Source organism: Bacillus cereus group sp. N11 (assembly GCF_016483605.1).
Taxonomy (GTDB): domain Bacteria; phylum Bacillota; class Bacilli; order Bacillales; family Bacillaceae_G; genus Bacillus_A; species Bacillus_A toyonensis.
Genome location: NZ_JAEHBN010000023.1, coordinates 1 through 57671, shown reverse-complemented (window position 1 = coordinate 57671; position 57671 = coordinate 1). Strand labels below are relative to the sequence as shown.

The following is a 57671-nucleotide window of genomic DNA, read 5'->3' as shown; positions in this document are numbered from 1 at the left end:
AGCAGTACTTCTTTAATTTCTGTAACAGTTGTTTCTTTTTCAAGTTCTATATAAACTGATTCTGAATGACCTGATACAACTGGAACACGTACACAAGTAGCTGCCATTTTCAGGTTTGGGTCTTCTAAAATTTTCTTCGTCTCTTGAATCATCTTTACTTCTTCAAAAGTGAAATCATTATCAGTGAATATATCTACTTGAGGCAGTACATTAAACGCAATTGGATAATGCTTTTTATCTTTTTTCACTGGTAATATAGCACTTTCCACTTCTTCACCTGTAAGCATCGACTTAGCTTGTTCTTTTAATTCATGAATCGCATGAATTCCAGAACCTGATACAGCTTGATAAGTGGAAACGATAATTCGTTCTAAACCGAATGATTTTCGGATTGGCTGAAGAGCTGTTACCATCTGTAATGCTGAACAATTCGGAACTGCAATAATACCGTTATGCTCCTTTAAAGTGTGTGAATTAACCTCTGGAACAACGAGCGGTACATCGTGCACCATTCGATACTCACTTGTGTTATCAATTACGATTGCGCCACTAGAAACTGCGTGATTTACAAATTGTCTAGACACTTCTCCTCCAGCACTGAAAAAGGCAATATCTACACTTTCAAAACTAGTTGTTTTTGCCTCTTGTATTGTAATCTCTCGCCCTTTAAATTTTACTTTCTTACCAGCAGATCGTTTTGACGAAAGGAATATAACTTCAGCTATATTAAACTTTGTTTCTTGTTCTAACAGTTCAATAATTTTCTGACCTACTGCACCTGTAGCTCCAACAACAGCTACATGATAGCTCTTTTTACTCATTTTTTCTCCTCCAATACTGCTTACATGAATTTCCCCACAACATAATATTAAAAGAAATTTAATCATTTGAAAAATTGAAATACATGATATAATCATTCACAAATCATGATATTAAAAGAGGGGTCACTTATGGAAATGAGACATGTTAAAACATTTTGTGCCATTGTTAAGCATGGCGGTTTTTCTAAAGCTGCTCTTGCGTTAGGTTATGCGCAATCTACTGTTACAGGGCATATAAAAGCATTAGAAAACGACTTACATATCCCTCTTTTCGATCGATTAGGGAAAAAAGTACTTCTTACAAAAGCAGGTCATCAATTTCATCCTTATGCATTAGAATTACTTGCTATTTATGAAAAAGCACAAGAAATCCCTCAAAATAATGATTATTTGGAAGGGACGTTAAGTATTACATCTAACGAATCGTTAGCAGTGTACCGTTTACCACAATTATTACGTACTTACAAACAGCAAAATCCGAAAGTAAATATCGTTCTTGAGACTACTACAAATGAACATGCACTGCAAAAGCTACATGAAGGAGAAACAGATGTTATCTTCTTAATTGGTGAAAGTATAGCACATAACGATTTTATTATACGTACTTTTTGTAATGAAACATTCGGATGGATTTTACCTATTCATTCCCCCGTACAGGAAAATCCATTTCGTTTATTACAGGATACTCAGTTTATTTTTACAGAACAAAGCTGCGGTTATCGGCCAATGGTCGATCGTTTTTTGCGTCAAAGCGGAAATATTCTAGAAAAAACATTTGAAACTTCTAATGTTGAAGTCATTAAACAAGCTGTTATGTGTGAGTTAGGAATTTCAATTCTTCCTTACATCGTTGTACAAGAGAATTGTCAAAAGGAACAAATACGTTTTCAACCTATCGAAACTCCAGCCGTTATTCAAAGTCATGTAATCTATCATAAATCTAGATGGATTTCCCCGGTACTACAGTCGTTTCTTTCCTTACTAGAGCGAGGCTAAATTATTAAAAATGTGCACAAAAAAAGAGTAACTGCCTAAAAAGCACTTACTCTTTTTCATTGATACGTATATTATTTATTAGCCTGTCCCCCACCTGCAATTAATTTACTACCTGAATATGTACCTTTTTGCATAAACACTTGATTAATTAATTCTTTTTGTTCAGCTTGCGACATTATTCCTTTTCCTTCTCCTAAATTCCCACTTTGCAATTTCCAAATTTTATTATGATCCACATCAACCTTTTCATATTTCCCTTGTTTCCATCGTTCTAAAATATCCACATATGTATTTTTTTGTGCAACATCATTACTATTTATAATTTCAAGTAAACTTTCAATACGTTCTTGTGTGATAAAAATATAGCCCCATTTTTGTTCAGCTTTCGTTTTTTGGTGTGCCATTTCATGTAATGCTGTTTGTATGTTCTCATCTGTCCATTTAAAATTTTTATTAAAACCACTATTAGGTAATGAATGATTGCCATTTTCTAAAAGCTTCGCATCTTCGGCTTTTACATTACTATCAGCTAGCACTTCTACTGCCGGAGCTGCTGGCGTTGACTTTTTCGCAACTGGTTTACTATTATTCAAATAATAAAGCATACCATATGTTAAACCTACTCCGATTACTGCCATACCAGCTATAATACCGATTATTTTAAATAGTGTTTTCATCTCGCTTATTTCCTCCCAAATATCTCTGTTCTTACTACCTCATTATTTCTTATATAAAACAGTTCCTTCATTCAAAATAGTTCATCCCATCCCCTACCATATTATTTATATATATTTCCTTATATTGTATTTCTTTTTTTGTGAAATTGAAAGATTATTCCGTCAAAACCCAAAAATATTCTACAAAATTTCCCTTTATATTTATATGGAAACAAAAAACAACGAGCGCCTTCTACAACACTCGTTGTTTTTACTTTATGCACGATTTTCTTTTAACCACTCCGTAATAGCATCTAACCTCGAAACATCAAAACGTCTATCTTCACATACGTTTAAGCTGTTTAAACTTTTCACAATTTCTAATTCATTCGACTTTATACTTTTTGCTTCAATCAATTTACAGTACCCGTCTGTGACGGTATTTAAATTTTCATAATAACACTGCAACGATTTTGATATATGTAAATGTTTTTCAAAGTTTCTTCTGCTTCTCGTCTCATCAAATTCTTTTCGTTTTCTAAGTTCTTCATCATTCGTGTACAAATAAAAATATTGATCTGGAAAACCAATTTCCCTATTTATCATCTTTTCTTTATAAAAGTTTTCTATTAAAGATAAAGGCTGATTAAATATATCAAAATGAAAACACCAATTATAACTAAGTGGCTGATATATATCCCCATCAAGTATTACTAATTCATATTGCTGCGATTTTTGCACTGCCATATTCCAGCGCTCTACTTGTTTTTCAAAATACCATGTTCTATGTTCATTTTTTGGTCTTTCAAATAAAAAATTCACTTCAGGTATAATGAAGGCTCCATAATTGTTTTCTAGTTCACGGCATGTTGTACTTTTCCCAACAGCACTCGCTCCCTCAAACGCTATAATCCCCATAGTTTCTCCCACTTTCATTAACTAAAATCTCGTTGTTTCGCTCTTCTCCCCCATAACTGTCTCCATAAAACAATTGAAGCGATAGAAAGCATTATTGTTGTAATAATACTACCTTCAATCCCAAATGAGCCTCCATGAAGGACTTCATTGCCATTTTTTACAGGTTTAAATAGTGGTGTTGAATATATCGTCATTCCACTAACGGCAAAGCCATAAACGTTATATTGTGCCCAATTCCAAATGGAATGCCATGCACAAATCCCCCAAAGACTACTGTCCTTTAAAACGTAAAAAGCTGCAAATACGCCAACTAATATTATATTCGATATTGAAAGAATTGTAATTCCTGGATTAAGCAAATGAAGAAAACCAAATAAAAAGGACGTCACAACAATTCCAATCCATATACGGCTTCTAACAGAAAGAACTGGGAATAACCAACCTCTTACAACAATTTCTTCAGTGGCCCCTTGTATTAAAAATGCGACTAAAGATCCTACAATACCAAATATAACTGTCATCGTAATTTCTTGCATTTGTAGTTTTACATTTCCTGTTAATATGAGTAAAATTACTGGTATCGAAATGAAAATAAACCCTATTAGTGCCCCTCTCAAATACTTTCTCATCCATTGCTCATTCCAAAAACCAATAGATGAAAACGACCTTTTCTCTACAAATTTAATCCATAAAAACACAAAAAATATAGCCCCGCCAAACGTTAATATCATCTCAATATTGCTATAAATTGCCTTCATAAAAGTTGTTTCTGTTTTCGGTAAAAACAGCATAAATAACATAAACAATTCACCTAAAGTTAAAAATACAATTGCAAGTATAACAGCAAAGACAGGGTGTACTTTCCTTCTTCCTTCTTTTGCTGCTTCGATTATTTTAAATTGTTTATTTTGCAATATTCATCCTCCTAATTATTGTAATCATCTTTATTCTTAAAAAATATACCGTTTCCTTTAAACATACTTTTTTATATAAATGATTTCTGTTTGGAATACATTCAGATTAGGAATAATATATAAATAAAAGAGATGTCTTTGTGCGTTTTACCATTATCGCCCAAATTACTCACTGGTATTACCAGCACTTGCTATTTCACACCATTTGTTGTAAGATAGTAATTAAGGTCAATTTAACAATATATTTTCTTTGCATATTATCAAGTATCAATCAGGACCATTTCGTACTCCTTATGGGTTTTTGATAATATGTGAACTTTTATTTTCATTCAAATAAGGCCGATCATATTGTAATCTTTTTAAATTTTAGGAGGCATTACCATGACATTAACAGGTAAAGTAAAATGGTTTAACAGCGAAAAAGGTTTCGGTTTCATCGAAGTTGCAGACGGTAACGACGTATTCGTTCACTTCTCAGCTATCACTGGCGACGGCTTCAAGTCTCTTGACGAAGGTCAAGAAGTTAGCTTCGAAGTTGAAGACGGTAACCGTGGACCTCAAGCTAAAAACGTTGTAAAGCTATAATTCAAACAATAAAAAGGTTGTTACCAGCTCGGTTAACAACCTTTTTAATATATAACTAAAATTTTTTACATAAAAGGAGTGGTTACATGTATCGCAATCGAAAGAACGATGTAGCAGAAGTACCACCAGAACAAACACCTGTTTGGGAATGTGAATCAGAGGATTGTTTAGGATGGATGAGAAAGAACTTTTCATTTGAAGAAGAACCTAAATGCCCTTTATGTAAAAGTAGCATGAAAAGCGGAGAACGTTTATTACCTAAGTTAGGTTAATTTTACTTAACCCCTCTTTTAATAAGAGGGGTTTTTTATTAAATATTTAATTCCTCTACATCTGTTCGCACTATAGAATATAACAATGCATCGTGTTGTTTATTTCCTTGATGAATATAGCCGCGTAACAAACCTTCCTTTTGAAAACCTATTTTAGATAGCATTTTACAAGAAGTAACGTTTTCAGGATATGTAATAGCTCCAATTCTATATAAACCTAAATCTTGAAATCCATAATGAATGATTTCCCCGGCTGCTTCCGAAGCATATCCCTGCCCCCAATAACGCGGATGCAAATCATACCCTATTTCAGATCGTTTACTCCATAATTGTAAATTATTCAACCCAATTGTCCCAATTAAAGTGTTTGTTTCTTTTAACACAATCCCCCATCGTATTGCCTTTTTCTCAAAGTAATTTTTCGAAAAAGATTCAATCATACGTGAAGCTTGGCCAAATTCCGTAAAAGAATTCATACCGTAATAACATGTAACTTCATCCAATGAAAAGATTTCATATATTTTTTGACAATAAGATTGTTCTATTTCAACTAAACGCAAGCGCTCTGTTTCTAATATAGGAAATACCACAGGATCACTCCTTTCTCTCTACTAATTTATTATAGCAGAAAAAATATTCATAATTAGGCAAGTCCTCAATGTCCCACTAATCAAATATTTCTAATGACTCTTTTCCTTTTTATTCTATAACAAGTAAGAGTATACCTTCTTACTTGTTGATTACCGCCTTGGTCATATAATGTAATTTATATTTTGCTTATTTCGCTTTACATAATACCAATATCCCTCCAGATACATCCGTTCGCTCATTATAAGAATAATTTCCATTCTAAAACAACAGACTAATTCATACATTCATGTTAAAATATAGAAAATATTCCATTCTATTATGGAGGTGTAAAAATTCTATGTATATATTCATCAGCTTAGCCCTCTTACTCATTTTGCTTATTTTTTTATTCGCAAAAAAATTCACACCAAACTCATTCATGATGACTAACTTTAAAGGAAATAGCTTTAAGACATTTTCAATTGGTATATTAATCGCTGCCACACTCTCTCTTTCATATGGAATCTATCACGCAGCAACATATCAACCTAGTTATTTAGATATTAAATTACATAACCAAAACTACACCGTTTTCGGTAATGTGGGCGAGTTCGGTTATTTCTCAGCGAACTTACCGAAAAAAGATGTAGAAGTTGAACTGTATTTCGCCTCTTGGGAAACATTACAGTTTAAAAATCCAGAAATATTCATAGATTATCCTTCAGGCAAACAAGAATTTTGGAGGGCAAGTATAGTATCAATATCCACAAATAAACTAAAAGAAAAACACAACATAAAAGAAATTTATCAACTCTCACCATACTCATTTAAAGAGTCTGGAAATATTACATTAACAATAAAAGAGAATAATGGAAGAACTAAAAAAGTTTCCATTCAAGTGAAATAAATAAAAAAACTGTCCCTCCAGTAGACTGAATGGACAGTTTTTACATATGTATTCTATATTATTATTTTAACTCTTCACTTAATGTAGTCATTATTTCTTTGGCCGTATTCTTCCCGTTTCCAATACATGCACCAATTCCAACACCGTAATATGAAGCGCCAGCTAAATATACATTAGGATATAGAGAAGTCAATTTTTCATTTAATGCTTGAACCGCTTGATTATGTTCTAAATGATATTTCGGCATTAAATCTTTCCAATTTGTAACTTCAACTACTTCTGGTTCACCTTTAATTCCAAGACTCTTTTCAATATCATATAAAGCGACTCGTACTAATTCTTCTTCACTATAATTTTTGATCGTTTCATATATCGGATTGGTACTCTTATAAAACATTCTTACTAAAAGCTTTTGTGTACCCGATGTATGTTTCCACTTCCGGCTTGTCCATGTACAAGCATCACAATATAAATCACTGTTTTCTGTTACGATAAACCCTGTACCGTCCGCCGGTAGTTGTTCATCTGGAATGTCAAAACCTAAATAAATACTAATAAGTGATGAATTTTTAAATTTATTAAAATGCTCGTTTAACTCATTAGATTGTAATAAAGTTTGTGCTATATCATGCGGAGCTGCTAAAACAACATAATCAGCTTGGATTGATTCCTGATTTGCAATAGAAATCTCATATTGATCTCCTCGTTTACTTACAGCCGTCGTTACAGCACCTTTTTTTATGACAGTTTCAGTTAACTTGTCTTCTAAGCGATTAATTATCGTAGATAGTCCACCTTTAAATGATACAAACTTTTTATTTCCTGCTGATTGAAATTGCTTTTTATTCTCTTCAAATCCTTTCATAATACTTCCATATTTATTTTTATAATCAAGTAAATACGGTAATGTTGATGCCATTGTAAGCTCATTCAATTTACCAGAATACACGCCTGAAAGTACCGGCGCAATTTGTCTTTCCACTAACTCTTTTCCTAAAAAGCTTTCTAAAAATAGAGCAAGTGATGTATCTTTCGTAAACTCTTTATTTTTCGTTATAAAATCTTTTAAAGCAACAATTTTCCCTTTCGTTGAGACTAGCGTACTGCTAAACAACGACTCGACACTCATCGGAATACCAAATATACTGTCAGAAGGAATTGGGTGTAAAATATTATCAGAATATATGTATGAAATACCCGTTTCGTTATATACCATTTCTTCTTCTAAGTTTAAATCTTTTACAAGCGGCATAACATGTTCATTGCGAGCAACGATAGAATCCGCTCCTGATTCCATAATAAAATCCTGTTCTTCAACACTATGGATTTTACCACCTAAAGACTCTTCTTTCTCGACAAGGATTAAATGTAAATCGATATTATAATCCTTTTTTAATTTTTCTAAATAAAACATAGTAGAAAGTCCCGTTATACCTCCACCGATAACAACAACTGTTTTCATATGTGCTGCGCTCCTAACCGATACAATTAATCATTCTTTTATTATTATACCCAATACTCCTTACATTCGACTAGCGGCTTGCGCATTCTGTAAAAAATTTGACACTATATACGAATACATTTATATACATTTAATCCGTACATAACCATCATTGTAAATGAATATATATAAAAAAGAACTATAACATTTACAAATCACGTCATAGTTCTCTCTATTTTAAAAACATAAAGTAATTGATCAGTTTGTCTATTTCTTGACTTAATGCCAGTACTTTTTCATGTTGAATTCCATAATCCGATACTAAATATAAAAGTTCTTCTTTTTTTATTTCAATTACCTTTTCCAATTTTACTAGTTCCATGTCGATTTACTTCTCTCCAAACATAAAATGTATGTTATTTAGTATAGCCTACTTACATAATTAGTAAAAGTAAAATACGCATGTAAAATCTTACATATTTGAAAAAACAATATACTACTAACAAAAAAAGAAACTTATATCCTCCCTTTTTACAGATTATTAAAATTCATTACGAATGAATAACATACCGGAATTGTTCTAAGGTTATACCTTTATATTCCGGAGCTCTCTTTATATGATCAAAATAACTATATGAGAATTTGAAAACATGTCCAAAATCCCAATCAAATTCACTATAGTCCTTTAGCCAAAATTGATTTTCAGTTGGTAATACGTGAGCACGTTTAGATTCAATTAAAGGCAAATGATCTATAGGAGAATGTAGATTTATTTCAGTATTCAGCATAAGTTTTTTACTAGCACGCAGTACGTATACTAGTTTTAAAAGCGGACGTATCCCTCGTTGAAATACATCTTTATGTCCTAAATCATACATTATATTAATTGCGTGGGAAAAAGTAAGCATATGGCCAATTAAATCATGATGTGATTCTGCTCTATAAATAACCTTAAACTCCGATAGTTCATTTAAAATAAACTTAGATAATTGTTTTGGATTTCTTAATTCACTTTGTATCTCGTCATATATACTTAATTGTTTAACTTCTTTCGTCGTAAAACCAATCCACGATCTACCAGGAATTGTTTTTTGAAATGATAATATAAGATCTGTTATCCCTTCTATCGCTTGATTATTTCCCCATTTTTGTAGCTCTTTCATAGCTAATAAACTTAATGCCGCATAAATGACGTTATGCCCCACCCAATGAAGTTCATCAATTGTATATTCCAATGATTTTATTATCTTTTTTTCAGCAATTTGAAAATCAATTTCTTCTTTACTATCGATGATTTCATCTAAGTTTTTCTTGTTCAGCATCATTTTTGTATGAGAATGCATATTACGAGCTATCTCTTCTTCAATATTATTATCCTTCATGAAAAAATAACTAGCAATTGCAGCTGCCCCGTAATGTGCATGCCAAATATCCTTTGTTTGTTTTTTGCATTGAGAAATAATTGAAAGGCCGCCTTTTAACACACTTTTATTTTCCATTTTCTATCCCCCATAATAAAACTCACTTTATATTCATCCTAAAGATGGCGTTAATACAAATAAAATGTGATTCGATTCATCACTTTTATTCAAAAATCGATGCTTCACGTTTGGTGGGATACGTACAACATCACCTTCTTCTAAAAAATATTCTTTTCCTTCTAATTCCACATACACTTCTCCTTTCATGACAACCGCAATCTCTTCCTTATCTTCATGTGAATAGTGACTTTCCGTTGTGTTTGCTTTTTTATTTAAATCCATCATTAACATTTCAATACGTGCTTTCATAAAATCAGGTGTTAATACATCATATACAATGTGATCATTATTTTCCCGATATACTTTTTTTCGATCTTTTTTCTTAGAAATGAGTGAGTCTGTATCAATATCATTAATAAAAAGTGTAAATAGCGGCACATTTAATGCTTTCGCAATTAATTCCAATACATTTAAAGAAGGATTAGCATGTCCTCTTTCAATTTGGCTAATCAGTGACGTACTAATCCCTGCATACTCAGCAAACTCACGAATTGTCATATTATTTTTCTTACGATAACTTAAAACAGTTTGTCCAAGTCGATAGTGAATCAAAATAACTACTCCCTTTCGTCCATCATAATGTATGATTCATTCCCTTTGTGCTGACTTACTAAACAAGGGCAAATAATCCTTTTCTATCGTCCCCGAGACTTATATACTTACCTTCGTACATTATATCGCATTAAGTATATTATAATAAACATTCTATCGGAGGGACAGACTTTGAAATCACCTATTTTTTCATATTTCATCTTATTTTTCGGTGTATTCGCCTTATCAACTTCAGCAATTTTTGTGAAAATGGCAGATGCTCCTGCGGCAATTATTGCTTTTTATCGATTATTATTTGCTACAGTAATTCTGTTACCGTTATTACTATTTAATAAAAGGAATCGAAACGAACTAAAAACATTATCGAAAAAACAATGGGGATTTGGATTTCTATCCGGGCTATTTTTAGCTGCACATTATGTACTATGGTTTGGATCCTTACAATATACTTCCGTAGCAAGTTCTACAGTTATCGTAACGTTACAACCTTTATTTTCAATGATTGGTGGTTACTTTTTATTTAAAGAGAGATTTACGAAAGGAGCGGTTATCGGTTGCTTCATTGCCATTTCAGGAAGTATCGTCATCGGTTGGCAAGATTTCCAAATTAGTGGCGACGCTTTATACGGAGATATTTTAGCATTTATGGCGGCCGGCATTATTACAGCTTACTTTTTCATTAGTCAACACATTCGTAAAGATTTATCTCTTATACCATATTCGGTAATTAGTTATGGAAGTAGCGCATGCTTTCTCGGTATATTTGCTTATATGCAGCAACAATCTTTCATTCATTACGCTACACAAACTTGGTTGTCCTTTATTGGACTAGCTTTCATTGCAACGATTTTAGGACAAACGATATTCAATTGGTTATTAAAATGGATGAGCGCTACTGTTATTTCAATGAGTATTTTAGGTGAAACAATTGGTACTTGTGTTCTAGCATATTTTATTTTGAGTGAAACCATTACTTTACAACAAGCACTAGGAATTTCAATTATTTTCATTGGATTAACATTATTTTTATTACAACCGAAACTAGCGAATCGCAAATGACAATTAAAAAAGCATGACATTGATTTGTCATGCTTTTACATATTAATTATGTACAATTAAACCATCAGGTCTAAAACGACTCATCATAATTTCATTTATAAACTTTCCGTGAGCCTTTAAATTCCCTACCTTTACCCCTTCTACTACAAACCCAAATTTTTCATATAAATCTTTTGCTTTCGGATTCGTTTCTAATACACCAAGTTCTACTCTCTCTAACATTAACCAATTATCAGCTAAATCAAGCATTTTTGTAAGAAGTGCTTTGCCAATACCTTTATTATGATATTCACTGTCTACCCCAATAAATAAATCGCCTGAATGAGATCTTCGTCCCGGACTTTGTGTTAAGCCAATAAACCCTACTACTTCCCCGTCATACTCTGCAACAAATTCAAATTGATTTGGCGCTAAGTTTCGAATTCTATTTTCCATAGCGTCTACACGCATGCTAGGTAAGAAAACCATATAAGGCAAAACCTCATCCTGTATACATATACGATGAATTGCTCTAGCATCTTGTATTTCTACTGCTCGTATGTTGATTCCCATATTCCTCCCCCCTTCATATAAATAACAATATATTTATCATTCTAGAAACCTATATTAAATCCTTCCTCACTTGTATTTCTTTATGTTATTTCTACATAATTATTTCGGTATAACACTTAGTTTCCAAACTTCTTATCCTAACAACCCCGATATGCTTTATATTTTCATCTTATTATATAACTCAAGCAAATTCTCTATTGGAATACCGTTTATCTTCATACCAGTTACATCACAATTTACTATTTCAATATTTTTCAGGTTACTATTATGTATTGTACTACCCTCCAAATCACAGTTTTCAAATGAAAGAGGTTCCTTCTCATCTCCAAGACTTGTATTTTTGAATTGCACTCCACCTAATGTCACCAAATTAAATGTACTACTAGAAAGATTTAAATCTGCATATGAAGAGCTTCTAAAGTTTATATTCCTAAACTTTGATTGACTTACATTACAATTACTCATATTCAAATGCATTATATTACTACCAACAAATGCACTATTTTTTAAATTTACTTGATAATATTCTGTATGAACCAAATTACAGTTTTCGTATTGACCATTTTTCATATCTTTATTTTTAATTAAGTTCTCTTCACCTGCACCTACATTTTTTCTTTTTACATAGCAATACTCATCTTCAGATTTAAAAATGATTTCATAGCCCATTTTTTTATAAAAATGATGATTATTAACTTGTCTACTAGATGTTTCAAGATCCCAAATCCTTATGTTCGGAAATTTTTCTTCTATTAACTTAATAATCCTTGATCCAATTCCTTTTCCTTGAAGAAAAGGCTCTACAAAAATACGATCGATTCTTCCGTACGATTTACCAGAGATCGTAACTATAATTCCCCCGATTATTTTTTCATCCATTATCACTTTGTAAGAATCCAATTCTTCAATTGAATATCTCATCATTTCAACTGAAGAATATCCTGGCGGTTGAATGTTATAATCAATTACATCATCTTGGCCGCATAACCACCGCTTCGCTTCTTCGTCAAATGTTCTTTTCATTATTTCTGTTAACTTTTCAGCATCTAAAATTGTAGCTTTTTCTATAAATATTATTGTCATTTTTATGTTCCCCTTCATCGTTACAATCTCATAACTTTTGTAATCTATATAGTTATAAAATAAAGAAAATTAAAATCAATCACTCTCTCTACTATTAAACTACAAATCAACCTATATTTTCCACTGTTACTTAGTATGAATGAATGAATAAAAGGAAGAGAACATGTAATATACACATGTTCTCTTCTTTTTATTTTACGCCTATTCATTTTCAATTTTATATAATTAAAAATTTGATATTACTTAAAGCCACTCGTTACATGTATTAACTAGTTCCTGTAAATCCTCTATAAAACGACTCGCATGATATCCATCACAAACCGCATGATGTACTTGCAATGAAAAAGGTAGCATTACCTTGCTTCCATCATTGAAATATTTTCCGCAAGTTATAATTGGTAATAGAAAATCACCATCATTATTAATATTTAAATTAAATCCTGTAAAACTAGTCCAAGGTATCCCAGAAATCGGATAAACATTTGGCGGAATATTTTCTTTCGGGAAGAGACCATGAACATTAGCAAAACATTTCATATCCTCTTCATAGTTTTTATAGAAAATGTGGAAATCACTAGAATAATCCGTCTATATACTTGAAAAAGATTTATCACCTTTATGAAAGATTGTATAACTAGGTATCATTTCCTCCCAATACCCTAAAACTCCTTCATCATTAAAACATGTCCGAAATTCTTTATGTTTATTTATCATTCTAGAAATTATATAAATAAAAGTCGGATAAAATTTTATTTCCTTTTGATGTATTTTCTCTAGCATCATCGTAATATCAACATTCGCTGTCATACTAAACGAACACTTTAATTTTAAATAATGTTCAAAATACTGCTCTCTATTCCAATTTTCTCTGTCAATTACATGAAACTTCATTTCATTAGCCTCCTAAAATTTCATTTTTATTTTAGAAGGCTAATTTCCTTGTTTTCACCACACTTGTTCACTCCTTATAGTTTACATTTATACTCACGTTTTTATTTAATTATATAACATTTACAAAAATCCATTCACATATTTCTTGCAATCCATTCACATACTATTAATAATGTGAAACTTTAATCAGTGGGGGCAGTTGATCCCCACCTACCCTTCTTTGTTTTTGCCGAATTTTGAGGTGGAGATCTTACTGCCCGTTAATGCGGGATAAATTAAATGACGTTTGGAGGATTCAAACATGCATGATAAAAATGAAAATAAAAAATTAAACGTTATCGAAAACACTACATCTATTCACAATAATAATACTGCAAATCTAACTAGCGAAGAACAAGCAATGAACGGCTTATACGGAATGCCCGAAACAACAATTGAAGATGCTGATCACGCTGCAGCTGATGATTTGACTTCAAAAAATTAATGAACTACATTGAAAAAAGCCAAGGAAAATATCCTTGGCTTTTTTAACTATGCATCCACCTTTTGTATTTCTTCACTCTTTCTTGAAAGTTTACCTGGCCAAAAAGCAAATCGGCCTAACACAACTGTAATTGCCGGTACAAGTAACGGTCTTACGATAAACGTATCAAGTAAAACTCCAATTGCGGTCACAATACCAAATTGAACTAAAACTTGAATTGGTAACGTACCTAACACCGCAAAAGTTCCTGCTAAAATTAAACCTGCGGATGTAATGACACTTCCTGTTTGTATAACACCATTTTTTACTGCATCCAAGTGATTTTGAGTCTTTCTGTTCTTCCATATTTCTGAAACCATAAAGATATTATAATCTTCACCTAAAGCAACTAAAAATACGAATGCGTATAGCGGTATCGCCCCTTGTATTGCCGGCGCTCCCATACCAAAGTGAAGTAATATCCATCCTGCTCCTAATGCAGAGAAGAATGATAAAACAACTGTTACTATTAAATAAATCATCGCTACAATTGATCGTAAGTAGACAAGTAATAGTAAAGCTATAATACTAATCATTACTGGAATAATAACTGCTTCATCACGTTCCGTAATTTGTTTTGTGTCATATAGTGACGCTGTTTCTCCACCAATCCACAATTGATCTTCAACATCATTAATCCCCGCATCTTTTAATACTTTTTCTACACTATTTTTCAATTTAGGGATTTGATCTAGCGCTTCAATAGAGTACGGATTTTCCGCTAAAGAAATTTCATACATTTGTATTTGTTTATTTTCTTTTCCCTCTTTTGGCTCTTTCACTGTATTTACAAAAGAAAATTTCTCAATCTCTTGCTTAATTGGAAGCTCTTTTCCTTTCGTATTAACAACAATTTTTACTGGCGCTAGTTCCCCAGCTGAAAAATGATCACTAATTAACGTAAACCCTTCACGTGAAGGCATATCCTTCGGAAACGATTCTAAAAGGTCATATGTGTATTGAATACGTGGTACGAATGAAGCTAATCCACCTAATACAAACACAGTTAGCATAATTATTGTCCACGGTCTTCGTACTACAATATCTCCAATTTTATTACTAAAAGAGCCTTTTGATTTTTTAACTTTTATTACTTTCTGTTTCTTTCTTGCAAATTCCTCATTCATCGCAATTGTTCTTGGTATAAACGGAAAGAATGCAGCTCTGCCGAAAATTAATAAAAATGCAGGAAGAATTGTTAAAGCAGCACCCCCCATTATGAATACAGCAACACTGAATGGTACTGCAAATCGATGAAAGGCGCCGTAATGAGCAAGTAATAATGTTCCTAATCCAAGTACGACAGTTAATGCACTCATTATAATTGCCCCGCCAGATGCTTTAATCGCAAGTTGCAGCGCTTTATATTTACTTTCTTCTTCTAACAAGTACTCTCTATATCTTGAAATTAAAAATAGACAATAGTCTGTACCCGCGCCAAACAATAATACGGTCATGATTGATATCGCTTGGGCATCTACTTTAATCCACCCATGATCAGCTAAAAAACCAAGTGTAGGACTAATAATACCGTATGCAAAGCCAACAACAAGTAAAGGTAAAATTGCTAAAATTGGTGAACGGTAAAGTAAAATTAATAAGACCAATACTAATAGTACAGTAGCGACTAATAATTTCACATCAGCTTGACTAAATAAACTAACAGCATCTGTTTGAATACCTACAGGGCCAGATAATCGAACATGTAAACCAGAGTCCGTTATTTTTTGTTTAAATGGATCAACATCCACCTTACTATTCACTAGTATTCTTACATCTTCAAGATTTCCTTTTAATATATCCGTACCAGCTGATTTATTAAAGAATATCGGTGTGACAAATGATGTACCATCTTTTGATGCACTTTTTGATAATACTTGCTCTGGAATTGTATCAAATGGTGGTAACGTTGATTGTTCTTTTAAAGGGCTAGCTTTTAACTCTTTATAAACGTCCTGTATGAGTTTATAGTCTTTTGACTGTAATCCACCATCTCTATGCCATACTACTAACAACGGATTTCCTGCATTATTAGGAAACTCTTTTTTCATAAGTTCTTCCGCTTGCTGTGACATAGCTGTTTCAGGTAAATTTTTCGGATTTGGTTCTTTCGTACTATTTACTTGTGGCAACGTAAATGAAAGTACTAATGTAATAAGAATCCAAACTGATAAAGTTATCCATTGCGTATTCTTCCCTGCTACAATCCTCCCTAACATATGTAACGGGTGCTTTTTCATAAAAACCCACCTTCCTTTTTTCCTCCAATATTAATTATATATACTGGTCAGTTAATTAATCAAGAAAGATTAAAAATTATGTTATAATTATCTCAATAATAAATGTCAGGAGCGAATGTATTTGGAACAAAAACAACGTCCTCTCGGAAGACCTCGTCAAAATAAAAATACAAAATCTACAAAAGAAATAATTTTAGAAGTTGCAACTCGATTATTTCTTACTCAAAATTATCAAGTCGTTTCCATGGATGAGGTCGCGAAAGAATGCGGTGTTACGAAAGCAACCGTCTACTATTACTATTCTACAAAAGCTGATTTATTTACCGCTACTATGATTCAAATGATGATACGTATAAGAGAGAATATGGATCAAATACTTTCCACGAATAAAACTTTGGAAGAAAGGTTGTTAGACTTCGCTACAGTATACTTACACGCAACGATGGATATTGACATGAAGAACTTTATGAAAGATGCAAAACACTCTTTATCTGAAGAGCAGTTGAAAGAATTAAAAAATGCCGAAGATAACATGTATGAAGTGTTGGAAAAAGCACTTCATAACGCGATGCAACTTGGAGAAATAAGTAAAGGCAATCCTAAATTTGCTGCCCATGCTTTCGTATCTTTATTATCAATTGGGAATTTTAAGGATGAAAATCACAATCCTATTCTTGCAAATATAGATGAGTTAGCACAAGAAATCGTTTCTTTTTATTGGAACGGGTTAGGTCATTCGTATTAAATAAATTCCCTTTAATAAAAGAGCATATTTGAATTTTTCTCAAACATGCTCTTTTATCAATTACGTGTTTTATTTATATACATACAATTAGATTATTCTTTAGCACAAATTCAAAATTTTTATTTACAAATTTTGAATTTGTGCATTTATATTCCCTTTACTTAATCCCCCATGGTAACAAACTACGGATTCAATATCTAGATTTAAATACTTCTTCAAAGACTGTTGTGCTTCCTGAACATCCAAAGTAGTTGGAGCATGAATTCCTCCTAACATTCCATTTGCACTATACATTGAATCCCCAGCGATAAGAGTTTTACTTTGTTTCAAATATAAACTAATATGACCCGGCGTGTGTCCTGGCGTATGGAGAATTAGTATGCCACCGCAATACGGAAGTTCTTGTCCATCAATCACAGTATCACTCACTTTTCCTTTTGGTGGATTCTCTACATTTCCACCTTTCAATAAAGGTAAATCTCCTTCAATATATGGCTTATCTAGCTCGTGCGCATAAACTTTAATATTACTTCCGTAATTCTGCAACAACTTTGGAAGACTACCTATATGATCTATATCCTGATGCGTTAAAATCACGGCTTTTAATTTATCAAACGATACGCCAACTCTCTCCATCTCTACTTGTATATCTTCAATTTGTCCAGGGAAGCCAGTATCTATTAATACTGCCATTTCATCATCCCATAAAAGAATTGGGTGAATAATAAATCCTTGAAATTCAAGTTGTAACATTTCTACTCCTTTAGCAATCTCCATACAGCAATTCTCCTTTATACTGAAGTTTGAAAATATGTACGAGTAAACTGAAAATATAAAGCGCCGCTATCTTTTAAGATGTTTTGTCATCCCAACAGAGAATACCTCAAACCCTATAGATTCATAGTAAGATTGCAATTTTTCCACACACATAAGTTGGGGAATAACTTTGTTTTGTTCACAGTGCTGGATTAATCGTTCCACTATTTCTTTTCCAATGCCAATGGACTGATATTTTGGCAATACACATACACCGCAAATAACGCCTGTTATTACACCATCTGATATAATACGCCCCATCCCAACTAACTCTTTATCATCAAAAGCATAAATTACATACCAACTTTGTTTACACATTTGTTCCAATTCATTCAGCGTTAAATTAAGAGAATTCCATTCTAAAGATTCATATAAGCTTAATAATCCATTGAAATCTGTTGGGTGTTTAATTGTGTAATTCATTCTATTATTCATGTAAATACTCCTTATTCCTTCGTTTGTTTGTATTTTATAAAATTCCCCTTATTAATATGAAATTAATTTAAATAAACTTCCATAAAAATAATAAAATTCCTACTCAACATAAAATAAAAAGAAGTTAACCTCACCTCAGTTAACTTCTTTTATAAAAATCTATTATTATATTATCAACCAAAAATCATACAGCTACAGACGATAAGAACAAACAAAACTAATAAACCATTTGAGAAATAACCCATAGAATACTACCCCTTTATTTCATTATGTAAAAGATTTTATCATAAAATTATTTACAACATAATAACTGAAAAAGACATTACATTCATTAGTTACGTATATTTAGTAATATTTTAATTTTAGCCATATTCGCCTTTTCTAAAATCAATTCTCCTCCTCCTCTGCTTTAGTCCACATAATCTCAAAATAACAAATTAGTAAATGTTAATTTACTATAATAAGTTTAAATATTTGATTTATAGCTAAATTAGTAATAAAATAATGACTAAATCCAAAAAGGAAGCGAAAATAATGTCCCATAAAGAATTATTAAACGAATACATGAATTTATTATTAAATATGTCAGGTACTTTCAAATTTCTATCAGAAAAATCCTCTGAATTTACACATTTAGAACAACACGTAGTGGAGTATCTCGCCCAGCAAAAAGTACCTGTAAATTCAAAGATGATTGCTAATTATTTAAACATTCCTAAGCAACAATTAAGTGTAACTGTACGTAATTTAGAACTAAACGGCTATATTGTAAAAAAACAAGATACGGTAGACAAAAGAGCTGTATTAATTTCTCTGACAGAAAAGGCTGAAAAGGTACATTATGAGAGATGGAAACAAATTTATAAAAATTTCACAGTAAACCTCGAAAAGTTATCTGAAGAAGATAGGCGGGATTTAACTTACGGACTATATAAAACAAATACAATGCTCTCAAAAATGTTACATAACGACTAAATATATTGTTTATGATTAAACGGAGGATGTTTCATGGTTAAAGAGTTAGATTTACAATCAGTACAAGGTACGATGCTTATTCCCCTATGGGGACGAGCATATGGCAGTGAGAAAAATAAGGATATTTTAGATGATACAGAGGCTATTCGAATAATTAAAGAATGCGATTTTGACTTCTCAACAATAGCAAATACATTTGGCGAATACGGATGTATCACATACATTACCCGTGCACGAAAAATTGATGATGCGATAAAACAATTTATAGCAAAACACCCGAACGCCACTATAGTAAATATCGGTTCAGGACTAGATACTACTTTTTCAAGAATTGATAACGGTACAATACATTGGTATAACCTTGATTTACCCGATGCAATCTCTTTTCGCAAGACTTTAATTGACGATACACCTAGGAATATTAGCATCACTAAATCATTTTTTGATACTTCTTGGTTTGACGATATAAGATATGATCCAAACGACGGTATTCTTTTTATATCAGCAGGTGTATTTTATTACTTTAAAGAAGAAGATTTAAAAGAGATCATAGTTGCTATGTCAAAACGTTTTCCTGGAGGAGAGCTATATTTTGATGCTGAATCAAAATTCGCACTGAACCTTTCGAATGCAACTGTAAAAAAATCTGGCAATAACGGCGCGATGATGTATTTTTATGTAAACAATCCAAAATCAATAGAAAAATGGTCTTCTTCCATAAAAGTATTAAGCTGCTCCCCTTTCTTTAAAGGTATACCTACAAATAAAGATTGGGATGGTAGTACACGTATTATGATGCGAATTGTAAACGCAATAAAGATGTTGAAGTTTGTTCATTTGCGGTTTAAAAAATAATAAATAAAGAAGACCTCAATACATTTATATTTAGGTTATACATGTTAAACATAAGAAAAAGGCAGGAACATATTTGATATGTTTCTGCCTTTTTCTTATGGGGTACCGATACATAGTCATCTAGCTATGAAAAGCAACTACCTCAAAATGAGAAATTTGGCATCTTAACACCCCTCAAGTGGCTTCTGTATATAATACATTTTAAATTTAATTTTTCTTGATAAATCAAAGATTTCCTGGCATACTCTTAAAATTATTTATGCACGAATAAAATCTCTTCGTAAACGTCCAATTGCACTAAAATATACAAAAATTGAGAAATATGAAAAAGACACTCTTATGAGTGCCCTTCTTAGCAACTAAGTCCGCTGCAGCTTTTACCATAACCCATATGAATTTCGCCTGTAAGAGGGAATTTTAAATTCATATTTAATTATTAAAATAAACCGCACCAAAGTTTTCATTAAATCTTTTACACCAAACAGAAACCGAACCATATTCACTTACATCTATCCCTTCAGGAATTTCGTAGTTTTGGTCTCCTTTATTTCCCTTTAATTTTCCTAATTCAATATACTGATAGTTTTTTACGTCTTCATTATTTTTCAAACGATTTGTAGGAACTAATACAACTCGTACATCTGGCCCATTTGATGTTGCAAAATTAGAAAGTCGTAAAACACGTTTTCCATCCGCTAATTGGTGAATTTTTGCCGTTCCAGTTGTTTCATGGACACCGTTTTGAAACTGACCTTCCCTTATTACTCGATCACTTTGTTGCCTTACTTCAGTTGATTGTATCTCTGCTTGTGGCAATGATTCATTTACGTGCTTATCAATAAATAATTTCTCTGGTCGGAACAATGACCATAAAATCCCCAATACAATTATTAAACCACCTATAAGCCATACATATTTTCTTTTCATAAAGTAAAAAACCTCCTGTAACATACTGTGTAGTAGTATGTTAACAAGAAGGTCTTTCATTTTTCTAACGTAAATGTTACAAAAGTCTTTCAGCCATCTTATTTTTTTACTGATGTGATGGGAAGAGTGAACCAAAATTCACTTCCCTGCTTACCATCTGCGCGATTCCTTACACCAATTTCCCCTTTGTGCATTTCAATTAATGATTTTGCAATAGCTAATCCAAGTCCGGAACCTCCAGATTGTGAACTTCTTGATCGATCTGTTCTAAAAAAACGTTCAAATACACGTAATTGATCATTTGGAGAAATTCCCATTCCTTCATCCCGCATAGTGAATTGGACCTGTTGAGTTGATTTATTTTCCACTACAGTCAATTCAATTGTTCCAGAGATAGGAGAATATCGAATTGCATTATGTAATAAATTACCTATGACCCTTTCAATTTTACAAGGCATAATCAAGAGTCGAGGTAATGTATCAGGGACATCCAATTGCACATGGATTTGTTTGTCTCCTAATAAGACAGAATGTGACTCTAATACATCTAATAGAACTTTATCTAAATGTGTAAAACTTGGGTGAAAATCTACTTGCTCAAACTCTAACTTTGAAAGATCAAATAAGTCGTTGATTAATCCATTTAATCTTTCTATTTCTTTTAAAACCGTTGCCAAGTATTGCTTTTTTATTTCAGGATCTTCAATCAGGTTATCTTGTAATGCTTCTATCATCATTTGCATGCTAGCCATAGGTGTTCGTAAGTCGTGTGAGATATTGGTAATTAGCTCCTTACGAGAGTTTTCCTGTTCCTCTAACTTAGTAAACCCTTCTTCTAATTTTTTTGCCATCTGTTGAAAGGCTGTTGCCAATTCTTTAAACTCACGTGGTTCTTGCCCAATTATATACATCGTTTCAAAGTGTCTATCACTAAATTGTTTCGTCAATTTTATTAAATTTTGTATAGATTTCATGATAGGACGTGTCATTAACCAATAAATAAACGTTGAAATAATGAATGCCACAAATGCAATTACTGTTAATAACCGCGTTTGTTCCGGTTCAAGTAACATTTTCGTCTCACTATACCATATAGCAATTACCATAATACTGGTACTTAATAGATTCATGAGTAACAATTGAATACGTAATCTCATGTTTCATTTCCTCCATTTGGCTCAAAGCGATATCCTATACCCCAAACCGTATGAATCCAACGATTCTTTAGCGTATGCTTTTCGAGCTTTTCACGTAAACGACTCACTAACACGGTAACTGTGTTTGATGCCCCTTCATGTCCAAAATCCCAAATTAATTCAAGAAGCTGCGAGCGAGAAAATACTTGTTTTGGATGCTTTGCCATGAGATAAAGTACCTCAAACTCTTTCACCGTTAACTCCACTTCCTTATCACAAACAAGTACATATCTTGTCTTTGGATATATTTTTAAATCTGGAAACTCTATCACTTCCAATAGAGATTCTTTCGCTTGTATTGGTACATGGCTTCCTCTTCTTAGTATAATTTGAACCCTTAATACTAATTCACGAGGGGAAAATGGCTTTGTTAAATAATCATCTGCCCCCATTGTTAAGCCTAAAATTCGATCCCTTTCCTCTCCCTTAGCAGTTAACATAATAATAGGGACATTTGACTGTTGACGAATTTCCTCGCATAATTCCCATCCATCTTTTTTTGGCATCATCAAATCTAATATAATTAAATCTGGTTGATGTGTAAGAAATAAATCCCAACCTTCTTTACCATTTACAGCGGTATAAACTTCATATTCTTCTCTTTCTAAATACCGTTTGCATACTTCTCGAATATTTTCTTCATCTTCTACAATTAAAATTCTTTTCTTCATATACTATCCTCACTTCTTTTTCACCAATAACACAAAATTTATTGTTTCTATTATCCAATGAAAATTCAGAAAATAAATTTTGTAATACAGATAGTAATCTTAACATTTGATTACTTATATGACTAGATAGGCATTTAAAATAGTAGTTACTAAATTATATAAATTAAAAGGAATGAGTCCGATTCAACATCGAACTCATTCCTTATTAGTAACCTAAATTATTGTATCTAACTTTTCGGATTCAATTCATTTCCGGTTCTCTTTTCAAACTTAGCAACAGAACTGTTACCGATTACTGAACTCTTGATAGATTCCATGCTATAGTATCAGTCCCATTCTCTCCATTACCATATTTCATATAATCGATTAAATATCCTACCTTTAACTTGTTACCATTAGATAGTATGTTCCATTGCTTATGGTATCCAGTGAAATTCTTTGGATATGCATGATTAAATTTAAAAGTACTTGCATTCTGTTTTTGATCTAAATGGATATAACTATCTTGAAGTTTTAAATATGCATAATCTGAATAAATAGGATTTCGAAATTTAATTAATACCTCTTCATCCTTTTTAATTGGTTTTCCAGGTTTAGGTTGACCTACTCTTTCAATAATTACATTCACTTTTTCATCGCTAGATTTTTCAGCCCAAAGATACTCCCATTTATTCCCGGCATGATGACTTCCCCAATAAGCTGTATTTCCATATGAAGCTACGGTATAAGGAACCCCTTCTGTAACAAATTCACCTGAATTATCTACTACATAATCTTCAAATTCTTTATTAGCTTTAATTTCAGTATCAATCTTTTGTGTAGGGGTTAGATTGTGTGCGTCATTGATTTCAAATGTAACTTTTCTGTGCGAAGCAATTTCAGATTTAATAGGGTGTATATTTTCTCTAGACTCATATGTAAATCCATTCTCACGTTTAACTAGTGTTACTGTTTGTGACGGAGCATTCCATTTCTTACTATAAGTAGTAGGAATCTCTTTACTCACACCAAATAAACCAGGTAAAATTGTTGCCCTAATCTTTTGCGTCACAGAATCAAAACTACCTTCTACTAATGTTGGTTGCTGTAGTTTTGCAAAAGCACCGTGTACAGAGTCTTTATGTAAATAACCGCGATTTCCCTGTCCCGCTTTTAAATCGTTCAATGCATCAGTTCCATTATTAGCTGAAACTACTGATACGTTATTAGTACTTTTAGCCTTGTTTACAATATGATTTACTTTTTTCGTATCTATATTTACATGTTGAAAAACTTCGTTATAGGATAAAACTGGCTTATCAGCAAGGGATTTGTCTTTAGGAGTATATACCCTAAGCTTTGGTATATTTCCTATATCTGTTTCTAATTGTTCAGTAGCTGCATTTACTCTAGACTCATATCTCCCTGAATCCCCCAAATGCATAATTTCTTCACCTTTTTCAATAGATAAATCCATTGTACTTGTAGGTAAAACTTCAATCGAAAGAAGTTCCCCTTGTTCAACAGCTTTCAATTCATCCAAAGATAAGACAATATTCGCATCTGCTTGTCCTTCTAAACTGTCAATTACTACTTCTGTTTTATTCCGTCCACCTTTTTCTGTACTTAAATAGTTTGCTTTATAACGATCTTGTGTTGCCTTTACAGTATTAATAATTTTGTTTCCTAAACGAATATTAAAATGAGGCGAAACATTTTCAGCGGATGCTGTTCCTACATTCTTATATTCCAAATGTACCCGTAATTTTGCTGCGTTCGCTGTATCCACAGTTGTTGCAGTAGACCAATCAAAATTATTTGTATAACTCTCCGTTTCCGTAGTTGTTTTTGAATATCCGTATCCCACATTTGCTGAAACACTTCCGGAAGGAACTGGACCGGCTGCTGAGCCTTCTACACCACCTGAACCACTTAAACCTACATTAAATGAATGTTGTGTAGATACACTTTTTTCCCATCCTCTGCTGACTGATCCGCCATTATTATCCGTAATGGTTGCAATAGGAATTACTTCAATTCGTTTGACACCAATTTGCAAATTCGGCATGTTGGCAACTATCGGATTGAAATTAGTATCAGAATCGTTGTTATAATTCTCAACCTCATACATATCAGTAAAAGGATCACCATCCGTATTTGCATTCATAGGATTCGATATAAATTTTGGTTTCCCTTTATCCTTCTCGGGATCCCATGCTTTCGCTTCATTTTTTCCAGTTTGTGAATTGAATTCAATTTTATATCCATTCATCTCTAAGTCGTTAGAAATACCATCTTTATCCCAATCGTTGTTTGCCATTTCAATGTTTTGTGTAATGAGTGAACCTATTTCCCCATCAGATCCGAGCGTGAAATTCTTATCTTCTTTTTTTACATTTACATTCTCTTTGAATATTTCAACTGTACCTCCTGGATTCGGTTGTTTTACATCTGCTAAAGCAGGAGATGCTAAAGTCAGTGCCATCGATACACTACCTAATACACTAATTGCTGGCTTCAATTGTTTCATTGTTATTTTTCCTCCTTGGTTTCTAGGTCAATTAGAACACCTACTAGTAAGATTAATTTCATCATATATAACAAATCTTTCTTTTCTCTCTCATAACTGTTAAAAAAGTCTCTCGTAAATGTTACAAAACACTTACAGAGTTTTTAAAATCTATATATGAAACATTAAAAAGCCGTAATATGAAGAATCGATTACAATATATACAAAAAAACAGCTAGCCAAAGCTAACTGCTTACTAATTTATAAAATTTCAGTAAAAGAATGTATTAATTTTGAAGTGTGCAAATTGGAAGAGTGACTTCAACTATAGTTCCCTTATTCACTTCACTCTCAATAAATACCTTCCCCTGGTGTGTTTCAATAATTTTATAACATACCATTAATCCTAAGCCGATTCCCTCTTCCTTAATACTGTAAAAAGGTTCTCCTAAGTATGGTATACGTTCTTTTGGAATCCCACATCCTTGATCGATAAAGCGAATCCTTATTTGATTATTATCAAGTTTATCAAATTGAATCAAAATTTCTCCTCCTGTTGGCATGGATTCAATTGCATTTTTTATAATATTAACAAATACTTGTTTTAATTGATTTCCTTCACATGGAATCAATGGAATACCGGGTGTAAAATCAATTCTAATTTTTATATTATTCATCATTGCTTGAGGTTGCAGTAGCATTAAAACTTGATCCATTAGCACACTAATATCATTAGGTTGTATCTTTACCACCTGTGGTTTGGCTACCGCCATAAATTCATTAGTAATACTTTCTATACGCTCAATCTCTGATGATACTATATTTATATACCCCTGATTATTCTCAGTTTCCGTTGATTTTAGTAATTGCATAAACCCTTTCATTACGGTTAATGGATTATTAATTTCATGAGCCATTGCAGTCGCTAATTGTCCTACGACAGCAAGTTTTTCAGATTTCCGTAGTAATTCTTCTGTTTTTAGCCGTTCAGTGATATCACGAGAAATACTCAGGAAAACCTTTTTACCATTTAAGTTAAAAACACGGACACTAAACTCAGTTGTTATTATTTTTCCTGTTGGAAAAGCATATTCATCTTGTAAAGTGAAGGAAGTTTGTCCCTCTCTAATTTTTTCTAACAACCTTACAATCATTTTAGAATCTTGTGGTACTACATTTGGAAATGGTAACGAGAGCAGCTCTTCTCTACTATATCCAAATCTTTTACAACCAACAGGGTTTACCTCAATGAATCGACTGGGAACATAATTTTCATTCAGCTCTACTACATATACTGCATCAGTTGCTTGTTCGATTAGTGCACGGTACTTCATTTCACTATCTTTTAATTGTTGATGTAATCGATGTCGCTCTCTTTCTGCTTGTTTTCTTTCAGAGATGTCTCTACATATTGCAGATAAAGCTATCACATTTCCTCTTACGTCTAATATAGGAGAAACTGTCAGACTGACATCAAGAAGACTTCCATCGTTACGTCGTCTAACAGTTTCTAATCTAGTAACTACGGATTCTCCTGTTAGAATTTTCCGAATATTTTCGAGTGATTCTTCCATTAAGAAATCTGGTACACAAGGTAATCTCTTACCTATGATTTCTTCTAATGACCATCCAAATATCTTTTCATAAGCTTTATTTGCTTGTAAAATATGCCCTTCTCGATCAGATATGGTAATAGCATCTACATTATGCTTTATAAATGATTCTAGTAATTCTTTGGTAGCTCTTAATTCTGATTCTACCTTTTTCCTTTCGGTTATATCGACTGTAGAACCAACAACTTCAATAACTTGTCCATTTCGTTTAATCGGCCTAAGTGCAATAAGAATAATTGTTTTATCATCTGGCCAGGGTAATTCGAATATAATTTCTTTCCCTTCCCATGCCTGAAGATAATACTTCATCAATTGTGAAACTAAATGTGGTGGAACAATAGAGGCATCAATAGTCCGTAAGCTTTTCCCTACCACCTGTTCAGAGTAAAATCCTTTTTGATAATAAAACTGTCCATCACATAAAGTGTGTATAAAGTGCTTACCCACTTTTTTAAATTTAAAAATCCCTCCTTGAAGCTCATGTACGGTATCTGTAAGTTCTTGCTTGGATTTTTTTAATTCCCGGTTCATTTTAGATAAGTCCTGTGTTAAATAATACAATCTCTGGTAGGCTTCCATAAGAAATAGCCCAATTAAAAGTCCTAACGCTATATATAATAAACCTCCAGAGTAAAGTAACGTAGTATTAAAGAATACACCAACTAACCACTTTATTCCGACAAAAATAGAAAAATATAAAGATGCACTTTTAAAAGGATGAAGGTTTTTAAAATATGTTTTAAAAGTAAAAAATAGAACACTCATACTTAAATATGCAATCACAGGTGGCTCCCAATACCCACCAATGAAAAAGATACGCATTATAATTATGCTAATTAGTGTAATCCAACCAGCAATGCGACCAAAGTAAATAAAAGATAGAATAAGAGGAACAACTCGAAGATCGTAGGAAAATCCCATGTATGGAAAAGAAAAGAGCATCAAAGTAACTGCAATAATCCCTCCATAGAATTTTTCGAAATATCGCCTGGAATGAATCAAAAACACTTGAATAAATATCGCTGCGCTAACTAATAAAGAAAAAATAGAAAGATTGATGAAATAGTCTTTAATAATCATGTAATGTCCCTCCCTGCATTAAAGATATATTCGACATAAAAACAGAAAATCCTACAAATAGTATAAACAGTTCAGATGCAAAAAATATAATTCCGTACATAACAATATATATATATAGTATCATATTGATTCAAATCGAAAATCAGGGAATCATATTGATTCAAATCCCCCAAAAATAAGGTGTTTTTTTAAATGTTATGTACAAAAAAACGTAGGAATATTTAATTCCTACGTTTTTTATAAATTAATCCATTCCTTCACTATTACAATTCTTCTAATTCCTCAATTTCGGCTTTTCGCTTTAAAAATATTGCAATATCCTTATTCTCCCTTTCTATTAAACCAAGAGCATGTCTATCATTTAAAACCAATTATTTATAACCCCATATATATTGTATCGTTGTCGCTTTACTATGTTTATGATCCGCAAAATACCATTCTAAAGGTTGTAAAGGGTTAGATACTTCAAATAATTCAGCTGGCTACCATGAAGGCAAGTTTTCATTTTCACCCAGTCGCCTTCTTTGGGCCAACGAGGATCTGTCATTGGTATTCTCCTTAGAACTATACTTTATGGATTTGAATTAATTTTTTTATTACTTGTTGCTCTTTTAATGTATTTGCAGTGCTTCTACCTGCGGAGTCTCTTCCTAATATTTCAACTTCATATTTTGTATTCTTTGTAGCCTCTTCTAGTTCCTTTTCTTTCTTTTCAGGTTTGCATATATTTCATGTCAAATTACAGAAGTGAGTCAGGCCACTCTAAATCTTAGATTAGAAGAACATGAATAATATTCTTTTTTGAATTGTAATTAAACCTCAGAGTGGCACCTCATACTCAGAACCATTTCCTTACCCAACAGAAGTTAATAAAACATATTTAATTATTACTTCACCGCTTTGGCTACAAGTGCTGCGTATGCTTCTGCACCTACCTTGGTTAAATGCACACCGTCAGGTGCAAAGTAGTCTTTCTTTCCAGCACTTGCTGCATACCAATCAACTAGAGTTACATTCGGATATTCAGATACCGTTACTTTCAGTCTCTCATTCACGATTGATTCCCACGGACGTGGTACTCTCGTATTAATAAATATGATTTTACGTTCGTTTCCAATTACTTTTATTAATGAAACAAGTTGCTCAGTAGTAAAGGCTCCATTTGTACCTAATCCAATAATGACATAATTTCCTAAATTACCTTCATATTTTAACTGTTCAACTACCGGAATCGCTTTTGACAGCTGGCGACCAATTTGGGCATCAATCCTAATATCAGGAAAAGTATTTTTTAAATACGGAGTAATATCAATCATAACGGAATCGCCTATCGCAGTAACTGTGAGTGAATTTTTAGGTTGCGCAGAATTTACTTCTCTTGATTCCCCTTGTTTTTGAGGCGTCTCTTGATTTGGATTTTCCCAAACTGCAACTGGATGTGGCGCCGGTTGTGTTTGTGCTGCTTTCACCTTATCTTGTTGAGAGTTCTCCTTAGCCTTACTAGCTTTTGATAACCCTACGACCGCTATCGACGAAACGAATAATGTACAAATTAAAGTTAACTTAACACCTAAAGTGACATTTTGAATTCTTAAATTCTTAAACTGAATGTTCCGGAGCGCACCTTGTCGGATTGGTTTTTCAATAAACTTCCATGAAATTTGCGCAATCAATATAATCAAAAGAATTTGAAGGATTGCTCTTATTAATGAAAAATCCCCAGCATTTACCTTTGGAGGCGTCAATGTAAGAATTGGATAATGCCAGAGGTATATGCCATACGATCTTATCCCTATCCAACGTAAAGGTCTAAATCGTAAAAATTGAGCAATACGACTAGCTGGATGAGCTAGATTTGCGACTAACAATGCTGTTGCAATTGATAAGAGAACCATTCCTCCCTTGTATAGAAATGGATCATATTGATTGGTCTTCCAAAACATAACCAAAATAATAATAAGGGCAATGCCCCCCACTACATCAAGAATGAAACGCGCCTTTGGGATAATTTTATTTGCAAGTCTATTGCTTGGCCAAACTAAGGCAAGTACCGCTCCGATAAGTAAGGAAAAGGCCCTCGTATCTGTACCATAATATATTCTGCTCGGATCAGCTCCAGGTTCATACAAAATTGCCATCGCTAAAGCTGAAGCAACGGCTCCCAGACAAATTAATAAAATCATACGGGATTGTTTTTTTATGTAGTAAAGCCCTAAACTAATGATAAACGGCCAAACAACGTAGAATTGTTCCTCAACTGCTAACGACCAAAAATGATTCAATGGAGAAAGCTGGTTAAAATTATCAAAGTACGATAATTTATGATAAATATACCACCAGTTACTAACATAAAATAATGCCGCTAATGAATCTCCGCGCATTTTTTCAAGTAAAGAGCTATGAAAAACTGTAATCCATGCCAACGTTATAACGAGCATAACAAGCATTCCTGGAAGCAATCTCCTTGCCCTACTAAGCCAGAATTTTTTTAAATCAATTCTCTTATTTCTCTTCCACTCTATGGCTAGAATATCTGTAATTAAATAACCTGAAAGTACAAAAAATACAGTAACTCCTAAAAATCCTCCAGGCATCCAATTAAAATTAATATGATACAAAATAACACCTAGTATAGCTAGGCCCCTTAGACTGTCCAATCCAACCATATAACGACTATTTTTTTTAAAAGGTTTAGTCATCCTACATTCACCTCTTTTTCTTGGAAATTAGGTTAATAATAACAGCACAAAGTACTATTAATCCCCTAAAATCGTATAAGCTAAACTATTACAAACATCTTTTTGTAAGGCTCTTTTTTTTATCTTTACATGCACAGTAATTAATACTTTAACACGTTATCTGGCTCTGTTGTGAAAATTTTTAAGCTAGATGTTCTTGTTGCTCTTCCGAAAAAGAGGAATATGATATATAACGTATATTTGAACATTTCCCTGCAAAATAACGTTATAAAGAAGGGCTACTGGTTATGAGCAGCCCCTCTTTTACCTTACTTCACATATACATATGTTTCATTTGAAATCACATTTTATGTCTTGCCCTTACTGTCGTGTATTTTATATTGCAGCGAACCTTGCATCAGAACAATATGTGTTCTGGTGCAAGTTTTTTTTAACTAGAATAAATTCTGGGAAAGCAAATAAGGAACATGATAGATGTGATATTTTAAAGAAAAATAATAGTAGCCATTTGCTACTATTATTTTTTTCTTTAAGTTATCATAATATGCCTGAAATTCTAAAGGGACGTGGTATGTCAATTCATCTAACAACCATTATGTGCTGAGTTCGTAAATGCGAAAATTTCATTCGTGATTTTTGAAAAATAAAACAAAAAAGAAAAACTATCTTTGAAAATGGATGAAACCTACATAAATGTCAACTAATCTATGTACGAATTCCTTTGCTTTAGCTAGGTGTTCTAGGAAATAAGGAGCCATATGCCGGTCAATTTTTCAATTAACTTGGTGTCTAGTTTAGTGTACCATCTCCAATTAATGCATTTTTTCGGGTTCAGTTCATTATATTTTCTACTTTGTCTTTATATACAACATATTCTTTTCCATCCACTACTGCTACCACCGCAAATTCATCATTTGGATTGAATGAAAGCCAGTCAGCCCACATGCTTGTATTAGCACCTCCACTCCACATATGATGAACAGTGTTTTTAGTTAAATTCATAACTTTATAAGACGCATTTGGTGCATTTGTTCCAGTCTTTATTTCAAAAGTGTATGCGTTATGGATTTTTTTATAAAAGTAAAAAACGTTTGATGGACGAAGTAGATTCATAAAATCTTGTTCTTTCTTCTCTGCAATTTTTATGCCTTCTAGTAATGTGACAACATCTGCTCTTAATGTTTTCCAACTGTCTTTAGCTGAATTCAAGTTAGGCTTTAAAAATTTATATCTATTTTGATCAGCTTTTTCATCAGCTTTATCAATATGCCCCATTACGCCCGAATATTGAGAGTCTAAATCATCCCATTGTGTGGACATATAAGTAAGAGCAGTAATAGCACTATCAATCGTACTATGCATATCACTAATATTATGAAATGCAACTCCGACTACACGATTTAATGTAATTTTATAATCTACAGTTTTACGTAATTCTGCTAAAGCAGGCTCTAATCGACCTAAATTATCTCTAGCAGTACCTATCATTATGCCACCAGAAATAAGCGTGGGGATAAAAGGGACTTTCACCATTATTAACCCATCAGATTCTAATTTCTTATAATAGTTTACTTGTCCTAAAACTTCATCTAAACGCTTTTGATCAGTCTCTACATCAGCTCCTTGGTTTTTTAAAATCGATTGCAAGGTCTCTTTATGGCTTCCAAATACTCTAACATCTTCTCCAATAGCGTTTTTAAATTTAGTTAATTCTTCTATTAACGCTTTTGCGGACTTTTGGTTTCGTTGAATCCCCACCCTTAAATCTGTAATCCCCTTTTTTAAAGTATCCCCATTTCCATTATTGATCGCCTCTACTAATGTTTCATAATAATTTTCAAACTTTGTATCGTATTCAATAATGCCGGTCAATGTATCTAAAAGCTGTTTTTTTACTTTTGTATTCCATGTAACAGCATGTGCTCTTGCATTCTTTTGATCCTGTACAATTTTACTAGGTAAATCTGCATACCCATTAATAGAAATTCCTTCAAAACTCACATCCGGATTATTAATTAGTAAATAAGAATATTCATTCATAGCCTTTGCAAATAACCCAGCATCTTGTACAGTTTTTTTCATCTTTTCTTCATTTGCTGAAAGAGACATATCTCCAGTGTTCGTTTGTTCAGTTTCAATTGCAAAGGTTGCTACTGGTGTGATTGCATAGGTAGTTGTCATAATTAAAAATGCTGATACAGCCAGTATTTTATAAGGGTTTTTTTTCATCTTTTCTTATTCCTCCTGCATAGAGTATGATTTCAAGTCCTATTCTTATTAAAAGACGATGTTGTTGCATAGATTCGATATTATTAAGCAAATCTATATAACCTGTCCCCTATTGATTAATTCTGTTACAAATTTTTAAAAACAAGTAAACTACATGACTATCTTTTTATTTGGATAAAACTTATATATAAGTGAAAGGCGAAGTCTTTAATGAGACTCCGCCTTTTTAATATATAAGGATTTATTAATTATCGCTTTACTGTTTAACAGTGTAATCATAGGCTCTCTATGTTATGGATTACTTTGCAATAGAATAAATATTTCCCTATTTTTGTGGAGTAACAGTTTCCACTTTTAATTCCTTTATCCCCTCTTTTAATGTAACCGCATCTGTTCTTAATGTTTTCCAACTGTCTTTCGCTGCATCCAAGTTATTTTTTAAGAATTTATATTTATTTTGATCCGCTTTTTGAGCTGCCTTCTCAATATGCCCTAGAACGCCCGAATATTGAGAATCTAAATCTTGCCACTGCGTCGACATATAAATAAGGGCATTAATAGCATCATCAAGTGCCTTATGCATTTCATTAATATTACTGTAAGCAACTCCAACTACACGATTTAATGTTACTTTATAATCCACGGTCTGACGTAATTCTGCTAATAAAGGCTCTAACTTACCTAAATTATCTCTTGCTACTCCCACTATGATACCGCCAATTATTGGTAGACCCAAAATGGCACCCTTCATTACATTAAATCCATCAGATTCTAATTGTTTATAATAGTTTACTGATCCTAATACTTCTTCTAGACGTTTTTGATCGGCTTCAACATCCGCACCTTGATTTTTTAAAATCGACTGTAAAAGTTCTTTATTACTTCCAAATGCTCTAACATCTTTTCCAATAGATTCTCTTAATTTAGTTAATTCTTCTATTAATTGTTGAGCATACTTTTGATTTTGTTGAATTTCACCTCGTAAATCTGTAATCCCTTCTTTTAAAGTTTCTCCATCCCCTGTATTAATTGCCTCTACCATTGTGTCATAATAATTTTCAAATGTTGTATCATATTCAACAATACCAGTCAATGTATCTAAAAGCTGCTTTTTTACTTTCGTGTCCCAAGTAACAGCATGTGCTCTTGCATTCTTTTGATCTTGTACGATTCTACCAGGTAAATCTACATATCCATTAATAGTAATTCCCTCAAAATTCACATCAGGATTCTTAATTAACATATAAGAGTAGGCATTCATAGATTTTGCAAATAATCCAGCCTTTTGCAAGGTTTCTTTCATTTTCGCTTCATTTGCAGAAAGAGAAGTATCTCCATTGTTCGTTTGTTCAATTTCACTTGCAAAAGCTGCTACTGGTGAGACTACAGGGGTTGCTGTCATAGTTAAAAGAGCCGATGCAACGATTAGTTTGTACGGGATATTTTTCATCATTTTCTATTCCTCCAATATAAGTTTTCATTTTCAGTTCTATTCCTGTTTAAAAGCGATGTCTTTTGAAATGAATTCTGCATCTTTATGAATATCATTCCAACTTTCTTTAGCAGCTTTTAAATCATCCGGTATTAAAGAGAATTTGTGGTCTTGCATAGAATCGATATTATCCAGTAAATCTGTATAATTTGCGCCCATTGTATTCCATTGCTTTTGAATATTTGTTAGAGATAAAATCGCTTGATCTACAGTCTGATATAGATATGCCAATGTTTCTTTCGCGTTAGTAAGCGAAAGAACTGCTTGATTAGCACGATCTGCTTTCATACTTAATTCTCCGATTTTGTTAGAAATTTCGTTATAGGAGTCCATATGCTTAGATGCCGTGACACCCGCCGCAGTTCCTAGACCGATACCAGCTGCTCCAAGAGCTGAAAGTCCACCAACAACAGCTGGTGTTGCTGTACCACCAGTTACAACAATTACAACTGCTCCTCCAATAGCTGCAATAACTAAAATAGCTGCTCCCAATCCCCCACCAATTGACCATGCTAATACATCATCAAAATGTTTTTTCTGAGTAGAACGAAGTTGCTCAATTTCAGCTTGAAGTTGTGGAATCGTTGCTTGTTGACCTGCTAATATTGCAGTTAATCCACCTTTCCCATCTGGACCACCAACATTATTTTTAAAATCTGTAGAATTTTGATATAGTTTCCCTTTGAAGTCTTGTAGCATCTTAATTACATCTGTTACCTCTTTTGAATTTGTATTAATTGTTGTAATTAAATCATTTATGCCCTCTTTTAGACCTGACTTATCTTTCTTTTGTACAGTATCTACTAATGTGTCGTAATAATTTTGAAATTGTTCATCGTAATTTACAATATTACGAGCTGTTTTTTGAATCTGTGGCTTCGCTGTATCTAACCAATAATTCGCATTGATTCGTGACAGTTCTTGATTAAGGTGAATATTTTTGAGCAACTCTCCTCCTTCTGATCCTAAATCGATATTAGATAAATTTACATTCGGTTGCTTAATCATTGTTTTTGCGTACAAATCCATTACAAGAATATGAGACCCTGTTTCAGCCAATGCTTTCTTCAGTCCCTCAGGACCTAAAACATAATTGCCTACTTTTTGTTCTTGGGCGGTCGTTTCTTGTGCAAATGCATGAATAGTGTTACCAGTAGTAGCAGTTATAACCGTTGCCAGAGTGGCTAAAGTTAGCACTTTGAATGGGAATTTTTTCATCATTTTTCTCCTTTTTTCGCTATATTCCTAGAATTTTCATAGTTTTTTCAAAAACGTAATATCAAAATTTATATACCTGTTCTTCAAGGTAACCTATTACATTTTTTAATTGTCTTAATGTATCTTTTTGAGACTGCTCGTTAGTTGCATCAACATTAGTAGATAATTTTGTAATATTATTTTTTATTAGATCCAAATCTTCTTTATAGCGCTTTAGTAGGTCAAGTTCTACATCTACTTGATTTGCAAACGTATGCAAATCATTTTGTGAAAGAAGAAGCATTGATTTTTGCAAATCTGCTATTGATAGTTTCGTTGTTAAATCATATATTTTTTGGTTTTGTTTCTCTAAGTCATCTAAATATGATCGCTGCTCTGCTGTTAGTTTATTTACTTCTGCGAAGACACCAAATGTTTTCTTAATCTTTTCAGTATCAATGGCTTTCATCAGGTCATATTCTTGCGTTTTTGCGGCTGCAGCTGCAGCTATTTCACCTTGTTTGCTTTTCTCAATTGCTTCACGAGCTGCTTTTTTGGCCGATTCAATTTCTAGAGCAGTTTTACCTTGTTCTGTCGCTTCTTGCGCTGCTTTTTTCTCCGCTTCTAGAATAGAGTTGTTAATTTCTTTTCCTTTGTTATACGCTGCCATCCCTGCTTGAGCAGCCGGTTCAATAATTTCTTTTGAAAGACTATAAATTTCTTTGAATATAGCAAATCCCTGCTCATTTAAAGCTCCTGGTATTAATGCAATTTGTTGTAAATCATTTTGAATTGCTTTTTTGGTATTTAATATTTCATTTTTTAACTGATCTATTTTTCCTGTTCCATCTGTACCTAATATGCCTTGCGCAGTTGCCACATTAGTATCGAAATCTTTTAATTTTTTATCAAGCTGTAATTTAAGATCAGTTAACTCATTAATTTGTCGTTGCGCATTTTCTTGATTCGTCATAGCCATTTCTTGAAGTACTTCAAGTCTATCCACAAAACCTTCTCTATCTTCTTTATTGTCTACATACGATTTTAATGTCGGATAATAGCTATTAAATTTTGTTACAAATCCTTTGCTTTTTGAATTTAATAGAATTAACTGTGGATAGAGTTCCAATGACCATTCCTTCATATCTTGTTTGATTAGGAATTGATTTGTATTTAAAGCTGGGACTTCCTCTAGCTGTACATTAGGACTCATTAAAGATTGATCAATATACGTTTGGATTAATTTAGATTGCGCACCTAATTTTCGTAATGATGAAGAAATATCCATGTTTTCCTGTTGAGTTTCTGCTTGAACGATTGGTGTTGCGAGAGTATTGATAGGAATAGTCGCTCCAGTTACAATGGATGTTATTAAAAATCCTGTCATTATTTTATTCTTCATTCCGTACACTCCTTTACCATTTTTTTCTATAACTTGATTCATATAACTTGTACGACCTAGCGCTAGGCTCACTCTTTGTACACGGATGAGGAAAGAGAAGTCTTTCAGATAGGGTGTTATCCTTATTTTTTACTTCTAATAGGATGTAAGAATTTTACTCATCTCTCATTTAGATACTTTATTTTCCAAAAAATAAACAATAAAAATTCATCAGCTATATTTGAATTAGACACCCAATGGGTAGTAATATATTAATTCTCCCAAAGAGTTGCGGTTTAACTTACAGAGCCACGAGGATTGATAAGCCAATGCTTACAGTTAATCCTGTTTTGACCTTGTTTAATATCAATTACATAATATGTCTCTTAGTTTTGTCAGCAAGAGCCTTACAAGACTACAAAAGACGAACTTATACTGTACATTGCTTATACTTTTATTGCGGAATAAATTCACTTTTGTTATGCAAAAACTTAGAACACTTTTATTACAAACTTGATCATTTTGAGATTCTAGGTCTCTCATTAATTAACTGATTATTAGGAAAATTATTTTCGACATAATGTTACTTACAACTTCGCTATACTCCTATTAGCGTAATCTTCTCCTTTCTCTCTGGTCATACCAGTTATGTTGTTCATTAAAACATTAAATTTTTAATGCGTAAATAGCAAAATTTTGTCGATTGTACTCAATAATTTAACTGTTAAGTAAAAACACGAGCCAAAAACATTATACAAATATAATTAATTAAAAATTTCACCTCTGTAATTGTAATGATTACAAATTAATATATATAAGGTTAAAAAATAACTATTTTAGCTTAACCAAGAAATTATATTTTAGAAAAAATACTTATAGAATAATTTAATAGGTTTTTTTATACTTTTTTACCTTTATTTAGTAATGTATAATTGCATAAAACATAGATATATCATGTGATATATGTTACATTATTAATTTTTACGAAATATACCCTAATATCAACATTAATAAATATTTAAAATGGAGATATTAATCTATAAACTTGCTCATCGTTATAACCATATATTTTAAAATATAAAACAGCTGCAAAGCTTTCTTAAAAATCCTTTGCAGCCTTCTGTTTTTTTGTTTTCTTTAGAAAAATAGTGTTTCAAGTTAACAATATGGTATAAACATTTCCATTGTGCTTTTGCTTGGATATATGTTTCATGGACTCTTCAAAAGCTATTTGTTTGAGCTGACGTCAGACTCGTTTGTCTAATTCAGAACTATACTGATAAATCCAGCGCCTAATTATTATTTAAAAAATAGATAAGCTTCGTTTCTCCATTATTTTTGCCAACTCCTGAAAATTGAAACTGTTCCGCTAACAAGATAATATCAGGTTGATCATACGTCTATTTAAATACAAGTTCCTTATCTAAACAAATCACACACTTTTTCTAGAGTAATAAGCTCAGTATTTTCAAGTTTTAGAGATTACTTACACCTATGTTTAAGTTTTTACATTGAAACCAAATAACAAGCCTATATTATTGTATATTTTTCACGGTACTGTCTAGGGGTCATGCTAGTAATTTTTTTGAAAACCCTCGTAAAATAACTTTGGTCATTAAAGTTTAGCCAAGCACAGATATCTGATAACGAATAAGTAGTTAGAGTTAATAATTTTTTTGCTTCTTCCACTCGTTCCCTTTGAATATATTCACTTAAAGTAATTCCCATTTCTTTTTTAAATAGTTTAGACAGATAAGTAGGGGTAATTTCCAAATGATTAGCAAGTTCATTAAGAGTTATTCCATCGTAAACATTTTTATTAATATGTTTCATACATGTAGTAACCGCGTATGAATACTTTTGTGCATTGTATTCTTTCACACGATCTGCAAAGGTACGTAAAGCGTCTCCTGACAATCGCTTTGCAGATTCTACGTTATCTAATTGTTCCAGAGTTTGTATATATAAAATACTATGAGCAAAAGCAATATCTGGTGGCAGGTTTCCTTCTATCGCATATCGAGTAGCTAAGGTAATCGCAATAATTCCAAGGTTTTTTTGGTTCCTGAGCGGATCCTCTATTAACATCAGTTCAACATCCTCTTGTGAAACTGCATACATATACTGTATTAACTTTTTTTTATTTCCTTCTTTGATAGTCAAAAAGAAATCATTTACTAATGCCATGTTGTGAGTTTTAGGTTTGTTTTGTCGGCGTTTTAAAATATATAAATCAGGTTTCACAATTTTATTAGGAACTTCCTCTAGTACTTTATTTTTTTCTAAAACAATACCTACATCTAACTTTTCATTGAAAATCATGTAATGTAATAAAATTCCCATATCAATTAATGTAGTTTTTTTAATCTCAGATAAACACTGATAATAGGCTAGTCTTTCTTGAATTTTATCATTTGATTTAAATTCTTTTTGAAGTTTTATGGTCATATCATCTGAACCTTTTGGATGTATAGTGGGACCGATAATAATAGTCCCTTTAATGTGATCATGATTTTCTATATGTATTAGAACAAAATTTTCAAGATAGCTGTTACATCTGAAAAGTGGTAAGTTAAAGGGATCGTTTTCTTGATAAATATCACTAAGATGTTCTTCTTTTGAAGAATAAAAAGGACTATATATATCATCAGATGTAGAATGATATAAAATTTTTTTGTCTGTAGATAAAATATGTACAGGGGCATTAAATGCTTTATGTGCAAGATCACACAAGTGTTGTATATCGATAGAAGTATTCATTACATTCTCCTTTTAAGTAAATTATTTGATGAATTTCCACATTGTTCCTTTTATAGTTTCATAAAATATATTCTGCTAGGTATAATTCACGACAAATAATACTATAAAATATCAAATTAGTACAATTAACGACAAAATATTACTATATCTTTTTTATGAAAATCATATATTATTTAATTGTAATTAGCATCTAAATATCAGAGTAGATAAGAAAATGAAATGAACGAAGGTCATTTCTTAATTCTACAAGATCTAATCATTACACTTGAGAAAACAGTGAAGAACATACAAAATACAGTGGTACTCAATGCGAGGACCAAGCTGGAAAAAAGATTCAAAATACAGCGAAAGTAACAGGAGATACTGTACCACCGCAAGAACCAACAAACAAAATTTCAATTCAATTACTTGTACAAATTGAATTCCAAAAATAGATAATGCTAATTTAAATGTAAAACTGAAAACCTACTGTGTTTCAAATTTTAGACAAAGATAACAAAAAGTCGGGAAATTAACAACAGAGGACAATGATAAAACTATTTATGAACCACTATGCTTCGGAAAGTACACGTTGGAAGAAATTCAAGCACCAAATAGGTCTACGTTATTTAAAGATCTAATTGAGAGAAGAATCTTATCATCAGTACAAAAATAAAAAAAGAAAACATAAAAAACGAATAGAATATTTAAAATTCTGGCGATATAGGGACAACTATTTTTATCTAATCCCCCACAATATTACTGGTCCCAACATTAGTTTTATTTTCCACAAATGAGGAAGAAATATATAGATTTCAAAAATACTAGGAATTGCAGAGGAGATAGAACATATGAATAAACTTTATTTATATGTTGTTCATCTTTGTATTATTAATCTTTATGCTACCTAGCTTGAATACCGCACCACATCAACATATTCTTAATTTTCCACTTTATTTTTAATTAAGAATCAAAATACCTTTAAATGAAGTTGTATTATAGTTTATTAAATACTATAAATAAAAACAAAATGCTATTTAACCCTCCTCTGACTACTTATATGAGGGTTTTTCTCTAATGATACCTATGGTATTAACTCTACTTTAAAGGATCATTTTAAGAGAATTTGAGAAGCCATTTTTCTAGTTCACCATCAAAAATCTTGAAATTTATGTAAAAAAGAACCCGTTTTATATATAGTTTCTTTTTTCATTTCTTTAACTTAGTCTAATCTATATTGGCCAGTTAATTGTTCCTCAGCCATTCGAGCTAAGTGTAATTATTCTAATCATTAACACCTTTTTCCTTTAAATTCTTTAGACCCTATCCTTGTTTATATGAATAGCTTTCTTATTCGAAAATAGATTTTTAAAAATTCCTACCCCTACAATTAATACACCTATTCCAACTAATTTATTTATTTGTATTGGAACGCTCTCCATTCCAAACAATCCGAATGTATCAATACATAATGCAACAACTAATTGTGTAATAAGACTAATTAACACCGTATACGCTGGACCTAAACTCTTTATTGCACCCATTATACAAATAATTAATCCAATGCCAAACAATCCGCTTATATAAAACAAATAATTTGTAGTGTAAAAATTAATGCTAATACTTTTCTCTGTTATGATATAAAATAGACCAGAACTTATGAGACCTATTCCAAGAACACATGCAGTTGTTAACCACTGTCCTACACATTCATTGACCTTTGTGTTAAAAATAGATTGTAAGCTAATTAATACTCCAGCAAATATAGCTAAACTAAATCCAATCAAAATATTCCTCTCCCTTTCATTGCTCATATATATTATCTTTAGCAACTTCCTTCATTCTAGAAAAATCTTTAATTACGATAACTCCATTTTTCTTTTCAATTAATTTTTCTTTATTTAATTTTTGTAACACCCGAATTACGTGCCTATAACTTACTCCTATAAAATCAGCAATACTTGATATGGAAGTTGCATCTAAATCCTCTTTATACATATTTCCGTTACTATCTGTTGAAATTGATAGTAAATAACTAGCTACACGCACTTCTACTGGATAAAGTAAATTTAGAGCTGTAAAACGGGTCGATATTTTTAACGTGTTCGCAATGTTTTCAAGCAAGAAGTTCATAAATATAGGATCATGTAATAACTTGTTTCTAATAACCGTATTAGAAATGGAGATAGCTACAACATCTGAACAAGCTTCAACGACATTATGAGTCTTGCTTTTTTGTATCAATTCAAGATCACCAACAACTGCCAATGGATTGATAAAGCGAAGAATTAGTTTCTTTCCTTCTGGTGTAATCGAATAAACTTTTACTTTACCTTTCACTACAAAATATAAACGATCCATTTCGTCATCTATATTGCAAATAAACTTGCCTTTTTCAAAATGATTTATTTGAAAATAAGCTGTATCTATTTCTGAAAAAATCTCAAATATTTTATTAGTTTTCAAATAATGAATAATTAAATCTAATCTATTCTCCATTCTCATTTCCTCCTTCTATTCACATATTAAATATTACAATCCCTATAATCATTACTATTGTTCCCACAATATGATATCTCTCCATATGTATCTTTTTTATATGGAACAGTCCTTTTATTTCAATGAAAGTTGCTGTTAACAATTGAGCAACCATAAGTGTGCCAGCTGTCAATGTAACCCCCATTGAATATATCGCCATAGTTTCTGCACAAATAATGAATCCACCAAATGCACCGGCTACTAAATATATTTTTTTCACACCCTTTAAATCCGTTACTTTCTCTTCTTTCTTTAACAAAAATATAGTTACTGCAATAAGGAATCCAATTAAATGCGTTATAATACTCGTTGGCCATATGCCGATATGTGAACTAAGTTTCGCATTAAAGGTTCCTTGAAGTGTTATACATACACCAGCAAAAACAGCAAATACAATGCCTTTCAAAAAATCATCTCCTAATTTTTTATTTCTAACTTAATTAAAAGCTATGACCCTAAAAGGCAAAAGGACAAATGTCACATCACTATGAAAATAATTAGAAATGAACAAAAAACACATCTCAAAAATTTGAGATGTGTTTTTATATTTTTATTAATATATAATTTTTTACATATTATAACTACGCTACATTAACAGTCTTCTTCATAACAAACTTTGCAAATAAGAAACGCACAAGCGGCCCCATAATAATTAATTGTAATGGATAAGCCATAATGAAATTTTTAATAAAAATTGAAAAATAACTTGAAACAAATGATTCCCCTTGTAGTCCACCATGTAAATACATCATAGCCATTCCGTAAAATGACATAAAGAAAACCATTCCGATTACCATAGCTGTAGCCATCGCTACTATAATATTTATTTTCTTCGATTTATTAAACGGTATCGCGAATACAATTTTTTTCGCACAAGGTCCAACGATACATATCTCAATTAATAACGCAATCATAAATCCAATTAGTAGTTCTAATGCGATCTCCTTAATATGAATTGGCCCTCCTGCTCCGTTCAATAATAAATTGTAAAACGTCATTACGATAACCATCCCTAGGCACATCATCATACCGAATTGGAGGTTTTCCTTTCTTGTTGTTGGCAACTTTCATCATCCCTTCTCTTTGAGTCTTTGCCATTATATCGATATTGGAAACTCCTTCGTAAGTGAACATTTTGTGAACATTTCGAAAGCGTTTACGTATATTTCTTTCACTCTTCACTCTAATCTTCCCATTCTATAACTGTATGCTTATAAAGGTTTTATATATTTCAATGTTGAATTACTAAATTTAACATTGAAATATATTACTACTAGGAGGATAACTATGAATGAAGCAGAATTTTACGCATATCACATCGTTACAAAGAAAAAAATGAATATCGGACAAATCATTCATTTTGATAAAAATCAAACTAACACTTTATATCACTTCTTTTTTGAAAGAGAACACTTAAATGCTACTGGCGAAGATTCTATTCAAATTTTAAAAAGCAATTATATAAATAACGAACTACATATAAATAATGAAAATGCTCAAGTAGTTATGAAATATACGGATCAAACAATTAGAGCCGTTAGGGAAACGATTGTCGAAATGGTTAGGCTGCAAGAATACCCTGAATACCCTTCAAGGTTGTCTTGCTTATATGCTTCTAAAAGCTATGAAGATGCTTTGAAATGGAAAGCGTTATTTGATTCTTACAACCGAGATGTTTTACAGATTGTTAAGCTACTAGTGAGTGGAAATTCTTTTGAAAGCGATGGAAATCTTTTACCAAAAGAAGATGGTATTTCTTTCTCCAGAAAAATTGAACAGGCTAGAGACTATTGGAAAGGAAATAGCAAAAGCGAATTACCTGAGCTACTGATTAATGGGAAAATTCAGGTGGTGGAAATTATCGATGATTTTTCCAAAATTAAAATTTAATTCTTGGCTAAATATTAGAGAATGGAGATTACAATGATGAAAAAGGTGTACTTCAATCATGATGGTGGTGTAGATGATCTAATTTCACTATTTTTATTACTCCAGATGGGTAATGTCGAACTTACAGGTGTTTCAGTTATCCCTGCAGATTGTTATTTAGAACCCGCAATGTCTGCAAGTCGTAAAATTATTGATCGCTTCGGCAAAGGTAATATCGAAGTAGCAGCATCAAACTCTCGTGGAAAAAATCCATTTCCGAAAGACTGGCGAATGCATGCATTTTATGTAGATGCTTTACCCATTTTAAATGAGTATGGAAAAGTTGCAACACCTGCAGCAGCCAAACCTGCGCATCATCATTTAATAGAAACTCTTCTACAAACGGAAGGAAAAACAACTTTATTATTTACAGGGCCGCTAACTGACCTAGCCCGTGCATTATATGAGGCTCCTATAATCGAAGATAAAATTGAACGTCTCGTTTGGATGGGCGGTACATTTCGGACTGCAGGCAATGTACATGAGCCGGAACACGATGGAACGGCTGAGTGGAATTCGTTTTGGGACCCTGAAGCAGTAGCTCGTGTATGGGAGGCGAAGATTGAAATCGACTTAGTAACACTAGAAAGTACAAACCAAGTTCCGTTAACAATAGACATACGTGAACAGTGGGCAAAAGAGCGTAAATATATTGGTGTTGATTTCCTTGGTCAATGCTATGCGATGGTTCCTCCTCTCGTTCACTTTTCAACGAACTCTACTTACTATTTGTGGGATGTATTAACCGCTGCGTTTGTTGGGAAAGCTGACCTTGCACAGGTACAAACGATTAAAAGTATTGTTCATACATACGGACCTAGCCAAGGGCGTACAGTGGAAACTGATGATGGGCGACCTGTAAATGTCGTTTATAATGTAAACCACAATGGTTTTTTCAACTATATAACTAACTTAGCAAAGAAAGCTTCCACTTGAAATTCTATCAATACGAAAAATAAATAAAGTCGTATAGCTTCAGATGATGAGCCTGCAAAAAAATTCAAATTGGTTGCGGCTTAATATTTACTTATTAAAAAGAGTATTGAAGTAAACTTCAATACTCTTTTTGTACAGTTTAAGGCTATTTGATTAGAGTTGCGTTTTACTGGCTAACCATTTCATAACCATTTACAAAATACGTTATTGTTTCTAACTCATCTTCATTTAATTCTCTATCTAGCTCTTGTTTATACGCTGTCTTTATCTTCTCTTCATCGCCTTTATGAGCTTCTGTGTATGTTCCTACTGTTTTTAGCAATTGTATTTCTTGTAAAAATCCCTCCCGATCTATAGCCTCTCCATGAGAAAGAATATATGTCTCAGCATCAAATTTTTCTAGTTCATCTATTAATGTAACCATTCTTTTCGTCGTATAGTTCCACTTCGAAGAAAAAATATCTGCATATATACAGTCTCCTAAAAATAATATCTTTTCTTCTTTTATATACATAACAACAGAGTCATGTGAATGATCTCCGCCCACATGCTTTAGCACACATGTCTCTTCACCAAGATCTAATTCAAGTTGATTCTGGAATGTTAAAGTTGGGGGAATAATTTTAATATTTCTCGCTTTTTCATTAAACTCTTTTTTGATACAATCCGCACAAAATTCAATTTCAGTACCCTCTTTTACACGTGTGTCCAACGCTTCATCTGTCCATTCATAAGAAACAAGTTTACTCATCTCTTTTTTCGTTTCAGAATGTGCAATAGACAATGCCTCTTGTAGTACAGGTAATCCAAAAATATGATCCCAGTGCCAATGCGTTAGTGCTACAAAATCAGGACTTGATACATTCTGTTCTTTTAACATTTCTAGAAATAATTGTGCATGTTCTTCTGAATTCCCCGCATCAATCATTAACGTTTTTTCTTTTCCAACTACCATCCCTAATATAGGTCTATCTGTTTCAGAAACAGGTGTCATATACCAAAATGAGTTTCCTATTTTTTTAATTTGCTGCATAATCAATTCCCCTTTTCATATTCCCACTTAAATTTAATATATAAATTATAACGAATTGCTAGTTTTTTCTCTATACTCAAACACAATTACTTGGACTAATCCAACTTAACTTTTCGTAAGCTAAAAATAAGGGAATACAATCGGAGTGTGATACTATGGAGCGTTTATGGATTCCAATGATTGTAACATTTTTTTCGTTCGGTGGATTACTATTAGGAGGTGTTGTTGGAGTTGCAACACGCCAGCTAATTGAAGAAAAGATGCATCGTTTATACGCATTATGTGGTGGTATTTTGCTTGGCCTTTTATCCCTTGAAATTATTCCTGAAACATTTTCAGGCTATGAAATAACTGGTCCTATACTTGGTATAGCTATCGGTATTTTAGTTATGAGCTTATTAGATAACTATTGTCACCATCCAATGATACATAAAAAGGATCAACAAGCATGGCAAACATTCCTGTTTCTCTCTTTCGCTATATTTATTCATAATATACCGAGTGGATTTGCGTTAGGCACAGCTTTTATTAATCATGCTAACTCAGCCATTCCCTTTTTAATAGCAATCGTCGTTCACCATATTCCAGAAGGATTAGCTTTAATTATCCCCTTTCTCTTTACAAAACATAAATATGTTTCATTTCTATTAACAACTTTATTACTTTCTCTTATTCTCGGTACCGGTACGGTGTTTGGCATTTTAATGGAAGGAAAAGCTCTTCATTTACAAGGTCTCATTATGGGCAGCGCTATCGGTTCACTTGGTTATGTCACAATTCATGAAATGCTTTGGAAAGCTAAGAAACAGCTCTCTTTCCTTACATTTCTCATGTGGGCAACTAGTGGTTTTTTACTAATAACAGTGTTTACTTTATTCGCTGGTCATCATTAAAGCTAAAAAATTTATTATTTGTATATTTTTCCTTTTTCTTCAAAACATATTGTTATCTACCTATTATGAGGAGGAACAATTATGTTTGGGAAAACAGCTGGTGAAGCATTAGTTGATTTATTAATTGACTGGGGAGTAGAACATATATACGGTATGCCTGGAGATTCTATCAATTCTATCATTGAAGCTTTAAGAAAAAAACAAGATAAAATTAAATTCATTCAAGTTCGCCACGAAGAAGCTGGCGCATTAGCAGCGGCCGCTTATGCGAAATTAACAGGGAAACTCGGTGTTTGTATGGCAATCGCAGGACCTGGAGCTATTCATTTATTAAACGGTTTATATGATGCGAAACTCGATAAGGCTCCTGTGCTAGCAATTTCAGGACAGGTAGAAACCGATTTACTCGGAACGGATTTTTTCCAAGAAGTAAACTTAGAAAGATTGTTTGATGATGTTGCAGTGTATAACCAGCGCATTATGTCAGCGGAGCAACTACCTGCTGTAGTGAATCAAGCGATTCGTATGGCCTATACGAAAAAAGGTGTATCTGTTCTCACTATTCCGGATGACGTTCCGAAATTCGAAGTAAAAAATGGGGCTCGTGTTACAAACACTTCTTTTACATTGCCTGAGCTATTTCCGCAAAAAGAAGATTTAGATGCAGCGAAACTCGCAATAAATGAAGCGACAAAACCTGTTATTTTAGCAGGTAAAGGCGCAAAACATGCAAGAGAATCTTTACTTGCATTCGCAGAACATATCGGCGCTCCAATCGTACTTACATTGCCAGCTAAAGGAATTGTTCCTGATGAACACCCACTTTGCATCGGTGGATTAGGATTAATTGGAACGAAACCATCTTATGAAGCAATGAAACACGCGGATACTTTAATTATGGTGGGTACTTCTTATCCGTTCACTGGTTTCTTACCTGAAAAGGCAAAAACAATTCATATCGATACAGATCCTGCCCAAATCGGGAAGCGTTATGTGACAGATATCGGCTTAGCCGGTGATGCTGATAAAACATTAAAATGGTTAATTGAAAATGTAGAAAAACACGAGGACCATTCCTTCTTAGAGCATCATCAAGAAATGATGAAAAAGTGGGAAGAAAAATTACACGGTCAGGAAGAAGATTCCTCTACTCCAATTAAACCACAACGCGTTATGCATGCATTGCAGCAAGTAGCAGAAGATGACGCCATTCTTTCAGTTGATGTCGGAAATGTAACGGTCTGGACAGCAAGGCACTTCCGTATGACGAACCAGCAATTTATCATTTCAAGCTGGCTCGCAACACTTGGCTGCGGTTTACCTGGTGCACTTGCTGGAAAAATTGCGTTCCCGAATAAACAAGTATTTGCAGTTTGTGGTGACGGCGGATTTGGAATGACTATGAACGATTTTGTAACAGCTGTAAAATATAAACTACCAATCGTTGTCGTCGTATTGAACAATAATAAAATTGCCATGATTAAATTCGAACAAGAAGTTATGGGTAATATCGAATTCGGCACCGATTTAACGAATCCAGATTTCGCAAAATATGCAGATGCGTGCGGCGGTATTGGCTACCGTATTGAGAAATTAGATGAACTACTACCTGCTTTCGAAAGTGCAGTAAAACAAAACAGGCCGTGTATTATTGATGTAGTTGTAGATGTAAACGAAGCACCAATGCCAGCAAAAATCACATTTGGTCAAGCAGCTGGTTATACGAAACATATGATAAAAGAATTATTTGAAGAAGGTAAAATTGATTTACCTCCACTTTAAACGAAAAAAGATAGCTGAAAACGATTTGTCTTCAGCTATCTTTTTTTATTTTTGTACCTCTCTATAGAATGAAAAATCTTTCATAGTCGGTTGTATTTGTTTCTCTACTTTCCCTTTTTTCTTTTCCCCCTTCGGCCTTCTCACATTTCCTAATTTAATCGCATCTTGCATACTATTACTAATCAAATTTCCAGATAAGATTGTCATACTATAAAAAAGAATTGGTATGACCACGATCCAAGTATGAGTAGTTAAATGGCGGAAGTTTTGACCAATTAATCCTGTCCATTCTTTTGTTACACTATCTGCCTCTGTACCAAAGATTATTGTTCCACCGAAAAACAGTTCTAACAAACCAAGATGTAAGAGAAGTAATAGGGTGCTTACAAATTGCTGGGCTACTAATAAAAGAAATGATGGTAATATATGTGGCCATACATGGCGTTTCAACCGCTGCCACTTACTCCCTCCGAGCACAGTAGCAGCCAACATAAATTCTTCATTCTTAATACGCTTTACTTCTTGCGCCGTATACAACATAACAGTTGGTACAGCAAGGCACGCAAGAACTATAATTTGAAACGTAACCCGTAAATGAAACGGAGCAGCCTCCTCTCCATTTTCAAACATTAAAACTTCATTTAACATAAAATAGGAAATCATAATCATCGGTACAATACTAAACGGATCAAAAAAAGATGAGATAACTGAAAATGAGCGTTTACTGTACATACCAAGCAATAAACCAATAGTTCCGCCAATTACTACACGTAAAATTGCGATAACGATACTAGCACCAACTGTCCATTTCGCTCCTTCTATTATTAACTGAAAAAGGTCGCGTCCTTTCTCATCGCTTCCAAACCAAAATTTACTCGATGGTGAAAACGGAGCAGCCTCTAATTCTCCTTTTTCGTTATACATCATCGTTAATTCACGAATATTTCCGTCAAAAAACACCGTATTTCCAATACTAACAATCATTAATACACTCAAAAAAGTAACACCTAGCCAAAATCTCACATCTCTTTTTACAACTTGCCACATGTTACACACGCTCCTTTATAACATTTTTTAAAAGCGTATGTAATAAACGAAATAGTATAAAAAGCGGTACGTATAATATAACTAAACTCACTGTAAATATTTCTAATTTGGAATTTTCTTTTACAAAAACAAACATGCCGTACGTATTAAATAGCCATTCAATAATATATAAATTTGATAACATAAATAAAATATTTGTTTTTGCATAATAGACTGTTGTTAACAAGACATTTCTTGAAATATGGTGCGTCAAAATATGTCTTAAACTCAGTCCTTTACTCTTTGCAAATATGCTATAATCTTTCTCTAATTCTTCTCTAAAACGTAATAATAGTAGCTTCATAAATAATAACGTTGTAGGTATAGCAAGACATATTATTGGTAACATACGAGCTCTATCCTCACCAAATCCCGCATGTTTCACTGGCATAAATCCTGTTTTTTGAAAGATAATTACTACTAGAAGTTGAGATAATAAAATTAATAAAATGTCCGGGATACTTTCCAGTGCGACGAAAACTCCATTCCATATACGTTGCTTTGATTGAGAGCGCTGCAATACCCACACAACGATAACATACGCAATGAGTAAAGAAAGTATAAATGCCGAAATAAATACAAACATTGTCTCTACATAATGAATCCATATTTGTGGAAATAACTTTCTTGAGTTCCGAAATCCGTAAGTAATTTCACCTGGTTGTAGTAACTTCTCCCCAAGAAACAGAACTGTGTCCCAAAAACCGATTAAATCAATTTGCAGTCCTTTAAATAAACGCGGAAGTGCTCCTAAAAAAAGGATACAAATAAGTGCCGCAAATAATTGTAAACATGTAACTCCACACCACTTACCAATTCGAATGAACATAACCATTATTCTTTCTATTTAAATGAATATTCAGAAATAAAATATATGTATAGTACCTATACCTGTTAACAAATTAACTCCTCTTTCTAAAAAACATAGCAATTCCCGTCATTTTTTGGAAGTTGTATTATATCTTTCGACCATTATCCAACATTTTCCTTCCTAATCAATTCCATACTATAAAAAAGCACTTATTTTTAAACTAAGTGCTTTTTGTATTTAATTCTATTTTACGAATGTATCACACATCCACTCATAAAACTTTTCTTTTTCTTCAAATTGAGGGTAATGTGCTGAGTTTTCAAAAGCTATAAATTCCTTTTGATCCGCTTCAATCAAATCAAAATATTTTTTAGCTGCATGAAATGAAGTATTATAGTCATATTTACCCATAAGAAAATAAAATGGTAGCTTTAGCTTAGTTACTTTAGTAGGTAATGGATTCTTTAAATCTTTTTCTAATAAGACCGTTTGGGAATGTGATAATCCAACGTTATAACGAATTACGTCTAACAAGTTATATTCATTACTAAGTAACATCTGAATGTTATCACCATCTGGATTTTCAATGAGTCTTGATGTTCCACCATATTTTGCAACATAATCTCTCGGAGTGTATGTATCGCCGTTTTTAATTTTTTCGGTTAACTCTTTTAAATATGAAACCTCCTCCGTATTTCCCCCATTTTGCGCCTGTTCAATAACGTATTTTAAACTATCCATCTCACTTTCTACTGTGTCACTCATCTGCCCTATACCAACATATGCTTCATATTTTTCAGGAGCTTTATAGGCAGCTTGCATTCCAATATATGTACCGTAAGAATGCCCAATCAATATTACTTTTTCTTTACCGAGACGTTTTGAAACATAATCTGTCATAGCTAATAAATCTTCTACAAGTAGGTCTGATGATAATTTCGAATAGTCTTCAAAAAAATGATACGATTTCCCGCTTGCCCTTTGATCATAATTAACAACTGTGAATTTCTCTTCCAATAAGTATTGATATTTTTGAGCATATGGTATTTCCGAAGAACCTGGTCCACCATGAACAAAGATAATTACTGGATTCCTCTTATCTTTGCCACGTATCATAATCTCATGACCACTTCCATTTATCTCTACTTGTACTAATGTACTTATACTGTTATTACTCTTTATTTGCGAAGTCCATGTAGGAAATATTAGTGCTATGGTTAGTAATAGTATAGTAATGACTCCAATAAGTTTTATTGATTTTTTTATCTTTTTCATAATACGCTTCCTTTCTGTTAAATTTATAAAATATCAATTTATTTCTGCAAAACTACCTCAAGAAAATAAAAGTACAAAACAAGTACACTTTCCAATTTCATCTCAATGTTTTTGTACATTATTAATGTCCCATACACATCTTAATTTTCCGCTATATAAACCCTTAATATTTTCTTAATTTTCAATATTTTATTATTATGAAGATTTGATAACATCTTGCATACACGTATTTATGTATCACAAACATAGAAAAAAGCCCTTTTTTTCAAAACAAGGACTTTTTTCATAAACTATTTCGCTACCTCTTCTTTCGGCATTACCATACCTTTATACAATTGAACAGTTATCCAGTAATAGATAAAATAAATGACTAAGAATATTCCTATCGGCACCCACACTTTTACAAACGGGTCAACTAAAATAAAGCTGAATAAGTTAAGCCCTACTAAAACGTGGGAAATTCCAATGATCGCTGGGAAGATAAATAAATATGAAATTTCTTTATAAATACTTTTTGTCAGCATACTACGTCTAACGCCTATTTTTCGTAACATTTCATAACGTCGTACATCACGAGAAGCACCCGTTAATATTTTGAACATAAGGGAACTTGCCATCATTGCTAGAAAGGCAATTCCGAGGAAAAACCCCATAAACATTGTTCCACTCATGAGACTGTTCGTTAACTGATAAATTGTCATTTTCGTAAATAAATCTACCTTTGCACCTGTTGCTTTTTCAATTTGTTCTTTTTGTCTCTTGTCTATTTCGATCAACAACGGTTTATATTTTTTCATATCATCTACTTTTGCTAATGTTACAGTATGTTCTGTTCCTTGAATTCCTTTATAATGCTCTTCATCAGCAATTCTTACAGGCTTTCCGCTAAATTGATTATGTGTAATTTGTATTTCTCTTACAACCGCATCTTCCCAATCTTTTGGCATACGAGGAAGTTTATTCACTGCTTCGGGAGCTTCCAAAGCAGAATATACAGGTTCAGTTAAAGGTTCAGCCACCCGTTTACGCGCAGGCTCTTTTAAAGTTTCCATATTAAAGCGGTCGGAAATAAGTGGCGGTTTCGCAGTTAAATCGTCACGTAAGTAATACACCGCTTCTCCATCTACTTTATACTTATACTTGCTTTCTTCAACTATTTCCATTTCCTTTAATGCTGCTGTATCTTGATCATTTGGATCATGAATTACGACATCATATACACGTGAGAAATCTGTCATAATGCCTACATTTTTTTGAAATGCCATACCTGCTGTCATTGCCCCTGCACCTAATGCAATTAACATCGCTACAGTTCCTAATACTCTCGATAAACTATTTACTCGAAAGCGTAACTGTGCATATGTAAAACTATTTAAGCCCATTTCATTTCGTTTTTTATTTCCCTTAATTTTCATCACAAAAAATGGGAGCAATGAACTAAAAATAAAGTACGTTCCAAGTGTTGTAACAATCGTCGCTATTATAAAACCAAGTTCAGCATATGTTCTTATATTTACCATAAAATAATACCCTGTACTTACTAGTAATACACCCAGTACTGTCATTATAATAATGCGAGTTTTACTTTTCTTTACTTCATCTAGTGTTTCATCTTCACGAATTAACTCTAGTTCTGTTTTACGTAACAATCGAATGCTATTCATTATACCCGTAATGAAAAATAGTATTAAGAAGAAAATAGATGTAACTAAAATAGCTGGTGTGTATACAGATGCGTAACTACCTTTTGCTGAAATTTCCATGCCATTCATTAAAAAATTTCCTGCTACACTTGCAAGTAACATTCCTACTAAAATACCGATAATAATACTGACAATACCCATACCGAATGTTTCAATAAATAATAACTGTGCTACTTTTTTCTTTTTCGCTCCAAGCATCATATACATACCAAGTTCTTTTCTTCTTAATGTAAGTAAAAAAGAATTGGCATATATAATATAAAATACAGTTATGAAAGAAAGTAATATTGCACCTACCCAGAAGACGAGTCTAATACTACTAATGAGACTATTACCTTTTGTAAATTCACTGTTCATCGCCATCGTTTGGAACATATAGAAAATACTAATACTAATAACGAGACCAATCAGTAAAACCATATAATCCTTTAACATCTTTTTCATACTATGACGTGATAATTTAAATAACATTGTTTCGCCCCCTACTTAGACTCAGCAGCTGAGCCCATATGAGCGAGCACACCTAAAATGTCTTGATAGAAATTCTCTCGAGTACCTTGACGATTTAATTCTTTATAAAGAAGACCATCTTGAATGAATAAAATACGCTCACAGTAACTTGCACTAAACGCATCATGTGTAACCATCAAAATACTTACATTGTGATTTTCATGTAAATCTTGCATTGCTTCTAATAAACTTTTTGCATTTTTACTATCAAGTGCTCCTGTTGGTTCATCTGCTAATACGATTGCCGGATTATGTACTAAAGCTCGTGCTGCCGCTGTTCTTTGTTTTTGCCCACCAGAAACAGCAGTCGGATATTTTGTTAAAATTTCAGTAATTCCTAATTTCTTCGCAACCTCATTTACTTTTCCTGTAATCTCACTTGACGGTACACCTTGCAAAGAAAGAGGCAAAGCAATATTTTCATAAATTGATAAGTTTTCTAGTAAGTTAAAATCTTGAAAAATGAATCCTAATTTTTGAGAACGAAAATCTGATAATGCATTCCCCTTCATAGAAGTAATATTTGTACCAGCTATCGTCACACTACCACCTGTCGCTTGATCCAGTGTACTAATCACATTAAGTAAAGTCGTTTTTCCAGATCCAGAAGGACCCATGATCCCTACAAACTCTCCTTCTTTAATATGTAATGAAACACCCCTTAACGCTTTTGACTGATTCTCATTTCTTTTCCCGTACGTTTTTTCTACACTTTCTACAGTAACTACATTTGTTGACATTTCTTTCACTCCATCCCTTTTGTATAGAATTAATTTCTCACATATTTCTTATCATTTTGTCCTGTAAATCCTTAAGAATTTTTTGATTTTTCAAACACAAAAGATACACAAGTAACATGAACTTTTCCCTACTTCATATTCTCACTTTTCAAAAACTCGTTCCTTCGATTTCTCTTACATTTACCTTACATTTTTGTAAGGTAAACAAGAAAACACACCAATTTCTAATGGTGTGTTTTCTTTTTAATCAATATTTTCTATTCTTTATTTCCTCTTCCATACTTGCCGCAAATACATCTAGCGCAACAACCTCTGACTTTTCTTCCCCATATTTACGTACATTTACAGATCCGTTTTCCATTTCCTTATCCCCAATAACAAGAACATAAGGAATTTTTTGCATTTGTGCTTCTCTTATTTTATATCCTAACTTTTCATCTCGCACATCTCGTTCAATACGAACTCCAGCTTGTGCTAATTTATCCGCAACCTCATTTGCATATTGTACATGAACTGCATTTGAAACTGGAATTACTTTCACTTGAACTGGTGCTACCCATGCCGGGAACGCGCCTCCAAAGTGTTCAATTAATATTGCTAAAAAGCGGTCTAACGAACCTAAAACTGCTCGGTGAATAACAACTGGTCTTTTCTTTTCATTCTTCTCATCTATATAATTTAAATCGAATTTCTCTGGCATTTGGAAATCAAGCTGAATTGTTCCGCACTGGTGACTTCTATTTAAAGCATCTTTAATATGGAAATCAATCTTCGGTCCATAAAATGCGCCGTCACCTTCATTTAGTCTATATTTATAATTCAATGACTGTAATACATTTTCTAATGCGGCTTCTGCTTGCTCCCACAATTTATCGTCACCCATTGAATCTTCTGGACGAGTAGACAGCTCCACTTCATATTCGAATCCAAAAGTTTTATATACGTAATCAATTTGCCCCATTACGGATTTAATTTCATCCTCAATTTGTTCTGGTGTTACAAATAAATGAGCATCATCTTGGCAGAAAGTACGTACTCTTAATAATCCGTTTAACGCTCCGCTAAATTCATGGCGATGCACTTGACCGAACTCACACATGCGAATTGGTAATTCACGATAAGAATGCAATTTATTTTTGAACATAAGCATGTGTCCTGGACAGTTCATTGGCTTTAATGCAAAACTTTTGTTGTCTACTTCTGAGAAATACATATTATCTTTATAATGGCCCCAGTGCCCTGATCTCTCCCATACTTCTTGGTTCATCATAAACGGAGTGCGTACTTCTTGATAATTGTATTCTTTTTGAATTTCTCTTAAAAATGCTTCTAATTCATTCCGAATAATTTGGCCTTTCGGTAAATAAAATGGCATTCCCGGAGCCTCTTCAGAAAACATAAATAACTCAAGTTCATTACCTAACTTACGGTGGTTTCTTTTTGCTGCTTCTTCAACAAAATGTAAATACTCTTCTAACTCTTTTTGAGAAGAGAATGCAACACCATATATACGCTGAAGCACTTGGTTATTACTATCACCTCGCCAATATGCACCGGAAACGTGAGTTAATTGAAATGCTTTCAAATAACCTGTAGATGGTACATGTGGCCCCCTACATAAATCTACAAATTCACCTTGTTTATATAGTGTTACACTTTCCCCACTAGGAATTGCTTCTAAAAGTTCTAATTTCAAGCGATCGTTCATTTCTTGAAACAGTTTTGTTGCTTCTTCTCGAGAAACCTCAACTCGTTCTATACTTATATTTTCTTTTATAATATTTCTCATTTCTTTCTCGATTTTTGGTAAATCTTCTACGTTTACACTACTTGGAAGATCCATATCATAATAAAATCCATTTTCAATAACAGGCCCTACCCCAAGATTTATATCACCATATAATCTTTTTACAGCTTGCGCTAAAATATGTGCCGCAGAGTGTCTTGCAATTTCTACTCCATCATTTGAATCTATAGTAATGATTTCTACTTCCGCATTTTCTTCAATATTTCGGCGTAAATCATATAACTGATCATTTACTTTCCCAGCGACTGCTTTCCTTTTCAAGCTACTACTAATTGATCCAGCAATTTCTTCTAAAGTAATTCCTTTTACAAATTCTTTAACACTACCATCTGGAAATTTAATTTCAATCATCTGTTCTTTCATTTTTCATCTCTCCATTTCATAATAAAAAGCACACTCATCCCTAAAATAGGGACGAGCGTGCTTTTACCCGTGGTTCCACCCAGATTCCCATTGTAAACATACAATGGCTTCTTTTACGGTAACGTCGTTTACACGGCACTAGATACTTCATTTCCCCAGTGCAGCTCTAAGGTGGTAAGTTATTTTTCTGCGTTAGGAAGTTCTCA

General features: G+C 32.7%; 49 protein-coding genes and 2 pseudogenes (1 of these 51 running past the window's edge). 13 read left to right on the top strand and 38 right to left on the bottom strand.

Annotated elements, in window-relative coordinates; translation table 11 throughout:
• On the bottom strand, nt 1-821 hold the 5' portion of the coding sequence (locus JDS98_RS26245; protein ID WP_098712050.1) for an aspartate-semialdehyde dehydrogenase. It extends 223 nt beyond the left edge of the window; 821 of the gene's 1044 nt are visible here — the first part of the coding sequence; the start codon lies at nt 819-821; its stop codon lies off the left edge, out of view.
• Between the two features lie 105 nt (nt 822-926).
• Between JDS98_RS26245 and JDS98_RS26240 the strand changes: the two genes are divergently transcribed.
• Nucleotides 927-1817 carry a LysR family transcriptional regulator gene (locus tag JDS98_RS26240; RefSeq protein WP_176549982.1) on the top strand — a complete coding sequence of 297 codons (891 nt, stop codon included), beginning with the start codon at nt 927-929 and terminating at the stop codon, nt 1815-1817.
• Nucleotides 1818-1888: 71 nt separating this feature from the next.
• Here the strand turns inward: JDS98_RS26240 and JDS98_RS26235 are convergent, their stop codons facing one another.
• The 3 genes from JDS98_RS26235 to JDS98_RS26225 all read right to left on the bottom strand — a co-directional run bounded on the left by JDS98_RS26235 (nt 1889) and on the right by JDS98_RS26225 (nt 4305).
• On the bottom strand, nt 1889-2494 hold the full coding sequence (locus JDS98_RS26235; RefSeq protein WP_000853589.1) for a PRK06770 family protein: 606 nt from the start codon (nt 2492-2494) through the stop codon (nt 1889-1891).
• A gap of 255 nt (nt 2495-2749) precedes the next feature.
• Nucleotides 2750-3409 carry an AAA family ATPase gene (locus JDS98_RS26230; protein ID WP_141499413.1) on the bottom strand — a complete coding sequence of 220 codons (660 nt, stop codon included), beginning with the start codon at nt 3407-3409 and terminating at the stop codon, nt 2750-2752.
• Nucleotides 3409-4305, bottom strand: a complete 897-nt coding sequence (locus tag JDS98_RS26225) for a CPBP family intramembrane glutamic endopeptidase (RefSeq protein WP_001180197.1) — start codon at nt 4303-4305, stop codon at nt 3409-3411. The genes JDS98_RS26230 and JDS98_RS26225 overlap by 1 nt, the downstream gene beginning before the upstream one ends.
• Nucleotides 4306-4686: 381 nt before the next feature.
• Between JDS98_RS26225 and cspD the strand changes: the two genes are divergently transcribed.
• Nucleotides 4687-4890 (top strand): cold-shock protein CspD, encoded by a 204-nt coding sequence (gene cspD / locus JDS98_RS26220; protein WP_000176365.1) that lies wholly within the window; start codon nt 4687-4689, stop codon nt 4888-4890.
• Nucleotides 4891-4976: 86 nt separating this feature from the next.
• Nucleotides 4977-5162: a cold-shock protein gene (locus JDS98_RS26215; protein ID WP_000286203.1), complete on the top strand. Its 186-nt coding sequence runs from the start codon at nt 4977-4979 to the stop codon at nt 5160-5162.
• A gap of 38 nt (nt 5163-5200) precedes the next feature.
• Here the strand turns inward: JDS98_RS26215 and JDS98_RS26210 are convergent, their stop codons facing one another.
• Complete coding sequence (locus tag JDS98_RS26210; RefSeq protein WP_000231763.1) at nt 5201-5752, bottom strand: GNAT family N-acetyltransferase; 552 nt, start codon at nt 5750-5752, stop codon at nt 5201-5203.
• Nucleotides 5753-6090: 338 nt separating this feature from the next.
• Between JDS98_RS26210 and JDS98_RS26205 the strand changes: the two genes are divergently transcribed.
• Complete coding sequence (locus JDS98_RS26205) at nt 6091-6639, top strand: hypothetical protein (protein ID WP_000275258.1); 549 nt, start codon at nt 6091-6093, stop codon at nt 6637-6639.
• A 61-nt stretch (nt 6640-6700) separates the two neighbouring features.
• On the opposite strand, the gene JDS98_RS26200 is transcribed toward JDS98_RS26205, so the two are convergent.
• The 4 genes from JDS98_RS26200 to JDS98_RS26185 all read right to left on the bottom strand — a co-directional run bounded on the left by JDS98_RS26200 (nt 6701) and on the right by JDS98_RS26185 (nt 10173).
• Complete coding sequence (locus tag JDS98_RS26200) at nt 6701-8101, bottom strand: protoporphyrinogen oxidase (RefSeq protein WP_098911230.1); 1401 nt, start codon at nt 8099-8101, stop codon at nt 6701-6703.
• A 211-nt stretch (nt 8102-8312) separates the two neighbouring features.
• The gene (locus tag JDS98_RS26195) at nt 8313-8462 is read right to left on the bottom strand and encodes an aspartyl-phosphate phosphatase Spo0E family protein (protein WP_000424361.1); all 150 of its coding nucleotides are present in this window, start codon (nt 8460-8462) and stop codon (nt 8313-8315) included.
• A gap of 169 nt (nt 8463-8631) precedes the next feature.
• On the bottom strand, nt 8632-9579 hold the full coding sequence (locus tag JDS98_RS26190; RefSeq protein WP_000428924.1) for a hypothetical protein: 948 nt from the start codon (nt 9577-9579) through the stop codon (nt 8632-8634).
• A 33-nt stretch (nt 9580-9612) separates the two neighbouring features.
• Nucleotides 9613-10173 (bottom strand): helix-turn-helix domain-containing protein, encoded by a 561-nt coding sequence (locus JDS98_RS26185; RefSeq protein WP_000582249.1) that lies wholly within the window; start codon nt 10171-10173, stop codon nt 9613-9615.
• Between the two features lie 171 nt (nt 10174-10344).
• On the opposite strand from JDS98_RS26185, the gene JDS98_RS26180 reads away from it, so the two are divergent.
• The gene (locus JDS98_RS26180) at nt 10345-11232 is read left to right on the top strand and encodes a DMT family transporter (RefSeq protein WP_098712036.1); all 888 of its coding nucleotides are present in this window, start codon (nt 10345-10347) and stop codon (nt 11230-11232) included.
• 42 nt (nt 11233-11274) lie between these two features.
• On the opposite strand, the gene JDS98_RS26175 is transcribed toward JDS98_RS26180, so the two are convergent.
• The 3 genes and pseudogenes from JDS98_RS26175 to catA all read right to left on the bottom strand — a co-directional run bounded on the left by JDS98_RS26175 (nt 11275) and on the right by catA (nt 13758).
• Nucleotides 11275-11784, bottom strand: coding sequence for a GNAT family N-acetyltransferase (locus tag JDS98_RS26175; protein ID WP_087971208.1), 510 nt, complete (start codon nt 11782-11784; stop codon nt 11275-11277).
• Between the two features lie 156 nt (nt 11785-11940).
• Nucleotides 11941-12885 (bottom strand): GNAT family N-acetyltransferase, encoded by a 945-nt coding sequence (locus JDS98_RS26170; RefSeq protein WP_106080506.1) that lies wholly within the window; start codon nt 12883-12885, stop codon nt 11941-11943.
• A gap of 225 nt (nt 12886-13110) precedes the next feature.
• Nucleotides 13111-13758, bottom strand: a pseudogene (gene catA / locus JDS98_RS26165) (type A chloramphenicol O-acetyltransferase).
• A gap of 301 nt (nt 13759-14059) precedes the next feature.
• Here catA and JDS98_RS26160 point away from each other — a divergent pair.
• A complete protein-coding gene (locus JDS98_RS26160; RefSeq protein WP_016108374.1) occupies nt 14060-14242 on the top strand; it encodes a DUF4021 domain-containing protein in 183 nt (60 codons plus the stop codon).
• 47 nt (nt 14243-14289) lie between these two features.
• Here the strand turns inward: JDS98_RS26160 and JDS98_RS26155 are convergent, their stop codons facing one another.
• A complete protein-coding gene (locus JDS98_RS26155) occupies nt 14290-16521 on the bottom strand; it encodes an MMPL family transporter (protein WP_199634491.1) in 2232 nt (743 codons plus the stop codon).
• 121 nt (nt 16522-16642) lie between these two features.
• Between JDS98_RS26155 and JDS98_RS26150 the strand changes: the two genes are divergently transcribed.
• Nucleotides 16643-17266, top strand: coding sequence for a TetR/AcrR family transcriptional regulator (locus tag JDS98_RS26150; protein WP_000436003.1), 624 nt, complete (start codon nt 16643-16645; stop codon nt 17264-17266).
• Between the two features lie 123 nt (nt 17267-17389).
• Here JDS98_RS26150 and JDS98_RS26145 read toward each other — a convergent pair whose 3' ends face one another.
• Together JDS98_RS26145 and JDS98_RS26140 are read right to left on the bottom strand one after the other, a co-directional pair.
• Nucleotides 17390-18043, bottom strand: a complete 654-nt coding sequence (locus JDS98_RS26145; RefSeq protein ID WP_098711905.1) for an MBL fold metallo-hydrolase — start codon at nt 18041-18043, stop codon at nt 17390-17392.
• A gap of 66 nt (nt 18044-18109) precedes the next feature.
• Nucleotides 18110-18517, bottom strand: a complete 408-nt coding sequence (locus JDS98_RS26140) for a GNAT family N-acetyltransferase (protein WP_098711904.1) — start codon at nt 18515-18517, stop codon at nt 18110-18112.
• Nucleotides 18518-19051: 534 nt separating this feature from the next.
• On the opposite strand from JDS98_RS26140, the gene JDS98_RS26135 reads away from it, so the two are divergent.
• Both JDS98_RS26135 and JDS98_RS26130 read left to right on the top strand, forming a co-directional pair.
• Nucleotides 19052-19492 (top strand): MarR family winged helix-turn-helix transcriptional regulator, encoded by a 441-nt coding sequence (locus tag JDS98_RS26135; RefSeq protein WP_098711903.1) that lies wholly within the window; start codon nt 19052-19054, stop codon nt 19490-19492.
• 33 nt (nt 19493-19525) lie between these two features.
• Nucleotides 19526-20347 (top strand): class I SAM-dependent methyltransferase, encoded by an 822-nt coding sequence (locus JDS98_RS26130; protein WP_098711902.1) that lies wholly within the window; start codon nt 19526-19528, stop codon nt 20345-20347.
• A gap of 429 nt (nt 20348-20776) precedes the next feature.
• Here JDS98_RS26130 and JDS98_RS26125 read toward each other — a convergent pair whose 3' ends face one another.
• From JDS98_RS26125 to JDS98_RS26050, 16 genes and pseudogenes are all read right to left on the bottom strand, one after another.
• Nucleotides 20777-21274, bottom strand: coding sequence for a DM13 domain-containing protein (locus JDS98_RS26125; protein ID WP_000824733.1), 498 nt, complete (start codon nt 21272-21274; stop codon nt 20777-20779).
• A gap of 98 nt (nt 21275-21372) precedes the next feature.
• Nucleotides 21373-22431, bottom strand: a complete 1059-nt coding sequence (locus JDS98_RS26120; RefSeq protein ID WP_033660541.1) for a sensor histidine kinase — start codon at nt 22429-22431, stop codon at nt 21373-21375.
• Complete coding sequence (locus JDS98_RS26115) at nt 22428-23141, bottom strand: response regulator transcription factor (RefSeq protein WP_098711901.1); 714 nt, start codon at nt 23139-23141, stop codon at nt 22428-22430. The genes JDS98_RS26120 and JDS98_RS26115 overlap by 4 nt, the downstream gene beginning before the upstream one ends.
• A 292-nt stretch (nt 23142-23433) precedes the next feature.
• Nucleotides 23434-25650, bottom strand: coding sequence for a binary toxin-like calcium binding domain-containing protein (locus JDS98_RS26110; RefSeq protein ID WP_098711900.1), 2217 nt, complete (start codon nt 25648-25650; stop codon nt 23434-23436).
• A gap of 266 nt (nt 25651-25916) precedes the next feature.
• Nucleotides 25917-28322, bottom strand: coding sequence for a PAS domain S-box protein (locus JDS98_RS26105; RefSeq protein ID WP_199634490.1), 2406 nt, complete (start codon nt 28320-28322; stop codon nt 25917-25919).
• Between the two features lie 263 nt (nt 28323-28585).
• Nucleotides 28586-28837: pseudogene (locus tag JDS98_RS26100) on the bottom strand (hypothetical protein); the annotation flags it as partial.
• Between the two features lie 372 nt (nt 28838-29209).
• Nucleotides 29210-31021 carry an acyltransferase family protein gene (locus JDS98_RS26095; RefSeq protein ID WP_199634489.1) on the bottom strand — a complete coding sequence of 604 codons (1812 nt, stop codon included), beginning with the start codon at nt 31019-31021 and terminating at the stop codon, nt 29210-29212.
• 831 nt (nt 31022-31852) lie between these two features.
• Nucleotides 31853-33250, bottom strand: coding sequence for a hemolysin BL regulatory component HblB (gene hblB, locus JDS98_RS26090; protein WP_199634488.1), 1398 nt, complete (start codon nt 33248-33250; stop codon nt 31853-31855).
• A gap of 325 nt (nt 33251-33575) precedes the next feature.
• Entirely contained in the window at nt 33576-34703 is a 1128-nt protein-coding gene (gene hblA, locus JDS98_RS26085) for a hemolysin BL binding component B (protein WP_199634487.1), read from the bottom strand.
• A gap of 36 nt (nt 34704-34739) precedes the next feature.
• Nucleotides 34740-35960, bottom strand: a complete 1221-nt coding sequence (gene hblD, locus JDS98_RS26080; RefSeq protein WP_199634486.1) for a hemolytic enterotoxin HBL lytic component L1 — start codon at nt 35958-35960, stop codon at nt 34740-34742.
• A 61-nt stretch (nt 35961-36021) separates the two neighbouring features.
• Nucleotides 36022-37341 (bottom strand): hemolytic enterotoxin HBL lytic component L2, encoded by a 1320-nt coding sequence (hblC, locus tag JDS98_RS26075; protein ID WP_098711907.1) that lies wholly within the window; start codon nt 37339-37341, stop codon nt 36022-36024.
• 1509 nt (nt 37342-38850) lie between these two features.
• Complete coding sequence (locus tag JDS98_RS26070) at nt 38851-40080, bottom strand: helix-turn-helix domain-containing protein (RefSeq protein ID WP_087971222.1); 1230 nt, start codon at nt 40078-40080, stop codon at nt 38851-38853.
• Between the two features lie 1295 nt (nt 40081-41375).
• Nucleotides 41376-41846: a DMT family transporter gene (locus JDS98_RS26065; protein ID WP_000578999.1), complete on the bottom strand. Its 471-nt coding sequence runs from the start codon at nt 41844-41846 to the stop codon at nt 41376-41378.
• A gap of 16 nt (nt 41847-41862) precedes the next feature.
• Nucleotides 41863-42558, bottom strand: coding sequence for a Crp/Fnr family transcriptional regulator (locus JDS98_RS26060; protein ID WP_140158647.1), 696 nt, complete (start codon nt 42556-42558; stop codon nt 41863-41865).
• Between the two features lie 19 nt (nt 42559-42577).
• Nucleotides 42578-43003, bottom strand: coding sequence for a DMT family transporter (locus JDS98_RS26055; protein ID WP_087971224.1), 426 nt, complete (start codon nt 43001-43003; stop codon nt 42578-42580).
• A 175-nt stretch (nt 43004-43178) separates the two neighbouring features.
• Nucleotides 43179-43661, bottom strand: a complete 483-nt coding sequence (locus JDS98_RS26050; RefSeq protein WP_001143399.1) for a DUF2798 domain-containing protein — start codon at nt 43659-43661, stop codon at nt 43179-43181.
• 223 nt (nt 43662-43884) lie between these two features.
• Between JDS98_RS26050 and JDS98_RS26045 the strand changes: the two genes are divergently transcribed.
• Both JDS98_RS26045 and JDS98_RS26040 read left to right on the top strand, forming a co-directional pair.
• A complete protein-coding gene (locus tag JDS98_RS26045) occupies nt 43885-44487 on the top strand; it encodes a DUF2441 domain-containing protein (protein WP_001001039.1) in 603 nt (200 codons plus the stop codon).
• A 33-nt stretch (nt 44488-44520) separates the two neighbouring features.
• Nucleotides 44521-45462, top strand: coding sequence for a nucleoside hydrolase (locus tag JDS98_RS26040; protein ID WP_140154127.1), 942 nt, complete (start codon nt 44521-44523; stop codon nt 45460-45462).
• A gap of 166 nt (nt 45463-45628) precedes the next feature.
• On the opposite strand, the gene JDS98_RS26035 is transcribed toward JDS98_RS26040, so the two are convergent.
• Nucleotides 45629-46495, bottom strand: a complete 867-nt coding sequence (locus JDS98_RS26035) for an MBL fold metallo-hydrolase (RefSeq protein WP_098911235.1) — start codon at nt 46493-46495, stop codon at nt 45629-45631.
• A gap of 155 nt (nt 46496-46650) precedes the next feature.
• Between JDS98_RS26035 and JDS98_RS26030 the strand changes: the two genes are divergently transcribed.
• Both JDS98_RS26030 and JDS98_RS26025 read left to right on the top strand, forming a co-directional pair.
• Nucleotides 46651-47388 (top strand): ZIP family metal transporter, encoded by a 738-nt coding sequence (locus tag JDS98_RS26030; protein WP_098911236.1) that lies wholly within the window; start codon nt 46651-46653, stop codon nt 47386-47388.
• 81 nt (nt 47389-47469) lie between these two features.
• Nucleotides 47470-49170, top strand: coding sequence for a pyruvate oxidase (locus JDS98_RS26025; RefSeq protein ID WP_098911237.1), 1701 nt, complete (start codon nt 47470-47472; stop codon nt 49168-49170).
• A gap of 45 nt (nt 49171-49215) precedes the next feature.
• Here the strand turns inward: JDS98_RS26025 and JDS98_RS26020 are convergent, their stop codons facing one another.
• From JDS98_RS26020 to thrS, 6 genes are all read right to left on the bottom strand, one after another.
• Nucleotides 49216-50217 carry an ABC transporter permease gene (locus JDS98_RS26020; RefSeq protein WP_098911238.1) on the bottom strand — a complete coding sequence of 334 codons (1002 nt, stop codon included), beginning with the start codon at nt 50215-50217 and terminating at the stop codon, nt 49216-49218.
• Nucleotide 50218: 1 nt separating this feature from the next.
• Entirely contained in the window at nt 50219-51085 is an 867-nt protein-coding gene (locus tag JDS98_RS26015) for an ABC transporter permease subunit (protein ID WP_142345833.1), read from the bottom strand.
• 225 nt (nt 51086-51310) lie between these two features.
• On the bottom strand, nt 51311-52342 hold the full coding sequence (locus JDS98_RS26010; RefSeq protein WP_087971230.1) for an alpha/beta hydrolase: 1032 nt from the start codon (nt 52340-52342) through the stop codon (nt 51311-51313).
• A 290-nt stretch (nt 52343-52632) separates the two neighbouring features.
• Complete coding sequence (locus JDS98_RS26005; RefSeq protein WP_199634485.1) at nt 52633-54516, bottom strand: FtsX-like permease family protein; 1884 nt, start codon at nt 54514-54516, stop codon at nt 52633-52635.
• 11 nt (nt 54517-54527) lie between these two features.
• Entirely contained in the window at nt 54528-55295 is a 768-nt protein-coding gene (locus JDS98_RS26000) for an ABC transporter ATP-binding protein (protein WP_000106414.1), read from the bottom strand.
• A gap of 247 nt (nt 55296-55542) precedes the next feature.
• Complete coding sequence (gene thrS / locus JDS98_RS25995; RefSeq protein WP_098911240.1) at nt 55543-57465, bottom strand: threonine--tRNA ligase; 1923 nt, start codon at nt 57463-57465, stop codon at nt 55543-55545.
• Nucleotides 57466-57671: the final 206 nt, after the last annotated feature.

Bases quoted from the DNA above. Each gene is read 5' to 3' on its own strand.
- hblA (WP_199634487.1), bottom strand. From the start codon at position 34,703: ATGATGAAAAATATCCCGTACAAACTAATCGTTGCATCGGCTCTTTTA.
- JDS98_RS26125 (WP_000824733.1), bottom strand. From the start codon at position 21,274: ATGAAAAGAAAATATGTATGGCTTATAGGTGGTTTAATAATTGTATTG.
- JDS98_RS26215 (WP_000286203.1), top strand. From the start codon at position 4,977: ATGTATCGCAATCGAAAGAACGATGTAGCAGAAGTACCACCAGAACAA.
- JDS98_RS26205 (WP_000275258.1), top strand. From the start codon at position 6,091: ATGTATATATTCATCAGCTTAGCCCTCTTACTCATTTTGCTTATTTTT.
- JDS98_RS26025 (WP_098911237.1), top strand. From the start codon at position 47,470: ATGTTTGGGAAAACAGCTGGTGAAGCATTAGTTGATTTATTAATTGAC.
- JDS98_RS26110 (WP_098711900.1), bottom strand. From the start codon at position 25,650: ATGAAACAATTGAAGCCAGCAATTAGTGTATTAGGTAGTGTATCGATG.
- JDS98_RS26040 (WP_140154127.1), top strand. From the start codon at position 44,521: ATGATGAAAAAGGTGTACTTCAATCATGATGGTGGTGTAGATGATCTA.
- JDS98_RS26200 (WP_098911230.1), bottom strand. From the start codon at position 8,101: ATGAAAACAGTTGTTGTTATCGGTGGAGGTATAACGGGACTTTCTACT.
- JDS98_RS26195 (WP_000424361.1), bottom strand. From the start codon at position 8,462: ATGGAACTAGTAAAATTGGAAAAGGTAATTGAAATAAAAAAAGAAGAA.
- JDS98_RS26015 (WP_142345833.1), bottom strand. From the start codon at position 51,085: ATGTTCATTCGAATTGGTAAGTGGTGTGGAGTTACATGTTTACAATTA.
- JDS98_RS26010 (WP_087971230.1), bottom strand. From the start codon at position 52,342: ATGAAAAAGATAAAAAAATCAATAAAACTTATTGGAGTCATTACTATA.
- hblC (WP_098711907.1), bottom strand. From the start codon at position 37,341: ATGAAGAATAAAATAATGACAGGATTTTTAATAACATCCATTGTAACT.
- JDS98_RS26095 (WP_199634489.1), bottom strand. From the start codon at position 31,021: ATGACTAAACCTTTTAAAAAAAATAGTCGTTATATGGTTGGATTGGAC.
- hblD (WP_199634486.1), bottom strand. From the start codon at position 35,960: ATGAAAAAATTCCCATTCAAAGTGCTAACTTTAGCCACTCTGGCAACG.
- JDS98_RS26030 (WP_098911236.1), top strand. From the start codon at position 46,651: ATGGAGCGTTTATGGATTCCAATGATTGTAACATTTTTTTCGTTCGGT.
- JDS98_RS26130 (WP_098711902.1), top strand. From the start codon at position 19,526: ATGGTTAAAGAGTTAGATTTACAATCAGTACAAGGTACGATGCTTATT.
- JDS98_RS26160 (WP_016108374.1), top strand. From the start codon at position 14,060: ATGCATGATAAAAATGAAAATAAAAAATTAAACGTTATCGAAAACACT.
- JDS98_RS26230 (WP_141499413.1), bottom strand. From the start codon at position 3,409: ATGAAAGTGGGAGAAACTATGGGGATTATAGCGTTTGAGGGAGCGAGT.
- JDS98_RS26115 (WP_098711901.1), bottom strand. From the start codon at position 23,141: ATGAAGAAAAGAATTTTAATTGTAGAAGATGAAGAAAATATTCGAGAA.
- JDS98_RS26045 (WP_001001039.1), top strand. From the start codon at position 43,885: ATGAATGAAGCAGAATTTTACGCATATCACATCGTTACAAAGAAAAAA.
- JDS98_RS26145 (WP_098711905.1), bottom strand. From the start codon at position 18,043: ATGGAGATTGCTAAAGGAGTAGAAATGTTACAACTTGAATTTCAAGGA.
- JDS98_RS26135 (WP_098711903.1), top strand. From the start codon at position 19,052: ATGTCCCATAAAGAATTATTAAACGAATACATGAATTTATTATTAAAT.
- JDS98_RS26155 (WP_199634491.1), bottom strand. From the start codon at position 16,521: ATGAAAAAGCACCCGTTACATATGTTAGGGAGGATTGTAGCAGGGAAG.
- JDS98_RS26190 (WP_000428924.1), bottom strand. From the start codon at position 9,579: ATGGAAAATAAAAGTGTGTTAAAAGGCGGCCTTTCAATTATTTCTCAA.
- JDS98_RS26140 (WP_098711904.1), bottom strand. From the start codon at position 18,517: ATGAATAATAGAATGAATTACACAATTAAACACCCAACAGATTTCAAT.
- JDS98_RS26170 (WP_106080506.1), bottom strand. From the start codon at position 12,885: ATGAAGGGGAACATAAAAATGACAATAATATTTATAGAAAAAGCTACA.
- JDS98_RS26235 (WP_000853589.1), bottom strand. From the start codon at position 2,494: ATGAAAACACTATTTAAAATAATCGGTATTATAGCTGGTATGGCAGTA.
- JDS98_RS26120 (WP_033660541.1), bottom strand. From the start codon at position 22,431: ATGAGATTACGTATTCAATTGTTACTCATGAATCTATTAAGTACCAGT.
- JDS98_RS26175 (WP_087971208.1), bottom strand. From the start codon at position 11,784: ATGGGAATCAACATACGAGCAGTAGAAATACAAGATGCTAGAGCAATT.
- JDS98_RS26005 (WP_199634485.1), bottom strand. From the start codon at position 54,516: ATGTTATTTAAATTATCACGTCATAGTATGAAAAAGATGTTAAAGGAT.
- JDS98_RS26000 (WP_000106414.1), bottom strand. From the start codon at position 55,295: ATGTCAACAAATGTAGTTACTGTAGAAAGTGTAGAAAAAACGTACGGG.
- hblB (WP_199634488.1), bottom strand. From the start codon at position 33,250: ATGAAAAAAAACCCTTATAAAATACTGGCTGTATCAGCATTTTTAATT.
- cspD (WP_000176365.1), top strand. From the start codon at position 4,687: ATGACATTAACAGGTAAAGTAAAATGGTTTAACAGCGAAAAAGGTTTC.
- JDS98_RS26240 (WP_176549982.1), top strand. From the start codon at position 927: ATGATATTAAAAGAGGGGTCACTTATGGAAATGAGACATGTTAAAACA.
- JDS98_RS26070 (WP_087971222.1), bottom strand. From the start codon at position 40,080: ATGAATACTTCTATCGATATACAACACTTGTGTGATCTTGCACATAAA.
- JDS98_RS26105 (WP_199634490.1), bottom strand. From the start codon at position 28,322: ATGATTATTAAAGACTATTTCATCAATCTTTCTATTTTTTCTTTATTA.
- JDS98_RS26020 (WP_098911238.1), bottom strand. From the start codon at position 50,217: ATGTGGCAAGTTGTAAAAAGAGATGTGAGATTTTGGCTAGGTGTTACT.
- thrS (WP_098911240.1), bottom strand. From the start codon at position 57,465: ATGAAAGAACAGATGATTGAAATTAAATTTCCAGATGGTAGTGTTAAA.
- JDS98_RS26060 (WP_140158647.1), bottom strand. From the start codon at position 42,558: ATGGAGAATAGATTAGATTTAATTATTCATTATTTGAAAACTAATAAA.
- JDS98_RS26035 (WP_098911235.1), bottom strand. From the start codon at position 46,495: ATGCAGCAAATTAAAAAAATAGGAAACTCATTTTGGTATATGACACCT.